Genomic DNA, 45,702 nt, shown 5'->3' with positions numbered 1-45,702 from the left:
CCCGGCGGCCCGGGCGGCGCCAGTGCCGTCCGACACATACGAGCCGCCGTTTCCGCCCTTGCCGCCCTGGATCGTGCCATCGATGAACAGGGTCTGCGCGGCGCTGCCATCGGTGAAGAGCAGGCCGGTGCCGCCGGAGCCGCCACCGCCGCCGAAACCAAAAAAGCTACCACCGCCATGGCCGCCATTGCCGCCGGTGAGCGTGCCGGCGATCGCTCCCGTCGCGCCCGTGCCCGTGACCACGGCACCATAACCACCGGCACCGCCGCCGCCGCCGGAATAGTTGTAGCCGGAGTTACCGTCGCCGCCATTGCTGCCGGTCTTGGCGCCGACTGGCAGCGCCGCGCCGACGCTACCATGGACGCCGCCATCACCGCCCTGGCCTTCGCCGACGATGCCGGTGCCCGCTAGCCCACCAGTTCCGCCGGTGACAGCGCCGGCGCCGCCGCCGCCACCGCCCGCGTTGCCTCCTGGCATGATTTGCCCCCTGGCGCCCGCACCACCGGCACCCGTCGGGTTGTCGATGCCGCCCGCGCCACCTGAGCCGGGTTGCGCGCTGCTTCGGTCGCCGCCGCGCCCGCCATTGGCGAGCGCCTGGCCAGCGGACAAGAGGAGCACGAGTGCCGTGCCCGCGAGCAGGCGCGAGGCGAGCCGCGTGCGAGATGTTCCGCTGTTCGCAGGAGTGATGACGGATATCATGAGAGTGCCCAGCCCAATCGTGGACGCAGGCTTAGGCGGGCGCGGGCAGGAGGCAATGAACAGCCGTTCACAACCCGCCAAATTGTATTTGTGTGGCAGATTTGCTGCGGTTTGGCAGAATCAACGCAGCCATGGGAGCGGGAGCTGAGATGAGCGATACGACAACACCTCTCGCCGGAGGCTGCCAATGCGGCGCGGTGCGCTATCGCCTGCTGAAGCCGCCGCACAAGGTCTCGGTCTGCTTCTGCCGGATGTGCCAGAAGGCGGTCGGCAATTATTTCGGCGCCTTCGCCTCTTCGCGGATCGAGAACGTCGTCTGGACGCGCGGGCGGCCCTCGGTCTTCCGCTCATCCGAGGTCGCCGAGCGTGGCTTCTGCCGCGAGTGCGGCACGCCGCTGAGCTTCAGCTATCCCGGCATGGGCACGCTCTCCCTGGCGGTCGGCAGCCTCGACGATCCGGCTGCCTTTCCGCCGAGCCATGCCTATGGCGTCGAGGGCAGGGCGCCCTGGTTCGACGAGCTCTGCCGGCTGGAGGGCACGCGGACCGAGGACGACATTCCGGAAGACGAACTGCCGGGATATCGCTCGCGCCAGCATCCGGATCATGATTGAGCGCGCTTTCCGCTCAGCCGGAATCGGCTGAACGATAAGAATTCGCGCATACTCAAAGCTGGCTATTCGACGATGATCTCACGCCGCGCCAGCACGCGCGGGCCGGTGAGGGGCGCGTCCATCACATAGCGCAGCTCATAGGTGCCGGGCTCCGCCGGCGCCTCCAGCGTGCTTTCGACATTCTCAGCCGGGAAAAAATGCGGCCCCTGCGCCTCGGGCGGGGCGTCCGGCTTGACCAGCACGACGCGGTCGCGGTCGCCATTGGGGCCGATGCCGCGCACCGGCAGGGGGTTGCCGCGGGCGACGCGGGCGGGGGCGGCGAGCGTCGCAGCTGGCTCCGTCGTCGCCAGGGGCTGGCGCAGCAGGATGACCGGCTTGCCCTCGGTCTCGCCGAGCAAGCGCCATTCATAGCTGCCGACTTCGCCCGGCGCCGGCAGCGACATGACCGTGGCCTGGCCGAGCGGGGAGGCGATGATCGCCGCTTCCGGCGGATCGCTCGGCCGGCTGATGGCGAGGCGGGCATTGGCCGGGGCGCGGCTGACGAAGGCGGTCGCCATCGCGCCGGCCATCAGCGTGCGCGGCGCCGACAGGCCGGGGCCTTGCGGCGGGCGTTGCTGCAGCCGCGGCTGTTGCGCCGCGGCGGGGCTGCCTGCGGCCAGGAGCAGGGGAAGGACTGTGCGGCGGGTGGGCATCATGCTGTGGCTAGTCGGTGGAGATGGGCGGCCAGTTCCGGGTGACGCAGCATGAGCAGTCGAAAATCGGCAGGATCAAGGACGAGAAGCTTGGTCGCGACGGTGGCCCGCACCGCGATCCCGCTTTCGGCGGCCGCGATCTCGGTCAGGCAGAGTTCGCCGAAATAGCAGCCCTCGTCGAGCCGCCGGCTGCCATCGGGTTCGATGATCTCGACCTCGCCGCTGGCAACGAAAAAGAGAGAATGCGCCGGCTCGTGCGGGCGCAGCACGATGCCGCCGCCGCGCACGGTGCGGGCGCGCAGTGCATGCATGATCTCGGCGATCTCGGCGGCGTTCAGCCCGCTGAACAGCGGCACGCGCGCCAGCATGCTCCAGGTGATGACGAATTCGCGACGGTGGATCTCCTGGGCGAAGGCCGTGGCAACGATGCCAACCGGCAGCGCCAGCATGACGAGGCCCATCACGGCGGTGAGCGACGCCACGACCTTGCCGAGCGGGCTGACCGGAAACGCATCACCATAGCCGACCGTGGTCAGCGTCACGATCGCCCACCACATCGCGTCGGGAATGGTGCCGAACTTGTCGGGCTGGACGTCGTGCTCGACGAAATGCATCGCGGTCGCCGAGAGCAGCATCACACCGATCAGGATGACGACGCAGGCAGCGAGCGCCTTACGCTCGGCATGCAGCGCTGCTCCCAGCGAGGCCATGCCGGGCGAATAGCGCCCGAGCTTGAAGAAGCGCACCAGCCGGAAGAGCAGCAGGATCTTGAGATCGCCATAGCCGAGCAGGGCGGCATAGAGCGGCACGGTGGCGAGAAAATCGAGCAGTGCCGGCGGTGACAGCGCATAGGCGCGCCGCGCCGCCCAATCGCTCATGCCGCGATAGCGCGCATGCTCGGGTGCGACCCAGAGCCTGACCGCGTATTCAAGCGTGAACAGCACGGTCGAGACCAGCTCGATCGCATGGAACAGCCCGCCATGGGCGGTAGCGAATCGCGGCACCGATTCCAGCACCAGCGCCGTGATATTGACGACGATCAGCGCGACCAGCCCGCCATGGACGAGCTTCGCCGAAAGATCGTCACCGGCGCCGCGGTCGATGATCAGATGCGCCCGCCGCCGCCAGCTCATGCCAGGCTGCGGGGCGGGCGTCATCTGAGTATCAGCCCATGGCCTCGGCGACGGCGTCGAGCGCGGCTTCAGCCTGTGTGCCGTCAGGCCCGCCGGCCTGGGCCATGTCGCGACGGCCGCCGCCACCCTTGCCGCCAAGGCGCTCGGAGGCGGCACGGACCAGCGCGACCGCATCGAAGCGCTCGCTCAGGTCCGGCGTGACGCCGACCACGACGCCGGCCTTGCCGTCCTCGGCAACGCCGACGATGGCGACGACGCCGGAGCCGACCCGGCCCTTGGCCTCATCGACCAGGCTCTTCAGGTCCTTCATCTCGACGCCGGTGACGGCGCGGGCCAGCAGCTTGACGCCGGCGACCTCGCGGATCGGATCGCTGGCCTCGCCGCCGCCGCCCATGGCGAGCTTCTTGCGCGCTTCGCTGAGCTCGCGCTCGAGCTTGCGGCGCTCCTCGACCAGGGTCGCGACACGAGCCGGCAATTCGACGATCGGCGCCTTCAGCAGGCCAGCCATCTCGTCGAGCGCGACGCTCTCCTCGCGCAGATGGCGGCGGGCCGCCTCGCCGGTGAGGGCTTCGAGCCGGCGCACGCCGGCCGCGACGCCGGCCTCGGACAGGACGGTGACAAGACCGATGTCGCCGGTGCGGCTGGCATGGGTACCGCCGCAGAGCTCGACCGAGAAGGCCTTCGGCGTGTCGGAATCCCGATCGGTGCCCATCGAGACGACGCGGACCTCGTCACCGTACTTCTCGCCGAACAGCGCGCGCGCACCCGAGGCGATCGCATCGTCGACCGACATCAGCTTGGTGGTGATCGGCTCGTTCTGCAGCACGAGCTTGTTCGCCATCTCCTCGACCCTGGCCAGCTCCTCGCGCGAGATCGGCTTGGGATGGCTGAAGTCGAAGCGCAGGCGCTCGGGAGCTACCTGCGAGCCCTTCTGCGCGACATGGTCGCCGAGCACGCGGCGCAGTGCCTCGTGCAGCAGATGGGTCGCCGAATGGTTGCCGCGGATCGCACTGCGCCGGCCATGGTCGACGGTCAGCTCGGCCGGCTTGCCGATCTCGATGGCGCCGGAGACGACCTTGACCTGATGGGCGAAGACGTCGCCGAGCTTCTTCTGGACGTCGGTGACCTCAGCCTTGAAGCCATTGCCGGTGATCGTGCCGGTATCGCCGACCTGGCCGCCGGATTCGCCGTAGAACGGGGTCTGGTTGAGGATGACGATGCCGCTCTCGCCTTCCTTCAGCGAGGTGACCTCAGCATTGTCCTTGACCAAAGCGGTGACCACGCCCTCGGCGCTCTCGGTGTCGTAGCCGAGGAACTCGGTCGCGCCGACGCGCTCGCGCAGCGGGAACCACAGCGTCTCGGTCGCGGCCTCGCCGGTGCCCGCCCAAGCGGCGCGCGCCTTGGCCTTCTGCTGCGCCATCGCCGCATCGAAGCCCTCGATGTCGACGCCGACGCCGCGGGCGCGCAGCGCGTCCTGGGTCAGGTCGAGCGGGAAGCCATAGGTGTCGTAGAGGGTGAAGGCGACGTCGCCCTTGAGCTTGTCGCCGGTGCTGAGGTTCTGAGTCTCCTGGTCGAGGATGGAGAGGCCGCGCGCGAGCGTGGTGCGGAAGCGGGTCTCCTCCAGCTTCAGCGTCTCCGAGATCAGCGCCTCGGCCCGGATCAGCTCGGGATAGGCCTGGCCCATCTCGCGCACGAGGGCCGGAACCAGTCTGTGCATCAGCGGGTCCTTGGCGCCAAGCAGCTGCGCATGGCGCATGCCGCGGCGCATGATCCGGCGCAGCACATAGCCGCGGCCCTCGTTCGACGGCAGCACGCCGTCGGCGATCAGGAAGGCGGAGCAGCGCAGATGGTCGGCGATGACGCGGTGGCTCGCGCTCATCGGCCCGTCCGAGGGGACGTTGGTCAGATCGGCGATGGTGCGGATCAGCGTCGCGAACAGGTCGATCGAATAGTTGTCATGCGTGCCCTGGAGCACGGCGGCGATGCGCTCGAGGCCCATGCCGGTATCGATCGAGGGACGAGGCAGGTTGGTGCGAATGCCGCCCGCCGCTTCCTCGTACTGCATGAACACGAGATTCCAAATCTCGATGAAGCGGTCGCCATCCTCGTCGGGCGAGCCCGGAGGGCCGCCGGGGATGTGGTCGCCATGATCGTAGAAGATCTCGGAGCAGGGGCCGCAGGGGCCAGTGTCGCCCATGCGCCAGAAATTGTCGGAGGTCGCGATGCGGATGATCTTCGAGTCGGGCAGGCCGGCGATCTTCTTCCAGAGCGCATGCGCGTCGTCGTCCTCGGAGTAGACGGTGACGGTCAGCTTGTCCTTGGGCAGGCCGAATTCACGGGTGACCAGGGTCCAGGCGTGATGGATCGCCTGCTCCTTGAAATAGTCGCCGAAGGAGAAGTTCCCCAGCATCTCGAAGAAGGTGTGGTGGCGGGCGGTGTAGCCGACATTGTCGAGGTCGTTGTGCTTGCCGCCGGCGCGCACGCATTTCTGCGCCGTGGTCGCGCGCGGATAAGGGCGCTTCTCCTGGCCGGTGAAGACGTTCTTGAACTGCACCATGCCGGAATTGGCGAACATCAAGGTCGGATCGTTGCGCGGCACGAGCGGGCTCGACGGCAGCACCTCGTGGCCGTTCGCCTTGAAGTAATCGAGGAAGGTCGACCTGATCTCGTTGACGCCGCTCATCGCAATCTTGGCTCTGTTCTGGTGGGGCCGGCTGGCCCGGCGCAGTGGTTCTAGTCAGCCCATGTGCGCCTGTCCAGAAAGCGCCGCAAGGACGCCATACCGGCAAGCTTCTGAACCACAAACGGAAACGGGCGACCCGAAGGCCGCCCGTCGATCTAATGGCTGAGCCCCCGCGTTTGAAGGCTCAGGCTTCGCCCTCGTCGAGATCCTCGGCGGTCGGGTCGGCATTCTCCAGGATGCGCTCGGCGACCAGGCCGGAATTCTGGCGGATGGTCGTCTCGATCTTGGCGGCGACGTCGGGATTGGCCTTGAGGAAGCTCTTGGCGTTCTCGCGGCCCTGGCCGAGCCGCTGGCTGTCGAAGGAGAACCAGGCACCGGATTTCTCGACGATGCCGGCCTTGACGCCGAGATCGACCAATTCGCCGGCCTTCGAGATGCCCTCGCCGAACATGATGTCGAATTCGACCTGCTTGAAGGGCGGCGCGACCTTGTTCTTGACGACCTTGACGCGGACCTGGTTGCCGGTCGCCTCGTCGCGCTCCTTCAGCGTCGAGACGCGGCGGATGTCGAGGCGCACGGAGGCGTAGAACTTCAGCGCATTGCCGCCGGTGGTGGTCTCGGGGCTGCCGTACATCACGCCGATCTTCATGCGGATCTGGTTGATGAAGATCACCATGCAGTTCGAACGCGAGATCGAAGCGGTGAGCTTGCGCAGCGCCTGGCTCATCAGGCGGGCCTGCAGGCCGGGCTGGTTGTCGCCCATCTCGCCCTCGATCTCGGCACGGGGCGTCAGCGCCGCGACGGAGTCGACGACAAGCACGTCGATCGCGCCGGAGCGGACCAGCGTGTCGGTGATCTCCAGCGCCTGCTCGCCGGTGTCGGGCTGCGAGATCAAGAGGTCGTCGAGATTGACGCCGAGCTTGCGGGCATAGACCGGGTCGAGCGCGTGCTCGGCGTCGACGAAGGCGCAGACGCCGCCCTTCTTCTGCGCTTCGGCGATGGTATGGAGCGCGAGCGTGGTCTTGCCCGACGATTCAGGGCCGTAGATCTCGACGACCCGGCCGCGGGGCAGGCCACCGACGCCGAGCGCGATGTCGAGGCCGAGAGATCCGGTCGAAACCGTCTCGATCTCGATCGCCTGCTGGTTCTTGCCCAGGCGCATGATCGAGCCCTTGCCGAAAGCCCGTTCGATCTGCGAGAGCGCCGCATCGAGCGCCTTGGCCTTGTCCATCGAAGAGCCTTCCACGAGCCTGAGATTTGCCTGATTCACGACGTGCGCTCCTTATGGCAGGGGCGCGACCACATCTCAATCCGCGCCATGGAAACGACTATGGTCATGGTTTGTTCTCTCTCGCAAGTTCTTTTTCTGTTCTTGCTTCAGCGCGTGCCGGTTGTGCTCCAACGGGATGATCGCGAGCGGTTTGCAGGGTATAAGGCGTCATGCACAAGCCGCTGATCAAGCTCCTCCTGATCCCGCTCGACCTCGTCGTCGGGGTCGTCATCCTGCTCGACGAGATGCTGCGGCCGCTCTACCGGCCGCTGATCGCCTGGTTCGCCTCGCTCAGGCTGGTGGCGCGCTGCGAAGCGGCGATCGGGCGGTTGCCGCCCTATGGCGCGCTGGTGGCGCTGGCGATCCCCTTCGCCATCGTCGAGCCGCTGAAGCTGCTCGGCCTGCTGTTCCTGGCGCGCGGTGCATTCGCTGCCGGCATCGTCACGACGGCGATCGGCCATCTCGCCGGCTTCCTGCTGGTCGAGCGCGTCTACCATGCCGGCCGGGCGCAGCTCCTGACCATCCCCTGGTTCGCGCGGATCATGGGCTGGATCGATGCGATCCGTCAGGCGGTGATCGGGCGGATCAAGGCGAGCGCTGCCTGGCAACGGGCCGTTGTGCTGGTGCGGGCGGTACGGGAGCGCCTGCGCGGGCTCAGGGGCTGGCTCGCCAGCCTGCGCGCCTGACGCGGTCAATCCTCCGGATCGGCCTGCCAGGCAGCGGCGAGCCGCTCCAGTTCCAGCGTGTAGCAATACAGCGCGAACACGATCGCCAGGAGCACGCCCGAGCGCCAGAACAAAGTGAAGCCATCGGCGAGCTTGGTCAGTTCCGGCAGGTGCCGCAGGAAGTAGATGGAAGCGAGCGCGCCGCCGACGATCGCGCCGAGGCGGGCGGCGAAGGCGAGCGCATGCCCGAGAGGGAGGCTGCGGAAACCCTTCGGCACTGGCAGCAGATAAAGCCGCAGCCAGTAGCAGCACTGGCCGAGCAGCGCCGCGACGACGACCTGGATCAGGATGGCGGTCGGTAGTTCTTGCTGCTCGCCGATATGCTCGACCAGGATGCGGAAGGTGGCGTGGATATAGAAGATGATCACCAGCGCGCAGGCCGTCTGCACGATCAGCAACAGCGTGTAGGCGAGGACCGGCCTTTGCGTCATGGGCGGCACGATAGAGGGCGGCTTGGCACCGATCAAACCGGGCGGCTTGGGCAGGAGATTACCGCCAGCGCGGCCGCGGCGCGGCCGGCAGCCTCGACATAGGCCGGGTCGCGGTGAACGAGCATGACCGAGAAGGCGCCGTCCATCAGCAGCACGACGTGGCGGGCGAGCTCATCAGGTGCGCTGGCGCCGTGCTCGGCGCAGGCGCCGGCGAGCCAGCGCTCGAAACCGGCCTTGTGGCGGGCACCGATCCTGATCGCGGGATGGCCGGGCAGGTTGGCGAGCTCGGCGGCGGTGCGCAGGAAGCCGCAGCCCTTCCAGCGCGGATGGCGGGCCGAGCGCGCGAGGTTCTGGAAGATCGCCTCGACCTTCTGAGGCAGTGCGCCCTCGGCCTTGTCGAACCAGCCGGCCATCAGCTTGAGATTGGGCTGGTCGCGCGCCTCGAGATAGGCGGCGACGAGCTCATCCTTGCTCTCGAAATGGTAGTAGAGCGTGCGCTTGGTGACGCCGGCCTTCTCGGCGACGGCATCGACGCTGACGGCGCGGATGCCCTCGCCATAGAAGAGCTTGCTGGCGGCCTCGATGATGCGCTTGCGGGTCGGGCTGTCGGGTTCGGCCATGGCTCAGGTATACCGTATAGGTAGTATACATCGTCAAGCCTGGAGCGCAGCCTTCCGAGACATGAAACCGGAAGGACGCCAAGGCCATGCCCGATAATGATCCCATCCTGATTCAACAGCGCGAGGCGGTCGCGACGCTGACGCTGAACCGGCCCGAGAAGCTGAACGCGCTGAGCTACGGGTTGATCGATCACCTGCTCGAAGCGCTCGATGCGATCGAGGTCGACCCGTCCATCCGCGCCGTGATCCTGACCGGCGCCGGTGAGCGCGCCTTCTCGGCCGGTGGCGACATCCACGAGTTTTCGCAAAGTGTCGCGGCCGGGCCGGAACAGGCGGTGCGCGATTTCGTCCGCCGCGGGCAGAAGCTGACGGCGCGGCTGGAGGCCTTCGGCAAGCCGGTGATCGCGGCGGTGAACGGGCTCGCCTATGGCGGCGGCTGCGAGGTCACCGAGGCGGTGCCGCTCGCCATCGCCAGCGAACGGGCGATGTTCGCCAAGCCCGAGATCAATCTCGGCATGCCGCCGACCTTCGGCGGGACGCAGCGCCTGCCGCGCCTCGCCGGCCGCAAGCGCGCCATGGAGCTGCTGCTGACCGGCGATCCGTTCACGCCGCAGCGGGCGCTGGAGCTGGGGCTGATCAATCGGATCGTGCCGCATGAGGAGTTAATGCCGGCGGCGCATGATCTGGCGCAGCGAATCCTGCGGCATTCGCCCTTGGCGGCGGCGAGCATCCTCACGGCGGTGACGCGCGGCATCAATACCAGCATCGCCGAGGGGCTGCTGATCGAGAGCGAGCAGTTCGCCCGCATCGTGCCGACGGCCGATCTGCGCGAGGGGCTCGACGCCTGGATGGCGCGGCGGCAGCCGGTCTATTCCGGTGATTGGTCGAATGTGGCCAAGACCGGCTGAGGGGGCAGGGATGAGCGATCATACGAGCTTCAGCCGCGAAGCCTTCGCCGCCTTCCGGGCCGATGACCGGCCAGGGCCGGTGCAGATGCTGAACCTGATCCGGCTCCATGCCGAGGCGCAGTATCCGGACGGGCCGCGGGGTGGCGGCCGCGAGGCTTTCGCGAACTACGGCCGGATCAGCGCGCCGGTGCTGGCCAAGCTCGGCGGGCGCATCCTTTGGCGCGGCCGCTTCGAGCAGACGCTGATCGGCCCGGAGGACGAGCGCTGGGACATCTGCTTCATCGCGGAGTATCCGAGCGTCGAGGCCTTCACTGCGATGTTTCGCGATCCGGTCTATCGCGAGGCGATGATGCATCGGCGGGCGGCGGTGAGGGGTTGCCGGCTGATCCGGCTGGCGCCGGCGGAAGCGGGCGTGACTTTCGCAGGGTAGAGCAGGGTCGTTCAGCCCTGCTTCAGGCGCCCGATCAGGCCATGGATGTCGCCGAGCACGAAGAGGTCGCGGACGAGGCCGTCCTCGAAGGTGAAGGCCGGCGCGCCATGCCACCAGACATGACGGCCGCTCGGCGGCACCTCAAACATCTCGCGGCGATGGATGCCGTGGAAGCGCAAGCGCCCGAAGACGCGGTTGCCTTCCTCGACCAGTGCCAGGATGTCCGAAGTGTACTCGCCGAGCGAGCCGGTGACCCAGTCGACATAATCAGCGAATTCGCGATGGCCACGCAAGACCGGCCCGAGCGAGCCGCGGAAGGTGAAGTCCTCGTGGAAGATCCGTGGGATCAGCGACTTGTCGGCGTGGTCCCACATCTCCTTGTAGAAGACCCGGACGAGCTCCTTCTGCGGCGAGAGCGTCACACCGCCGAAATCGAGGGCCGGTTCGGCCGGCCCCGCCTCGCGGCCTTTCGGCATCTCCGTCATCTCGGCCTCCCTCGCTGTCGCAGGCTATCGCGAGCCCATTCGATCAAGCTCCGATGAACACGCGCCGGAGGGGACAGCAAATCTCGCAAAACGCCAGTGGCGAACTGCGCATGCCCGCTAGGCTGATCACCCTGCCGCGTGAGGGGTCTCCGCAGGGGCAGGCGCGGCCGAGCCGGAACCGCCGAGCCTCCGCGAAAGCCCTTCCATATAAAGGAAGATCACCGGGGTGATGAACAGCGTCAGCACCTGCGAGACGATCAGCCCGCCGACCACGGCGAGGCCGAGCGGCTGGCGGAGTTCCGCGCTGGCGCCGGCGCCGATCGCGATCGGCAGGGCGCCGAGGATCGCCGCCAGCGTCGTCATGATGATCGGCCGGAAGCGGCGCAAGCACGCTTCGCGGATCGCGGTGTCGGGGGGCTCGCCGGCGCGCTGCAGTTCGAGCGCGACGTCGATCATCATGATCGCGTTCTTCTTGACGATGCCGATCAGCATCAGGAGCCCGATCACGGCGATGACCGAAAGATCGAGCCCGAAGAGCTTCAGCGTCAGGAGCGCGCCGAGCGCCGCCGCCGGCAGGCCGGTCAGGATGGTCAGCGGGTGGATGAAGCTCTCATAGAGGATGCCGAGCACGATGTAGATCGTCAGCACCGCGCCGGCGATCAGCAGGCCCTGGTTGCCGAGCGATTGCTGGAAGGTCTGGGCGACGCCGGCGAAGCTGGTTCCGATCTGCGCGGGCAGGCCGAGCTCGGCCTTGATCGCATCGATGCGCTGGACGGCCTCGCCGAGCGAGCGGCCGGCCGGCAGGTTGAAGGACAGGGTGACGGCCGGGAGCTGGCCGAGCTGGTTGACGGTGAGCGGGCCGGCCTTGCGCTCGATCCTGGCGAAGGTGCCGAGCGGGACGAGCGCGCCGGAGGAGGAGCGGAAGCGGACCTGGTCGAGCCGGTCGTTCGACCACTGGATATCGGGATTGAACTCGATGATCACCTGATAGCTGTCGCTGGTGGTGTAGATCGTCGAGATCTGGCGCACGCCGAAGCCGGAATAGAGGCTGGAGCGCAGCACGTCGGCGCTGATGCCGAGCGACTGCGCCTTGGCCCTGTCGACGACGAGATTGGCGAGCAGGGCCTTGTTCTGCAGGTCGGTGGTGACGTCGACGAAGAGCGGATCGTGCTGCAGCGCCTCCAGCATCTTGCCCGACCAGTCGGACAGAGCGGGCTGGTCGATCGACTGCATCACGAACTGATACTGGCTCTTCGAGGAGCGTGCGCCGATGTTGAGGTTCTGCACCGGCGACATATAGGTGGCGATGCCCGGAATGGCGGCGAGCTGGCGGCGCAGATCCGCGAGCATCTCCTGCAGAGGCGGGCGCTGGTCCTTCGGCTTCAGCTCGACGAAGAGCCGGCCGGCATTGAGGCTGCTCGACTGGCCGCCGGAGCCGATGGTCGAGGCGACATGGTTGACATAGGGCGAGCGCCGGAAGACGTCCTCGACCTTCTGCTGCAGGCCCGACATGGCGTCGAAGGAGATGTCCTGGCGCGCCTCGGTCGCGACCTGGAGCTGGCCGATATCCTCCTGCGGGAAGAAGCCCTTGGGAATGGTCATCACCAGCCAGGCGCTGGCGGCGACGCTGGCGAGGAAGATCATCAGGACGGTGCGGCGGTATTTCAGGCTGAGGTCGAGCCCGGCGCGATAGGCGCCAAGCACGGCGTCGAAGCCGCGCTCTAGGAAGGCGAGCCGGTCCTTCTTGCCGGGCTCGGCATGGCCGGCTGCGTTGGCGCCGAGGCGTGCGCACATCATCGGCGTCAAGGTCAGCGAGACGAAGGCCGAGGCGAGGATGGCGACGGTGACGACCACCGCGAACTCGTTGAAGACGCGCCCGATCACGCCGCCCATCAGCAGCACCGGGATGAAGACCGCGACCAGCGAGAGCGAGATCGAGATGATGGTGAAGCCGATCTCGCTCGAGCCCTTCAGCGCGGCGTCGAAGGCGGAGAGCCCGTCCTCCTCCATATGGCGGACGATGTTCTCGAGCATCACGATCGCATCGTCCACCACGAGGCCGACGGCGAGCGTCAGGCCGAGCAGCGAGATGTTGTCGATCGAGAAATCGAGCAGATACATCGCGCCCAGGGTCGCGATCAGCGAGATCGGCACGGCGACCGCCGGGATCAGCGTCGCGGTGAAGCGGCGCAGGAACAGGAAGATCACCGCGACGACCAGCACGATCGTCAGCCCGAGGGTGAACTGCACGTCCTCGACCGCCTGGCGGATCGAGGAGGAGCGGTCGTTGAGCAGGCCGAGCGTGGTCGCCGGCGGCAGCAGCGACTGCATCTGGCCGATCGCGGTCTTGACGCGGTCGACGACCTCGACCGTGTTGGCGTCGGGCTGGCGGAAGACCGCGACGACGAGGGCGCGCGAGCCGTCATACCAGCTGGCGAGCTGGAGATTCTCGACCGAGTCGATCACCTTGGCGACGTCGCCGAGCCGGACCGGGCGGCCGTCGCGGGTGGCGATGATGATGTCCGCGAAATGGGCGGCGTCGGCGAGCTGGGTCTGCGCCTCCAGCGTCAGTTGCTGCGGGCCGGACTGCATGGTGCCGACCGGCGTGTTGACGTTGGCGGCGGTGATTGCGGCCTGCAATTCGTTGATGCCGATGCCGCGGGCGGCGAGCGCGGTCGGGTCGACCTGGATGCGGACCGCGTATTTCTGGCTGCCGAAGATCTGGACCTGCGCCACGCCCTCGACGGTGGAGAGCGTCGGCGAGAGCACCTGCTGGACGAAGGCGTCGATCTTGGAGAGCGGGGTGACCTCGCTCTTCAGCGCCAGCAGCAGGATCGGGGCGTCGGCCGGGTTGAACTTGCGGTAGCTCGGCGGCGTCGTCATGTCGATCGGCAGCTGGCGCTGTGTCCGGGCGATCGCCGCCTGGACGTCGGCCGCCGCCGCGTCGATGTCGCGGTTCAGCGCGAACTGGATCGCGATCGAGGTGTTGCCGAGTGCGTTGGTGGTCGAAATCGAATCGATGCCGGCGATGGTGGCGAACTGCTTGATCAGCGGTGTCGCCACCGAGGTCGCCATGATCTCGGGTGAGGCGCCCGGCAACTGCGCGGAGACGTTGACGACCGGGAACTCGGCCCGCGGCAGCGCCGCGACCGGCAAAGAGCGCCAGGCGAACAGGCCGCCGAGGATCAGCGCGCACGACATCAGGATCGTCGCGACGGGATGACGGATGCAGAAGGCCGAGACCGACATGGCGCGCCCTCACGGCTTGGCGGTTTGCGGGGCGGTGAGCCTGATCTTGGCCCCGGGCGAAAGCCGCGACTGGCCTTCGGTCACCACCTTCTCGTCCTGCGCCAGCCCGGAGGCGAGCGCGGCGACGCCGTTCTCGTTGGAGGCGACCTTGACCGGCCTGGCCTCGACCGTGTCGTCGGGCTTGGCGACGTAGACGAAGGGACCCTTCTGCCCCTCCTGCAAGGCGACCGAGGGCACGGTGACGGAGCCGGGCAGCATGCCGAGCTGGACGACGACGTCGACATATTGCCCCGGCCAGAGCCGGTGCGGATCGTTGGCGAACAGCGCCTTGACGCTGACCGTGCCGGAGGGAATGTCGACGGCGGAATCGATGAAGGAGAGGTCGCCGGTGGCAAGCTCCTCGCGCGTGCCGGAGGCGTAGGCCGTGACCTTGGCCGGCGTCGAGGCCTTGGCTGCCGTCTGGAGCAGGGTCAGGTCGCGCTCGGGCAAGGTGAAAGTGACGCGGATCGGGGCGATCTCAGTCACAGTCACCAGGTTGCTGCTGGCATCGTTGGCGCGCACGGCATTGCCGGGTGTCGCGGCGATGGCGCCGAGCCGGCCGGAGATCGGGGCGGTGATGGTGGTGTAGCCGAGCCGGACACGGTCGAGCGCCAGGGTCGCCTCGTCCGCCTTGACGGCGGCGTTGGCGACGGCCTCGTCGGCGGTGGCCTGGTCGAGCGCCTGCTGTGTGCCGGCGCCCTTGTCGACCAGGCTCTTCTGGCGGGCGAGGTCGGCGCGCTTTTGCGCCACGGTCGCCTTGTCGCGTTCGACATTGGCCTCGTCGCGGGCGACCTGCGCCTTGAGCTCGCGATCGTCGAGGGTGAAGAGCAGGTCGCCCTGCTTGACCTCCTGGCCCTCCTTGACGTGCATGTCGGCGATGACGCCGTCGAGGCGGGACTTGACCGCGACGATGGCGACCGGCTCGGCGAAGCCGATCGAGCGGCGTGTCACGGGCACGTCGGCGCGGCCGGCGAGCACAGTGGTGACCGGGCTCGTGATGGGGCCGGCGCGGCGCTCGGCATGGGCCTGCTCCGGCCCGTCCTGCGGCCGGATCACACGATAGGCGGCAAAGGCGGCGACAGCCCCCAGAAGGGCTATGATCGCGTAGCGTTTCATCGATGGCCCCGGCGCGTCACTGTCCACGCGCCACTTTACCGCCTTCCGTCATAGGGGGCCTGTCCGCAGCATGAACTCTTCGTAATGCGGGCGAGGCGCCGGGCGAGCGATGGCCGGACAGCGCCTCATCATATCCCGGAGAGTGGATGCGCGACAGGGCGGGGGGTGTTGGGTCAGCTGTCCGGCGACGATGCAGAATTCCTTGACCGGATAGGCGCCAATTCTGCGACGCGGAGGACGATTATTTAATCTGTCCGCGCTATCAGCCTGCCGGAGATTGCTTGGGAAGGTTGCGCTGCATGAACGCGCTGTCGCCGAATGAATTCAGGTCGTCGATCGATCTGGAAAAGCGCAAATTCCATATGAAGTCCTATTTCGAAAGCAGCTTCTACCGGCAGTATCGCTCGGCGAACATGGCTCTGAGTGCGCTTGGGCGCAGTCCTCGCGTGCTATCGCTGGGGGCCGGCGGCGCTTTCGTCGAGGAGATCGTTCAGAAGCATCTCGACGCCTCGGTCTTCGTCGTCGATTTCGCCGAGACCCTGGCGATCGAGAGCGATCTCTACGGCAAGTTCGCGGGAATGTTCGCCGGCGACATCTCGGCGCCCGACTGGGTCTCGCCGCTCGATGGCGTCGATGCGGTGTTCTGGTTCGACAATATCGAGCATCTGCGCATCGATCCGACCAGGATCCTGCGCAAGCTACGCTCGGCGCTGTCGGAGAACGGCCAGATCTTCATCACCACCGACAATTTCGCGCGGCTGCGGAACATCCTGAAGCTGATCTTCAACCGCTCGATCGTCGCCCTGCCGAAGGACCTCTTCGCCGAGGTCGATTTCGAGCACGAATACGTCCACCGGCGCGAATACACCCGGCCGGAGCTGGAGGCCTGCCTGCGGGAAGCCGGGTTGAAGCTGGTCGAGGTCGAGATGCTCTGGCAGAGCCCGTCCGAGAGCCTGAAGAAGCTGCCGTTCCGGAGCTTCGAATACCTGTTCCCGCGCTTCCGCCCGCATATGCTGATCCGGGCTCAGAAGGCCGAGCAGGACGTCCGATTGACGACGGGCTGACCGAACCTCACCGTGTCCTGCTCGCGTGGGTCCCATCGCTCATAGATCTTGAAGCCGGGTTTCAACCGCCATTCCAGCCTGGCCGCGCAGGAGCCTTTGCCATCCGTGGTCAGCCAGACGGCGAAGGTGTGCGAGCGCTCGGCGGTGAGACGCACGAGCGTCCCTGCGTTCACGACTTTCCAGCGCCCCTTCACCCGTCCATCGACATCCTCGCCAAGAAGACCTTGCTGGGATAGCCCGGGCCGCCGTCGCCCGAGACCATCGCGACGAATTTGCTCCGTGATCTTCCCGCCCTTGCCGAGCGTGAGATAGATCGTCCGGACGATCTCGTTCGGCTCGTCGTCGATCTCGGGCTCGGTCCATGCAAGATAAAGCTGGAAGCGCGCTTCCTGGGCGAGGGCGGGGCGAGCGGCCCCGAGCAGAACGAGGCAGGCGAGGGCGATGAGAGCGAAGCGGCGGCTCATAGAACCTCGCAGGTGGCCTGCTGGACTGTGGGCTGGTTGTATCTGATCGCCATGTCGCGCCGGCGGGCCCAGGCCTCGTATGCTGTGAAGCCGGGCTTCAGACGCCATTCGAGCGTGACCGAGCAGGAGCGCGCGCCGTCAGTCCGCAGCCAGATGGCGAAGGTATGCGAGCGCTCGGCCTTCAGGCGCAGCAACGTGGTCTCATTGAGCACCTTCCAGCGCGCAGGCGAGCCGTCGAGTTCGTCGCCGAGCGCTCCCTCGTGCACACGCCCGGCACGCTGGCGTCTGCCGCGATTGCGGCTGACCTCCTCCCGGACAGCGCCGCCCTTGCCGAGGATGACCGTGATCGTGCGGCTTGACCCCTTCGTCCTCTCCTCCGGTGCGATCTCGGGGACCGTCCAGGCCAGCGAGAGCTGGAAACGGGCTTCCTGGGCGAGGGCAGGGCGAGCGGCCCCGAACAGGGCGAGGCAGGCGAGCGCGGCGAGGGCGAGAGGGCGGTTCATAGGACGTCGCACCTTGCATTCGGCCAGCTCGGCTCGGTGAAACGGACCAGCGGCTTGCCCGGCTTCTTCGGACCCTCGTAGAGTGCGTGGCCGGGCTTCAGCCGCCACTCCAGTGTTGCGGTGCAGGACTGGTCGCCCTGGGTCCGCAACCAGATCGCGTAGGTGTGGGTCGGGCGGGCCACCAGTCGCAGAAGCGTCGTTTCGTTGACGACCTTCCAGGCTTTGCGACGCGTGGTGCCGTCGCCTTCGCCGAGATCATTTTCCGTCTGCGTGACGGTCGAGCCCGCCCAGCCGTTTCCGACCCATGCCTCGACCCGCTCCTCGACTTTTCCGTTGTCGCGCAGCGTCACAGTATAGCTGCGCCGGCTGAGCACCGAGCGCGTGCGCGGTTCGACATAGTTGGTGATCCAGGTCACCGTGATGCGAAAGGTTGCCTCTTTTGCCGAGACCCTCGACGGCCAGAGCAGGAGCGGCCCGAGCAGCGCGATGCAGGCCGCGCCGCAAAGGGCTGCCGAGCCGGCTGGGATGACATGTCCGGGTAGCCTCACAGCACCTCGCAATGTGCGTTGGGCCAGCTCGGCTCGGTGAAGCGGATCTGCTGCCTGCCTGGCCGCTTTCGCCCCTCGAACACCGTGAAGCCCGGCTTGAGGCGCCATTCCAGCGTGGCTGTGCAGGAATGATCGCCTTGGGTCCGCAGCCAGATGGCAAAGGTGTGGGAGTTGCGCGCAACGAGCCGGACCAGCGTCGTCTCGTTGACGACCTTCCAAGCCTTGCTCTGCGGCCCGTCCTCCCCATCACCGAGCTGCATGTCGGTCTGGGTCAGTTTGGGGTTACGATAGCGCTTGCCGGTCTGGGATTCGACTCGTTCTTCTATGCTCCGGTCGCTCTTGAGGGTGACGGTAAAGCTGCGTCGCGTCATCACGGAGCGCGCCTGCGGCTCGACATAGTTCACGATCCAGGTCGCGGTGATCCGGAATTTTGCCTCCTTGGCGGCGGCGATCTGCGGAGCGAGCAGCAGCGTCGCCGCCAATGACAGGCAAAGGCGCGCGCGATGGGGCAGGGGGGAACCGATGAACTGCCTCACAGCACCTCGCATGAGGTTTTCAGGTCTGTCGGCTGAGAGAACAGCATCTTCGTGCCGCGCTTGGGAGCCCATGTCTCGTAGAGGCTGAAGCCGGGCTTGAGGCGCCATTCTGCCGAAACGGTGCAGGAGCGGCCGTCATCGGTACGCAGCCAGATCGCATAGGTATGGGTGGGTCTGGCGGTGACACGCAACAGGGTATGCTCGTTGATGACCGTCCACTGCGTCGCAAAGCGGCCCTTCATGTCTTCGCCGAGCTTGGTCGCGCGCGAGGCGCGGCGGACCTGGCCAGCGCGCTGTCCATACTGTCGCGTGAACTCCTCGCTCACGCTCCTGCCGCCGCGAAGCGTCACCAGATAGGTGCTCGAAGTCGGCCGCGAACGCTTCGTCGGCTCGATCTCATGCTGGATCCATGAAATGGTCGCGCGGAACCGGACTTCCTGCGCCTGCGCGGCCGATGTCGCCAGCAGCGCCGCGCAGGCGGCCGTCAGAAGTCCGAGTGCGCGGCTGCGTCCAGCCCCGGCGCGCTTCGCCCGCGCGCTCATTCGCAGAACGACTGGCCGTTGAAATTGAAGCAGCGTCCGCGTGCCGCCGGGGCGGGCGCCCGTGCCGGAGCCGGCGGGCGTGCGGCGGCTGGACGGACGGAGCGTTCCTGCGCCACGCGCTTGGGCTTCGGCGCGAGGCAGTCGCCGTCCGCATCCAGCCGTTCGCCGCGCGGGCAGCTCTTGGCGATGCAGACGCCGTCGCGCTCGACCTGCCGGACCGAGCAGGTCAGCGGGCAGATGCGGCCGCTCTGGCGCTTCAACACATCGAGGAAGTCCGTGGTCGGGGCGCCGGGAACGTCGAGATGGGCGAGCCGCGCGAATTCGCGGACGGCGCGGCTGGTGGCCTTGCTCGACCATTCGCCGTCGGGCTTGCCGCTGTAGCAGCCGACACGGCCGAGCTCGAGATTGATGGTGCGCGTCAGGCCGGCAAGGTCGATCACCGCCGGCGGCTTGGCCGGTCCGGGTGCACCGCCGGGCAGGGCGGCCAGGCGCGTCGCCTCGTCGGGGCGCGCCGGGGCTGCGGCCGCCGCGCTCTGGACGCGCTGCAATTCCTCGGTGGCGCGACGGCGCTCGGCTTCCAGCTCGGCCATCAGCCTGGCGCGCTCGCGCTCGCCGGTCTCGCGGATCTCCTGCTCGGCCTTGAGCCTGGCCGCAAGCTCGGCGGCGGCGCGCTTGTTCTCCTCTTCCAGCCTGGCGAGGCGCTCGGCGATGCGGCGGTCCTCGTCCTGCTTCTGGCGGTTCGCGTCGGTTTCGGCCGCCTTGAGCTTCTCGGACTGGGCGGTGGAGAGGCGATCCCGTTCGAGAGCCTGGCGCTCGCGTTCCTTGTCGTCCCGGGCGCGGCGCGCCTGGTCGTCGGCCCGCGCCGCGAGCTCGGCCTGCGCCTTGCGATTGTCGGCTTCGAGCTGCGCCAGGCGCTCGTCGAGCTTGCGGCGCTGCTCGGCCTGCTGCCTTGCGGCGTCCTCTTCGGCCTTGCGCCTCTGTTCGGCCTGGGCCGCGGCGAGCTTGTCCTGCTCTGCCTTGGCCGCGGCGAGGCGGGCGGCCTCCGCCTGCCGCGCGCTCTCGGCCGCGGCGGCGGCCTTGCGGCGCTCTTCCTCATAGGTCGCGAGCTGGCGGCGCAGCGCCTCCTCGCGCTGTGCCCGTTCGACGGTCTCGATCCGGGCGCGGGCGGCATCGGCGAGATAGCTCTTCGGGAAGCGCGTGAGGAAGTCGCGCAGCGCCGGGCCGTCTTGGCTGTCGCGCAGCTTGGCCCAGGCCTGCTGGTCGGTCTCGCTGCGATTGAAGTAGAAGTCGCCGAGCAGGGAGATCGAGAGCTCCGGTGTCTGGCGGCCACCGGTGCGCTGGTTCACGCCGGCGGCGACGCGTCGGAAGAGCTGGCCGACCTCCAGCCCGGGCTCGGCCAGCTGCTCGACGAGCGCGGCGCTGAAGGGGCTGTTGCGCCCCTTGCCGTCGGCGGCGACGTCGTTCGCCTGGGTCGCATAGGCGATGACCATGCCCCGGGTCTGCGCGATGCGGGCGAGGCCGCGGCCGATCGAGGTATCCCGCGAGCGCCCCGAGGCGGCGATCCGGTCGGCCAGCGGGTTGTTGCGGCAGGCGTCGAGGATCAGCAGGCGAACGCCCTTGGCGTTCTGCAAGGCATCGATGACGTCGGCGACCCGGGTCGTCTCGTAGGGGATGCCGAACTCGTCGTTCGGCGCGCTGTCGACCGGCAGCAGGAAATTCTCGCCACGGAACTGCAGGCCGTGGCCGGCATAGTAGAACAGGGCCGCATCGGCATCGACGGCAGCGCGGGCGAAGCGGCCCAGCGCCTCGCCCATGCCGCGGCGATCGAGATCGCGCCCCTCGATGACCTCGAAGCCGACCGCTCTCAGCGCCGCCGCCACGTCCTGCGCATCATTGCCGGGGTTGGGCAAGGCCGGCGCGGCGCGATAGGCCGAATTTCCGATGACCAGCGCGACGCGCCGCTCGCCCGTCTCGGCTGCGACGGCGCCTGCCAGGCCGCAGAGGAAGGTCAGCAGCGCCAGCAGAAACCGGAAAGAAATCTGTCGAGATGTCGGCACGATCGCGAGTCCAGCTCATGTATTGAACATGTTTTAGCTGTTGGCGCAGTCAGTGCAATATCCGCCTTGTGGGTAGAGGCTGTAACGGCCTCTACGCTCAGGCCATCGCCGCCTTCACCGTCTCGACGAGCTGCTTCATCGTGAAGGGCTTTGGCAGGAAGTGGAAATCCTCCCCTTCCGGAAGGTTCTTGCGGAAGGCCTCCTCGGCATAGCCGGAGACGAAGACCACCTTGGTCGACGGGCTGCGCTTGCGCAGTTCGCCGAGCAGGGTCGGCCCGTCCATCTCGGGCATGACCACGTCGGAGATGACGAGGTCGATCTTGCCCTCGTGCTTCTGGAACTGGTCGAGCGCCTCGACGCCGGAGGCGGCTTCATGGACGGTGTAGCCGCGCGAGACCAGCATGCGTGCGTTGAGGGCGCGCACCGCATCCTCATCCTCGACCAAGAGGATGACGCCCGCGCCTGTGTGATCAGCGGCAGCCTTTTTCGGGGCTTCCCGGGCGGCAGCCTCGGCGGCGATGTCCTCCTCGGTCGGGATGTAGCGCGGCAGGAAGATGCGGAAATTGGTGCCGCGGCCGACGACGGAATCGCAGAAGACGAAGCCGCCGGTCTGCTTGACGATGCCGTAGACCATGGACAGGCCAAGGCCCGTGCCCTTGCCGACATCCTTGGTGGTGAAGAACGGCTCGAAGATTTTCTCCAGATGTTCCTGAGGGATGCCGGTGCCGCTGTCCTCGACCTCGAGCAGGACATGGTCGGCCGTCGGCAGGCCGTCATGGCCGAGCTCGCCGACCTCGGCCGCCGGCACGTTGCGGGTGCGTACCTGCAGCTTGCCGCCGTTCTGCATGGCGTCGCGGGCATTGACCGCGAGGTTGACCACGACCTGCTCGAGCTGGCCGAGATCGGCCTTGACCGGCCAGAGATCGCGGCCCTGGCGGACGTCGAGCGAGATCTTGTCGGCGACGACGCGCTTCAGCATCAGCGAGAGATCGGAGAGCACGTCGCCGAGCGCCAGCACCTGCGGGCGCAGCGTCTGCCGGCGCGAGAACGCCAGCAATTGCCGGACCAGCGAGGCTGCCCGGTAGGCGTTCTGCTTGATCTGCATGATGTCCGGGAAGGACGGATCGGTCGGCTTGTGGCTGGCGAGCAGGAATTCCGAGGCGTTGATGATGACCTGCAGCACGTTGTTGAAGTCGTGCGCGATGCCGCCGGCGAGCTGTCCGACCGCCTGCATCTTGCCGGCCTGGTCCATATTGTCCTTGAGCTTGCGCTCGGCCGTGGTCTCCAGCGCGTAGACGATGGCGCGCTCGCCATCGGCATCCTCGCTGGCCGGGACCGGCGAGAGATAGAGCCTCGCCGAGCGGCCGTCCTCGCCGGCGAGCGCCACGTCGAGCGGGGCGATCTCGCCCTTGCCCGCGAGCGCGGCGTCGAACGCCTGGGCGAGGGCGCCGTTGCCGTTGACCAGCTCCTGGATCGTCGCCGGCTGGGTCTGGCCCTGCGTCAGGCGGGCGAAGGAGGCGTTCGAGCGCAGGATCGCGCCGTGGCGGTCGACGGTCGCGATCGCCATCGGCGTCGCGTGGAAGAAGCGGGCGAAGCGCGCCTCGGCGTCGGTGTGGCGGTCGGCCCCGGCTTCGCCGGCGGCGCGGTTGAGCACGAGGGTGCGCGAGGCGCCGGCGCGCCCGTCCTGGCCGAAGGCGACCTGGTGGTGGAGGCGGACCGGCAGCGACTGGCCGTTGCGGCGGCGCAGGTCGACATCGAGCACCTCGATGCGGACGTCGCCGGGCTGGCCGCGAATAGCCTGGATCAGCGCGGCGGCATTGGGCGAGGCGATGTCCTCAAGCTGCAGCCCGCCGGAGCCGAAGCGGGCGAGGTCGTAGTCGAGCCAGCCGGCCAAGGTGGCGTTGAGATAGGGCACTTCGCTGTCGGCATCGATCGAGAGGAAGCCGGCCGGGGCATGGTCGAGATAGTCGATCGCGTGCTGGAGCTCCTGGAAAGCGTTCTCCTGGCGCTCGCGCTCTGGCGTGACGTCGGCGACGCTCCACTTGCTGGCCGGGCGGCCGGCGCGGGTGATCGGCGAGACGCGGACCCGATACCAGCCGACGGCGCCGCGCTCGTTCAGGGCCGGCTCGAGCCTGATCTCCTCCGAGAGCCGGCGGCCGGCGCGGGCGGCGGTGGCGAGGCGGTAGATCGCCTCGGAGACCTCGGCGCGGCCCTTGAACAGGCGCTCGACCGGGGCGATCTCGCTGGCGTTGCGGGCACCGGCGAAAGCGAGATAGGCCTCGTTGGCGTAGACGATGCGGTTCTCGCCCTCGGTGACGACGACGCCGTCCTCAGCGCTGTCGACGATCGCCTTGGTCAGGTCGTTGCGGGCCGAGCGCCCGGCGAACTGGATCAGCCCGATCGCGAAGGCGAACAGGCAGAACACCCCGACGACCGAGAGCAAAGCGAGCAGGCCGAGGATCAGCGGCTGCGCCCATTCATTGGCGATGAAGCCGAGCGCGATGGCGGCGCCGACCAAAAGGCCTGCGACCAAGAGGATGATGCCGACATGGCCGGGCCGGTCGGAGCGGTCGATCGCGCTCGGTGCCGTGCTTGCGCTCATTGCAGCGGGTCCGTTTCCTTCAGTCGCCCGTCGGTGATGGGTCGGCGCCGGGCATAGCGTAGAGAGGCCTGCCCGACCAGCGAGTTAGAGCGGGATGCGAAAAAGTGGAAACCGGTTTTTCGCATCAATCCCGCTCTAAACTTTGAGCATCGATCACGTTCATGATTTTGGATTGATCTGATCCAAAATCATCGTGATCTAGGCGCGCCGGCGCTTCAGGCGCAAGACGTATCCGATGACTTCCGCCACCGCCTGATAGTGTTCGACAGGAATCTCATCGTCGACGTCGACTGTGGCGTAGAGGGCGCGAGCCAGAGGCGGGTTCTCGACGATCGGGATGCGGTGCTCGCCGGCGACCTCGCGGATCTTGAGCGCGATCGCGTCGACGCCCTTGGCGAGGCAGAGCGGTGCGCCCTGACCGTTCTCGTATTGCAAGGCGATGGCGTAGTGGGTCGGGTTGGTGATGATCACCGTCGCCTTCGGCACCTGCGCCATCATGCGCGAGCGGGCGCGCTGGGCACGCAATTGCCGCAGCTTGGCCTTCACCTCGGGATTGCCCTCGGTGTTCTTGTACTCGTCCTTCAGCTCCTGCTTGGTCATGCGCTGGCGCTGGTACCAGGTGAAGCGCTGGTAGCCGAAATCGCCGATGGCGATGACCGCGAAGATCGCGAGCACGCCGGCCATCAGCTTGATCGTCAGGACGAGCACGGCGGGCAGCAGCGCGTGCACGTCCATCTGGGCGAAACCCTGGAGACGGTCGCGCTCGCCCCAGAGTACGACCCAGACGCCGACGCCGACCACCAGGATCTTGGCGAGTCCCTTGGCGAAGTTGACCCAGGCTTCCTTGCCGAAGATGCGCTTGGCGCCGGCCATCGGCGAGATCCGGTCGAATTTCGGCATCATCGGCTCGGTGGTCCAGAGCGGCTTGTGCTGGATCAGCGCGCCGGCGAAGGCGGCGATCAGGATGAAGCCGAGCGGCAGGGCCATGATGGCAAAGCCGGTCATCACGCCCTGGCTGGTGATGTGGAAGAGGGCGCCAGCATCGTCCGAGACCTGATGGGCATTCATCAGGAAGGAGCGCAGCGAGAGCGCGGCATCGCGAGCCGAGCTGCCGGCGGCGACCAGCAGGGCCAAAGTGAAACCGCAGAGCACGAAGAAGGTGCCGATCTCCTGCGATCTGGCGACATCGCCCTTCTCGACCGCTTCGTCGAGCTTTCGCTGGGTCGGTTCTTCTGTGCGATCTTCGTTTTCGACATCTCCCGCCATCGGTCAAATCTCCTCTAGAGACCGATGAACTGGCGCAGGAAGGCGCCGAGATCGTCGAGGAAGACGCCCATCATCACCCCGACCGAGGCGAGCAGCACCAGCATGCCGCCGAGGATCGAGGCGGGGACGGCGAGGAAGAAGACCTGGAGCTGCGGCATCAGGCGCGCCAGCACGCCGAGCCCAAGATTGAACAGCAGGCCGAAGACGATGAACGGCGCCGAGATCTGCACCGCGATCGAGAAGCCCTGGCTCATCGCCCTGACCGCGAGCGTCATCACGTCGCCGATCTCGGGGAAGCCGCCGGGCGGCAGCAGGCGATAGCTCTCATGGATGGCGGCGAGCGCCAGATGATGCAGGTCGGCGGCCAGGATCAGCGTGATCCCGAGCATCGAGAGGAAGTTGGCGAGCGAGGGGTTCTGCAGGCCGCCGGTCGGGTCGACCGTGACGGCAAAGCCGAGGCCGAGCGTCTGGGCGATGATGAACCCGGCGGTCTGCAGCGCGCCCATCAAGAGGCGCACGCTGGCGCCGATGACGAGCCCGACCAGGATCTCGCTGATCAGGAGCCCGCCCAGCGCCGCCGGGGTCTGCGGGATGGTGATGGCGCCGCGCGCCATCGGCAGGATGACGAGCGCGACGAAGAAGGCGAGCGAGAGCCGGCCGCGCGACAGGATGAGGCGCTCGCCGATGCCCGGCATCAGCATGACCAGCGTGCCGACGCGCGCGAAGACCAGCACGAACAGCGCGCTGATCTCGGGCAGGACTGCGATCTGCATCGGGCGGACCCGGCTCCGGCGCCAGCAAGGCGCGCCGGCCGGACTCCACAGCGAGGAGGCGCTGGCTGGCGCGAGGCTCATTCGCCCGTGGCGATTCGGACGGCGACCCTGCCCATATAACCTGCCAGAGCGTCGCCCATGAACGGCAAAAACAGCAGCAGGGCCGCGAAGACCGCGATGATCTTCGGGACGTAGACCAAGGTCTGCTCCTGGATCTGCGTCAGCGCCTGGATCAGCGAGACGACGAGGCCGACCACGAGCGCGATCAGCATCAGCGGCGCGCCGGCCTTGAGGAAGACGACGATGCCGTCGCGGGCGACGTCGAGGATGGCTGCGGAGGTCATCGGCTGGGGTTCCGTTCGGCGTTGGGCGGGACGGCGGTCGTCAGACCGGCATCCGCATGATTTCCTCATAGGCGGCGATGACGCGGTCGCGCACGGCGACCAGCGTCTCGATCGCAGCCTCGCTCTCGGCGACGGCGGTGACGACGTCGACGACATCGGAGCGGCCGGCGGCGACCTTGCCGGTCTGGATATCGGCCTGGCGGGCGCTCTGCGCGGTCGAGTCCAGCGCCTTGCTGACCAGCGAGGAGAAGTCGGGCAGGCCGGCGCCGGCGCCGTCGAGGCCGCCGACCGAGGCCGGCTTCTTCAGGAGGGCGCTCGCGCCCATCCCCTGCATCGAGGCATAGGCGCCGGCGGCAAAGCTCGAGGTGGTCATGAGAATGGCTCCGCTGATTTAGTGGCGCGAATTCTTGTCGTTCGGCTGAAGTCAGCCGAACGGAAAGCGCGCTAACGCGTCAGGCGCGCAGGATGTCGATGGTGCGCTGGATCATCCGGCGCGTGGACGAGATGACGTTGAGGTTGGCCTCGTAGCTGCGCTGGGCCTCGCGCATGTCCATCGTCTCGACCAGCGAGTTGACGTTGGGCAGCTTGACCTGGCCGCTGGCATCCGCCGCCGGGTGGCCGGGATCGTATTTGCTGCGGAAATCGCTGCGATCGCGGCTGACGCGGCCGAGCTCGACGACCTGGGCATCGAGCTCGCGGTCGAGCTTGCCCTGGAAGGTCACGATCTTGCGGCGATAGGGGTCGGCGCCGGCGCGTTCCGGCGACGAATCGGCATTGGCGAGGTTCTCGGCGATGACGCGCATGCGGCCGGCCTGGCCCTTCAGGCCGGAGGCGGCGACGGCGAGACTCTTGAGCAGGTCCATGGCGTGGTTCCTTAACGGCCTTTGCCGATCGCGATCTTCATCAGCCCGAGGCTCTTGCTGTAGAGCGAGGCGGCGAGCTGGTAGTCGGACTGGTTCTGCGCGACCTTCATCATCTCGTCCTCGAGATTGACGCTGTTGCCGCTCGGCGTGGTCTCGAAGCGCTTGGGATCGCGCGGGTCGAAGCCGTTCCGCTGACCGGACAGGCCAAGGTGCAGCGGCGAGGTCTGCGCCAGCGTCACGCCGCCATTGCCGGCCGGCGAGGGCGCGCGCAGGTCATGCGGCTTGAAGCGCGGCGTATCCGCATTGGAGACGTTCTCGGCGAGCAGCTTCTGGCGCGCCTGGTGCCAGTGCATCCGCGCCTTCAGCGCTCCCATCAGGCCAAGGCCGTCATTCGCCATGCCGCAATCTCCCGTCGGCTCCTGCCGAAGTGGGAAATTATTGCCGGGTGCATGGTTAATGCCGGGTTAATTCACAGGGATCTGCGCGATGGTGTTAACCATCCGCTAACCATGTTTCTCGAACTGGCGGCGCTTATGGTATAGCCAACTCCGTCTATCCGCCTGAACGCCCTTACAAAGAGCGGTCGGCGGCTGTCGCGTCGCTTCATGAGGCAGACCTTGCAGACTCTGTTTGGCTTCGAACTTTCCTCCGGCCTGCGTTGGATCATCGCCTTCGCAGTAGTGCTGCTCCTGGTCGCGCTGCTCGGCTTCTTCTTGCGGCGCATGAGCGGCGGCCGGCTCAAGTTCAAAGGGCAGGGCGGGGGCCGCACCCGCCAGCCGCGCCTCGGCGTGGTCGACGTCTACGACCTCGACCGGCAGCGCCAGCTGATCCTGGTGCGGCGCGACAATGTCGAGCATCTGGTGATGATCGGCGGCGCCTCCGACGTGGTGGTCGAGACCAATATCGTGCGCAGTGGCGGACGCGTCGCGGCGCCCCTGCCGAGCGAAGGCCTGGCGGAACGCCCGCTGGCGTTCGAGCCCGAGTCGCGCCCGCAGCCCGCCGAGGACATCAGGCCTGTGCCGCCCATGCCGGCGCCGCCTTCGCCGGTGCCGGCCCCGGCCGTTCCGGTCGATCCCGTGCCGCCGCCACGGCCGGTGACGCCGCCACCTCCGCCGCCGCGCGCTGTGACCCAGCCTCCGGTTCAGCCCCCGATTCCGCCGCGGCCGGCTCCGGCACCGATTCCGCCGGCCGTCGCCGCGGGCGCTGCCGGTATCGGCGCGGCCCTGACGCGCGATCCGGCGCCCGCGGCCAGCGCCAGCGAGCTCGGCGACATGGCCCGGCAGCTCGAAGAGGCGCTGAAGCGTCCGTTCTCGGCGGTGCGGCCCGGCTCGGCCCCTCCGCGCCCCGAGCCCGAGGCGGCGCCGGCGCCCAAGCCCGTCGTGCCGCCGCCGGCTCCTCCGGTGCAGCCCGTTCCGCCAGCCGCAGCCAAGCCGCCGGTTCCGACCCCGAGCCCGGCTTCCGCGCCGGCGCGTCCCGCTCTCGACATGGAAGCCGAACTCGAAATGGCGCTGGGGCTGAAGCCGGGGCCGGCACGTCCGGCGGCGTCGGAGACGCCTCTGGTCGCTCCGCCGGTCTTCGCGCCGCCGAAGCCGCCGGTTCCTGGCCCGGCGAAGCTGGACGAGAAAAAGCCCGAGCCGGCGAAGGAACAGGCGCCGCCGGCCCCAGTGCCGGAGCCGAGCAAGCCTGGCAAGTTCGCGCCGGTTTTCGACGATGTGCTCGACGAGGTCGAGGCTGCCGTGAAGGCCGAAGCGCCGGCCAAGAACGAAGCTAAGCCGAGTGAGCAGAAGCCTGCTGAAAAGCCGGCCGACGTGAAGCCTGCAGAGTCCAAGTCGACGGAGGCCAAGCCGGCGGACACCAAGGCTGCCGATGCGAAGCCTGCCGAGGCCAAGCCGGTGGAGGAACCGAAGCCGGCTGCCAAGCCGCCCGAGGACGATCCGTTCTCGGTCGATGCGATCGAGGCCGAATTCGCCCGCCTGCTCGGGCGCGATCCCAAGTCGAAGAACTGAGCCTGCTCCCCCGGTGTGAAGGCGCCGGGGGATAGCCGCCGAAAGCCTCTTCGCCCGCCCCCGAGCCTTGCTCTAGCGTTCCCGCGAGCCCGCGCCTTGATTCGGGCGGGGACGGATGATGGGCAGGCGGATACCCACAAGACGGAGCTTGCGCTGGCTGGCGGCGTTCGCCGCCGGGCTCGGCCTGCTCGGGACTGCGGCCGTTGCGCAGGCCCAGACGCTCTCGCTCGATCTCGGCCAGGGCGGCGTCACCGAGCGGGCGCTACAGTTGATCGCCGCGATCACGGTGCTGTCGCTGGCGCCGTCGATCCTGATCATGGTGACCTCGTTCACCCGCATCGCGGTGGTGCTGTCGCTGCTGCGCTCGGCGCTCGGCACCCAGACCGCGCCGCCCAATGCGGTGATCATCGGGCTCTCGCTGTTCCTGACCGGCTTCGTGATGGCGCCGACCCTGAAGGAGGCCTATCGCGTCGCCGGAGCGCCGTTGATCGCCGGGCAGATGCAGCCGCAGGAGGCGTTCGAGCGCGGCATCGTGCCGTTCCGCGAGTTCATGCTGAAGCATGTGCGCGAGAAGGACCTGGCGCTGTTCATGGAGATGTCGCGCGAGCCCAAGCCCGAGCGCCCGGAGGACATCCAGATCCAGGTGCTGGTGCCGGCCTTCATGATCTCGGAGCTCAGGCGCGCCTTCGAGATCGGCTTCCTGCTGTTCGTGCCCTTCCTGATCATCGACCTCGTGGTCGCCTCGATCCTGATGTCGGTCGGCATGATGATGCTGCCGCCGGTGACGGTGGCGCTGCCGTTCAAGCTGATCTTCTTCGTGCTGGTCGACGGCTGGGGGCTGGTCGCCGGATCGCTGGTGAAGAGTTACGGGGGGTGAGGCGCACTCCTCTCCGTCTTTCCGGGGCGCCGCGCAGCGGCGAGCCCGGAATCCATGAACACCGGTGATTCCGAAAAGATGCGGACCGGCTGACGCCTTCTTCGTGAACCATTGCGGTTATGGATTCCGGGCTCTTTGCTGCGCAAAGCCCCGGAAAGACGGGAGGTTCCGGAGGCAGTCCTGCGGCGTCGCTCTCAGCCCTGGCCCGGCTTCGGCCCGGCATTGGCGGCATCGGTGTCGGCGGGCTTGCGCCGCTCGCGCACGGTGCTGGAATAGGCCGGGTAGCGCTTGCGATACTCCTTGAGGAAGTCGCTCATCGTGTCGGAGCCGGCGGCGGCGCGCGCGGCTTCGCGGATGTCGGCGGCGCTGGCCCGGCTCGCGCCGGTGACGAAGCCGAACAGGCGGGCATCGGCGCCCTGCGCCATTTTGGCGGCGAACTTGGTACGCAGCCGGTCGAGCGAGAGCGCCTCGTCCGACATGACATAGCCGATCGCGGCACGCATCACGTCGGCGCGCTCGCCGTCGCTGAGCGGCGCCTGGCCGCGCCAGCTCTCGCCGAGGATGCGCTCCAGCGCCTCGCCGGCCTCGCGCCAGCGCCGGCCACTCCACAGGATGTCGGCGCCCAGCCGGTCGACCTCGGGGCCGCTCTCGCCCTCCAGCAGGTCGAGCGCCTGGTCGGTGCGCGAGAGATCGGAGAGCGCCTTGGACTCCAGCAGCAGGCGGGCGCGCTTCACATCGGCCGGCAATTCGGCGAGCCGGGTCGAGACGATCGCCTGCAGCGCCTGCGCCGGCTTGCCGTTCATCAGCTGGATCATGGCGAGCCGCGTCGCCACGGTCGAGCGCGCCGCGCCGGTCAGGCGCCGGTCCATCTGATATTGCAGGATCTCGCCGGCCTGGTCGAGCAGGTCGAGCTCGACCAGCCTGTCGGCGAGCAGGCGGGTGATCTCGTCGCCGCGCCTGCCGATCGGCAGGTAGTCCTTGAAGTCGTAAAACATCGCCAGAGCTTCGAGCCGCGGCAGCTTCTCCAGATCGGGATCGCTGAACAGTGCCTCGAAGCGCTGGGCCGTCTCGTCATGCAGCAGCCGCGTCGCCGGGTTCTCCGGGAAGACCTCATTGGCCCGCCGTGCCGTCTGGAAGGCGTCGCGCCAGCGCTGCTGCTCGGCATAGAGGCGGCCGAGCTCGGCCAGCGCCTCGATCTCGATCTCGCCGCCGCGCCAGATCGCCGAGACGGTCTCGAGCCGGGCGATGGCTTCGTCGGCCGAGAAATCGGCGCGCTTCTCGGCGCGGGCGAGCTTCACCGCGCGCAATTGCGCCTCGGCTGCGACCGGCCGTGCCTTCGCCTCGAAGAGCGGCTTGTAGCCGTTCATCGCTGCCTCGGGCCGGCCGCTGACATCGTCGAGCCGGGCGCGCAGCAGCGCCAGTTCCTCGGGATTGACCAACTCCTCGGGCATGTCGGCGAGCCGGCCGATCTGCTTTTCCGCCACCGTCGCTTCGCCGGTGGCGAGCGCAGCCCGTGCCATGGCCGGGCGGAATTCGGCCTGGAGGTCGGCCGGATAGCGATCGAGGATATCCTCGGCCCGGCGGAAGCCGGCGAGCGCCTGGGCGTTGCGGCCGAGCCGCTGCTCCGAGAGCGCACGCCAGAGCCCGGTCTCGGCCTCGTCGCGGATCGGGGCGGCGTCGAACGCCTTCAGCGCCTCGGCGCTGCGCTGCATGCGGGTGGCGATCAGGCCGCGCAGGAAGAGCGCGTCGCGGTTGCCGCGCATCGCGGGGTCGTCTGCGAGCAGCGCATTCAGCGGCCCGGCCGCCTCCGGCATCATGCCGTTGGCGGCGAGGAAACGGGTCAGCGCCAGCCGGGTCTCGGATTTGCGGCCGCGCGAGGCGGCGGCGACCTCGCGCAGCAAGGCCGCTGCGCGGTCGCGGATGTCGTTGGTGTGCAGAGCCGACCAGGCCTCGCCGTCGAGCAGCGGGCGGGCAGGGGCCTGGGCGGTCTTGTCCGCCTCTTTCGGCCTCTCGGAATCGAGGCTGACGATCAGGCCGTTCTGGCGGCCGATCCGGACCTCGTCGGTGTCGGCGCGTACGGCGAGATCGTCCGCGACGGCGCTGACGACGACGCCATGGGCGCTCTGCGGCAGGCCGAACTCGATGAAGCGATAGGGCTTGGAGACCGCACGCGTCGGGCCGAGTGCGGTCGCGACGGCCAGGCTCGGTCCGCCCTCGCTGTTCTCCAGCCAGTGCACGCCGGTCAGGCCCGGCACCGGGACAGTGACGATGGTCTGGCCGCGCTCGTCGGCGTCGCGGCGGGGCGTCAGTGCGCCGGCCGGCTTGCCGGCCCTGTCGCCGAAGCTCAGCGACCATTGCGTGTTGTCGTCGGAGAGCCGGACCAACTGCTGGCGGCGCGTCTTCAGCCTGACGAGCGTGACCTTGGCCTCGCGGGTGACGGTGACGTTCTCGACCAGGGCCGGCAGTACGCCCTTGAGCTTGTCCGGATCGAGCGTGTCGCGGGTGTCGAAGACGAGCGTGACCCGGCCGGGCTCGGTGAAGGCGGCGGCGCCCGTCGGCCGCGAGAAGCGGAAGTCGATGCGGCCGCCATCGCCGTCGACAGCCGAGGCGATCTCGACATCGCGCGGCGGCACGTCGGCGGCAACGGCAGCCACGGGCTTGGGCTGGGCCGCTGGCGCCTCCGCTTTCGGGGCGGGAGAGGGGGGCGTCGCCGGAGGTTTCTGCTCGGAGGCCTTGCCGTCCGCCGGCTTGGTCTCTGCCGGCTTGGCCGTGCCGGGCGGAAGCGCCTGCAGATCGGCGAGCGACAGCGGGGTTGCGGCGCCGGAATGCGCCAGGTCGACGGTCCAGCCGGCCTCGTCGCGGAAGCTGCGGAGCTGGCGCTCCTTCGGCACGCTGAAGACGAGCTGGGTGCGGTCGTCGCCGATCGTCGCCTGCTCCAGCGTGAAGTCGGCCGGGAGCAGGCTGCGGATCTGCGACGGCGTCACCGCCAGCGGCTGGTCGAAGCTCAGCGTCAGCTTGCCGTCGTCCAGGCTGGGCGTGAGCATGGCCTCGGGCGGCGCCGAGAACATGAAGCGATCGAGCGTCGGCAGGCGGGCGGTGCGGAAGCCGAGCGGCTTCGGCGCGGGCACCGGCATGCGGGCGATCTCGCGGGCGCGCGCCTCGGCGAGGCGCAGGCGCTGGGTGAGCTCGGCGAGGACCTCGGGCGGCAGGCCCGGCAACTGCCCGGCCCAGTTCTCCGGCAGGAGGTCGATGAAGGCCTTGTCGCCGGCTTCGAGCAGGTTGGCGCGATAGGGACGGGCGAGCGCCAGGCGTAGGCCGCGCCCGTCGGGGTCGATTCTGATCACCGAGACATAGGCAGGCAGCTCGGCGGCGAGCCGGCTCGGATCGAGCTTCACCGGCTGGCTGAAGCCGATCACGACGACGCCATTGGCGACGCGCACCCGCGTCGTCACCGGCTCGTCGAAGGCGAAGGCGATGCGGCCGAAGCCGGCGCGCATGGCCTCGCCCCGCAAGGTCGCGGTGGCCGCCGTTGCCGGCGCGGCAAAGCCGGCAGCGAGGCTCAATGCCGCCAGGCCAATGCCGAAGCTCAGGGACCGCAGGATACGCACGACCGCTACTCAACCCGACGCGATTGGCAAAGCAGCGACAGGCCGCTCCAATCTGCGCGGAGGCTAGCCCGTCAAGGATAACGGGGGGTTAAGGGGCGCCATCCTGTGAAGGCCGTGCCCGTCCGCGCTTGTCGATGCAGGACAGCGCGCCGGCCACATCTGTCATTCTCTTAATCCGCTCGTCATCCGCCTGCCGGGGAGCGGCGTCTAAAGCCCGCTCACTCGCCCCGGAATGGGCCAGCTGCAACATGGCACTCGCGGCGAGGCGGGCCTGTGCCCGAGGGAAGGGGGCGCACTGTTGGGAGGCAGTTGCGTTCCCTTCCCGGGCCCGCTCCTCAGGCATGGCCGGCCGCATAGCTCCTGGCGCTGCGGGCGAGATGCCGTGACAGAGCCCGCGCCGCCGGGGACAGGGTTCGGCCGTTGCGCACGCAGATCTTGAGGCAGGCCTTGCGCAGGTTGCGGCCCTGGAGGGGGATGGTGACCAGGCGGCCTTCAGAGACGTCGCGCCGCGTCGCGCAGCGGGTCAGGATGCTGACGCCGAGGCCGGCCCGCGCGAAGGAGCGCAACGACTGGATCGAATTGGTGACCAAAGCCGGCTTGAGCGCAATGCCGGCCGCCGCGACCATGTCGTCGACGAGGCGGCGCAGGCCGAAGGTCCGGTCCGGAAGGGCAAGGCGCATCTCGCCGATCTCCGCGACCCTGACCGATGGCCGCGCGGCGACGGCATCGTCCGGGTGGGCGGCCACGACCAGCGCATCGGCGATCTCTGCGAGCGAGAGCACGCTGCGATGCTGGATCGGATTGAAGGCGACGACCATGTCGGCCTCGTCGTCGAGCAGGCGCTGCACCAGCTGGTCGGAGCTCGCCACCATGATGTCGAAGCTGACCGAGGGGTGGGCGGCCGAGAACTCGGCGAGGGCCGGATAGACGAAATCGTCCATCGCGCCCTCGACCGTCCAGACGCGGACATGCCCGCGCTTCATGCCCTGGAGCTCGTCGATGGCGGCGCGCGCGCTCTGGACGCTGTCGAGGATGGTGCGGGCCGTCTCCAGCACGGCCGCTCCCGCCGTGGTCAGGCGCATGCCGCGCGCCCGGCGCTCGAACAGGGGCGTGCCGTACTCTTCTTCCAGGCTGGCGATCTGGCGGCTGATCGCGGAAGGCGCGACGCGCAGCGTATCCGCCGCCTCGCGGACCGAGCCGTGATCGGCAACCAGTGCGAAATAGCGATAGCGGGTGAGCGACATGGCAGCGAGCCGCGGTGGATGCGTGAGCCCCCGACCGTAAGCGAGCGTTGCCGGATCGGCAACGAACTCTCCGCGAAACCGTGCTGGCTGAGCGACCGGCCCGCCTTCTACGACTAGGAAAACCAGGCGAGGAACCGACCCGATGTACTCCACCCGCACCAGCCAGGACGGCAGCTACCGTTTCATCCCGGCCGTCTACCAGTATTCCGGCGGGGTCGCGGCTGAGCCGGGCTTCCGGATCGAGCGCGCGCAACTGGCGGGACCGGTCCCGATGGATCGCGGCCTTGCATTGGTCGAGGCGCATCTGAAGCAGGTGGGCCGGCCCTTGACCGCGTTCTGCTCCTGCGAACTGCGCTCGCCCGAGCCCTTCTCGGAAGGCGGCTTCGACGCCTTCAACCGGCTCTACGCCTCGCGGCTCGATCAATGGGGCGTGCTGCAGGGAGAGGTGAACCCGGTCGCCCGCACCAATATCTGTCCGGAGATCGGCAAGCCGGAGACCGTCTCGCTGCATGCCTTCAGCTACACCGTTCCCGATGACGGCGCCCGGGCGAGCTTCGTGGTCGCTGGCAGCGGCGAGGCGCCGGAGGGCGGCGCGAGCTATGCGCAGGGGACGATCCGGCCGGGCGATGCCTCGGCCGAGGGCGTACGCGCCAAGGCCGAGTGGGTGATGGGCGAGATGGAGCGTCGCCTCGCCGGGCTCGGCCATGGCTGGGCGGAGGCCACGGTCGCCAATGTCTACACGATCAGGGACATCCATCCGCTGCTGGGCGATGTCCTGGCTCCGATCACCAGCCTCGGCCGGCCCGTGACCTGGCATTTCTCGCGACCGCCCGTGGCGGTGCTCGACTACGAGATGGATGTGCGCGGCCTGTCGCGGGAGATCGTGATCGCGGCGTCGGCCTGAGCGCCGCCAGCGATGTGACGCGTTGCCGGAAATCGAACGGTCAAGTGGAGGGGATTCCGATGTTGCTCGATCGACGTGCGCTTCTCCTGGCGGGGCTCGCCTTGCCCACGCTGGCCAGGGCGCAGGCGCCCTGGAAGCCCGAACGGCCGGTGCGCCTGATCCTGCCGTTCACGCCGGGCACCTCGATGGACCCGGTGGCGCGGCTGGCGCAGGAGAGCCTGAAGGACACGCTCGGCCAGAGCGTCGTGGTCGAGAACATCGCGGGAGCGGCGACCGTCATCGCCGGGGCCGAGACGCTGAAGTCGCCGCCCGACGGGCACACCATGCTGATGATCGCCAACAGCTTCGCGGCGAACATCACGCTGCGGACGCGCACGGCGGACTGGCAGCGCGCCTTCGTCCCGGTGGTGCAGGCGACGGTGGTACCTCATGTCCTCGTGGCTGCGCCGTCGCTGAAGACCGACTGGGCCGGCTTCCTGAAGCGCTTGCGCGACGGCGGCGGCTCGATGACCTATGGCTCGCCGGGGATCGGCACCTCGCCGCATCTGGGCGCCGAGCACTTCCTGCGGCTCGTCGGCGGCAAGGCGGTGCATGCGCCCTATAACGGCACAGCACAGCTCTTCGTCGACCTCTATGCCGGCCGGATCGATTTCGCGCTGAGCAACCTGCCTGATGTCGTCCAGCCGATCGAGGAGGGTAAGCTCGTCGCGCTCGCCGTCACCGCTGACCAGCGGGTGCGCGAACTGCCCAACGTTCCGACCTTCGCAGAGCTCGGCCTGCCGGATCTCCTCTCGGACAGCTGGTTCGGCATCATGGTGCGGCGTGACACGCCAGCCCCGGCCCGCGAGGCGCTGGAGCGAGCCTGGCTCACGGCCCTGGCGCGTCCGGACGTGCGCGAGCGCCTGCAGGCCCTGAGCTTCACGATACTGGCGCGGCCGGGCGCCGAGTTCGAGAAGGTGATCGAGCGCTATGTCGCGACCTATGCGACGATCATCAAGGAGAACGGCATCACCGTTCAGCAGTGACGGCTTGGCTCAGCGCTTCGGCGCGGGCTCGATCGCCGGCAGCTCGTTGCCGGCTGGCGTCGGGGCCGGGGCGCGCTCGGTGGCGACGGCGGGGCGGCCGCGCAGCGAGAGCGCGACGGTGAGGCGCTCGGCCGCCTCGGGTGACATGGCGGCGAGCACGTCCGACATCTTGCGCGGGTTCATCTGCTGGACGACCGGAACCAGGATGTCGAGCGCCAGCCGGTCGAAGACGCGGGCGGCGTCCTTCGGCTTCATCGTCTCGTACATGATCACCAGGTTCTTGACCGCCTGGTTGGTCTCGCTCTCCTGCTTGCGCGGGCCTTCGACCTTCTCTTCCAGCGCTTTGAGGTCGTCGACGCGGCCGCCGAGCTTCTTCTCGGCCGAATCGAGCAGCTTCTCGCGCATGTCGAGCTCGCGCATGCGCGCATCGATCTCGTCGCGGCGCTGGCCAAGGCGTTCGAGCAGCGCCTTCTCGGCCGGCGAGACCGGCTGGACGGTGCCGTTCATCAGCCCGGCCTTGTTGTTCGGATTGGTGTCGCGCTTGGCCTGCTCCTCGGGCGAGGCCTTCGGCTTCGGCGGGTCGATCGTGCCGGTTGTCTCCGGATCCCAGAACGTGCCCGGCTGCTGGGCCTTGGCGATGGTCTTGGCGAGGCCCCAGACTTCCTTTTCCTGCGTCGCGGGCAGCACCGGGGGGCTGGCGGGCACCTTGCCCGGATAAGGCTCCGCCGTCCAGGCGAGCAGCTTCAGCGCCAGGAGACCCATGGCGCCGAGAATGACCGCTGGAATGAGGCGGGGCGTCTGGATCACGCAGCCTGGCCTTCGAGCCTGCGGGCAGCGCGGGCGCGGATCGCGGCGGCGGCATCGGCCGTGCTCGCCATGCGCGAGAGGGCGGGCTTCTCGGGCGTGGGCTCGGCCTTGGGCGCGGCGATCATGCTGGCGGCGCTGACGATCTGGCCGATGCGCTCCATCACGGTCTGGCCGGCCTCGATCTGCTGGGCGAGGTCGGCAGCGTAGCGCTCCGCCGTCTGCAGGCGCTCGGCGAGGGTGCGGTCGCAGTCGCCCAGCGTCAGCTTGAGGCCAGCGATCGCGCGCTCGGCCGTGTCGGTGGCCGAGATCAGCGCGCCGATGGTCTGGCGCATCGCGCTCTCATCGGCCTTCAGCCGCTCGATGCGCTTGGAGAGCACGAAGCAGGTGATGATGGTGGCGACCAGCAGGCAGCCGACCAGGACATCGGCGATCAGGGTGATGGTCATGGATTGGTCTCCCTGGTCAGGACGTCGGATTGAGATGACTGGTGTCGAAGGCAGCCATGGTCGTCTTCGAGCGCCGCAGCGGGCTGACGACCTGGACGGCGATCTTGTCGTCGACGCGGCCGATCCGGCCCTCGCTGACGATGAACTCGCCGCAGCGCAGCGAGGCGACCGAATCGGGGCGGGCGTCGAACATCAGCGTGTCGCCGATCTCGAGCTTCATCACCCGCTTCAGCGGCATGGTGCATTCGTGCAGCACGCATTTCACCGCGACGTCTGCCTGCCAGACTTCGGTGGCGAGGTGGTTTTCCCAAATCGGGTCGCGCCCGAGCTTCTCACCCATGAAGCTTTCGAGCAGCAATTCACGGATCGGCTCGATGGTGGCGTAGGGCAGGAGCAGGTGGAGCGAGCCGCCGCGGCCTTCCATGTCGAAGCGCAGCTCGACGCGGATCGCGGCATTGGCCGGGCGCGAGATCGAGACGAAGCGCGGATTGGATTCGATCCGGTCGATCCTGAAGTTCACCGGCGAGAGCGGCCGGAAGGCGGCTTCGGCATCGCCGAGCACGACGCCGATGACGCGGCGCAGCAGGCTCATCTCGATCGAGGTGAAGGGGCGCCCGTCGACGCGCGCCGCCGCCTGGCCGCGCTTGCCGCCGAGCATGGTGTCGAGCACCGAATAGGTGAGGGCGGACTCGATGGTGACGAGGCCGAAATTGTCCCATTCCTCGGCCTTGAACACCGCCAGCATCGCCGGCAGCGAGATCGAGTTGATGTAGTCGCCGAAGCGCACCGAGCGGATGCCCTCCAGCGTCACCTCGACATTGTCGCTGAACAGGTTGCGCAGGCTGGTGGAGAGCAGGCGGACCAGACGCTCGAAGATGATCTCGAGCATCGGCAGGCGTTCATAGGTGACCGAGCCGGAATCGACGATCGCCTGAATGCCGTTTCGGCCACCCTTGCCGTCATCTCCGATGGAGAAGCCGAGCATGGTGTCGATCTCTTCCTGATTCATCAGGCGATCGATATTGGCTTCGCTCTCGCTGCCGTCCTCGACAGCGACGTCGGACATGGTGGCCCATTCCGCCGCCATGCCTTCCGGCGTCAGCGGGGCCTTGTCCTTGTCCGTGATCTCGAGATCGTCGTTGGCCATGGCGGTCTGCTTTGCGCGATCGGGCTGCCGCTATTGCAGCAGCAGTTCCTTGAAGAGGACGGCGTCGACCTTGGCCGGGTAGACGGTGACGTTGACCCGGCGCAGCAGCTCTTCCTTCAGCCGGTACATGCCGGCCGAGCCGTCGAGGTCGGAGGGACGCAGTTCGCGCATGAAGACCTGGAAGGCATCCTCGACGCGCGGCAGGAGCGGCTTAACTTGGTCGGCGGTCTTGGGATCGGCGATCTCGAGCGCAACCTTGATCTTGACGATGGGCTGGCGGTCCTGCTGCGGGCCGGCGGTGATGCCGATCATCATGTCCTTCATCTCGACGAAGGTGATCAGCTTCTTGGCTGCGGCCGCGGCCTGTTCGGCGGTCACCTCCTCGGCAGGCTTCTTCTTCATGAAGAAGAACCAGCCTCCGCCGCCGAGCACGGCCACGAGCGCCACAGCGCCGCCGATCATGACGAGCTTCTTCTTGCCGGACTTCGGCGCCGCCTCAGTGCCGCCCTCGGCGGCTTCGTCGTCTTTGTTCGCCTTCTTCGCCATCTCGGCCAGCCCGCCCAGAACGGGCGCCGCCCCGGCCCGTCTTTCTGCCGTTAACCCTTGCCCAGTTACGGTTAACGGCCCGTTAAGGAGGGCAATTCTTGCCGGGTCGTTTCTGCCGCAAGGGCGGTTTCCGTCCAGCGGTGGTGAAGGCCGCCTTCCAATCTATATCGAATGATATCAATTATTTGCCGGGGTTAACCATGTTGGCACGTCGCTTGCCACCTGTCTGGCATGGCCACCGCGCTGGGGAGCGTCGGGGCGGTCATGGGACAGATCGGGAGCAGGAGCCGTGGAAAACGCGCTTCTCGTCAGCCTGTCGCGCCAGATGGCTCTGGCGCGCGAGCTCGACGTCATCGCCAACAACGTCGCCAATGTCGGCACGAACGGGTTCAAGGCCCGTTCTGCCCGCTTTGCCGAGTACATCTCGCCGACGGCGCGGGCCGACACCTTCCCGACGATGGATCGGCGGCTCTCCTATGTCATCGACAAGGGCACGCCGATCGACCTGTCGCTCGGGATGATCGAGCGCACCGGCAACCCGCTCGATGTCGCGCTGCAGGGCGAGAACTACCTCGTCGTCCAGACCGCGCAGGGCGAGCGCTACACCCGCGCCGGCTCGCTCGATATCAACGGCCGGGGCCAGCTGGTGACCCAGTCCGGCCAACCGGTCATGGGCGATGGCGGGCCGATCGTATTCGGCTCGACCGAGAGCAATCCGCGCATCGCCACCGACGGCACGGTCTCCTCCGATCAGGGCCAGCGCGGCAAGCTCCGGATCGTGCGCTTCGACAATCCCCGGGCGCTGGCCAGCGACGGCGCCAACCTGTTCTCCTCGACCGCCGCCGCGCAGCCCGCCGGCCCGCAGGCGCGGCTCGAGACCGGGGCGATCGAGCGCTCCAACGTCAAGGCCGTGGTCGAGATGACCCGGCTGGTCGAGGTCCAGCGCGCCTACCAGACGCTCTCGGCGATGATGGGCAAGACCGACGAACTGCGCGCCAAGGCGATCACCCGCCTGGCCGATCAGCAAGCCTGACGCGGAAGGAGCCAGATCCATGCGCGCACTCTACACCGCCGCCACCGGCATGATGGCCCAGGAACTCAACGTCCAGGTCATCTCGAACAACATCGCGAACGTCCGCACCACCGGCTACAAGCGCCAGCGCATCCATTTCCAGGACCTGCTCTACGAGCACATCCGCCGCGCCGGAACGCAGACCTCAGACCAGAACACGCAGGTTCCGGCCGGCACCTTCGTCGGCTCGGGCGTCAAGACGGCCTCGACCGGGCGGGTGATGAGCCAGGGCAACCTCAGCCCGACGGAGAAGGAATACGACGTTGCCATCCGGGGCGAGGGCTTCTTCCGCATCCAGATGCCGGACGGACGCACCGCCTATTCGCGCGACGGCTCCTTCGATCTCGACAGCCAGGGCCGGCTTGTCACGCGCGACGGCTACCTCGTCCAGCCGGGCATCACCGTCCCGAACAACGCGACCGGCGTCTCGATCAACGCGCAGGGCACGGTCGAGGTCACCTTGCCCGGCCAGACCGCGCCGCAGCAGCTCGGCCAGATCCAGCTCTCGCGCTTCATCAACAAGGTCGGCCTCGAATCGATCGGCGACAACCTGTTCGTCGAGACGGCCGGCTCCGGCCCGGCGATCGACGGCCTCGGCGGCGAGGAAGGCTTCGGCACGCTGCAGCAGAACTACCTGGAAGAAGGCAACGTCCAGGCGGTCACCGAGCTCTCCTCGCTGATCGCGGCGCAGCGCGCCTACGAGATGAACTCGAAGGTGATCTCGGCCGCCGACCAGATGATGCAGTCCACCACCCAGATCATGCGCTGACGGAGGATGAGCCAGATGATCCGCTCCACTCTCATCATCGCGGCCCTGGCGGCGCTGCCCGCCATGGCGCTGGCCCAGGCGCCGGCTCCGGCAGCGACAAGCGCGCCGGCGGCTACGCCGGCTGCAGCGGCCAAGCTCAGGCTGAAGCCCGACCTCACCCTGTCGCGCGACATCGTCGGCTTCGGCGACCTGATCACGGGGCTTTCGCCGCAGGACGCGGCGCTGCCGGCCTTCCGAGCGCCGGCGCTCGGCGACACCGGCACCATCCAGGTCGCCCGCATCGTCGATGCCGCGGTCAAGCACGGCCTCCTGCGCGATGCCCAGGACCTCGACAGCCAGGGCGTCGCCCAGGTGGTGGTGACCCGGGCGGCGCGCCGGATCACCGGGGTCGACGTCGAGGCTGCGGTGAAGGCGGCCCTGCTCGAGCGTTTCGGCGTCGACGGGCGTGCCTTCGCGCTGCTGCTCGACGGCGGCGCGCCCTCCGTCGTGGTCGAGCCGGAGCTGACCGGCGACCTCGCAGCGCTCGACCTGAACTACGATGCGCGCACCCGCCGCGTCACCGGCCGCCTGACCATGCCGGGCAGCGCCGCGACCCGTCTCAAGCCGGTGCGCGTCTCCGGCCAGCTGGTCGAGACCGCCGAGGTGGTGGTGCCGCTGCGCACGATCGCCCGCGGCGAGACGCTTCGTCCCAGCGACGTCACCATCGAGCGCCGCCCGCGCGATGCCCAGTTCAACGACGTGCTCGGCGAGATGAAGGCGGCGATCGGCAAGGTCGCCAAGCGGACATTGGTCGCCGGCTCGGTGCTGCGTAGCGGCGATGTCCAGCGCGAGGAGGTCGTAGGGCGCGGCGACATCGTCACCATCGTCTACGAGGCACGCGGCATCGCGATCAGCCTGCGCGGCCGCGCCAACGAGGCCGGCGCGGTCGGCGACACCATCGCGATCACCAATATCCAGTCGAAGCGCGTGCTGCAGGGAACCGTCACCGGTCCCGGGCGCGTCAATGTCAGCCCGCATGGCGGCGGCCAGATCGCCGCCGCTCGCTGACCCCATTGCTCAAGTTGCGGACCGTTGCCATGACCCGGACCAACCCTCTTTCCATCCCTGCCGCTCTCGGCATCAGCCTGATGCTGGGCGCCTGCGGCGCCGTCGACCGGCTCGCCAATGTCGGCCAGGCCCCGGCGCTGTCGCCGATCGAGGACCCGACCGCGACGAAGGGCTACAAGCCCGTGCAGATGCCGATGCCGGCGGTGGAGCACGCCTCCTACGCACCCAATTCACTCTGGCGCACCGGCTCGCGCGCCTTCTTCAAGGATCAGCGGGCCCGGCTCGTCGGCGACCTCGTCACCGTCAAGGTCAAGGTCACCGACAAGGCCCAGCTCGACAACACCACCAAGCGCAGCCGCAAGAACGGCGAGGATCTCGGCGCCGAGAACTTCTTCGGGGCCGAGAGCAAGTGGAAGAAGAACGCCGATCCCAGCTCGTTCCTGAAGCTCGACTCCGATTCCTCCAGCGAAGGCTCGGGTTCGGTGCGCCGGGCCGAGCAGCTCGCCACCAATGTCGCCGCCGTGGTCACCCAGACTCTCCCGAACGGCAACCTCGTCATCGAGGGCAAGCAGGAAATCCGCGTCAATTTCGAGGTGCGCGAGCTGATCGTCGCCGGCGTGATCCGGCCTGAGGACATCGAATCCGACAACACGATCGACTCGACCAAGATCGCCCAGGCCCGCATCGCCTATGGCGGCCGCGGCCAGATCACCGACGTCCAGCAGCCGCGCTACGGCCAGCAGGTGATGGACATCCTGCTGCCGTTCTGAGGCATGTCCCGGAAAAGTGGAAACCGGTTTTCCGAGACAGGATAGGCCTGAACGATAAATCCCGATCCCAAGCTTCCGGCGCGACGGCAACGCTCCCCACGTTCCATGCCTTCGCGCCGGGCCGGCGGTCTCTCCCGAGCCGCCTTTCCTCCCGGCCGCCCGTCACGCTCCCCAGCTATCCAAGGCTGGCGGCCAGAAGCCCCGCGCCCTCCCGCGCGGGGCTTTGCTTCGTTCGGACGAGGTTGTGTTGGAGCGGTTTTGCACTGACTGAATCGTCATTGCGAGCGAAGCGAAGCAATCCAGGGGCGGCAGTGCGCTATGGCCCCTGGATTGCTTCGTCGCCAACGCTCCTCGCAATGACGGGGGCGCCGCACTCAAGGCGAAACTGATCCGGCTTTCAGCGCTGCGGCGTCGTCAGATAGGCCCACATCCGGTCGAGGATGGCGCCGGACCAGGTCGCGCGCTGCGCGACTTCCGCCTCGCCGAGGATGACTCCTGCATCAGCGATGCCGGCGGCCCTGGCCTCGAACTCGACGCGCGCTGCGTCCTCGAGATACCAGGTCAGCACCACGGCTTCTTCCAGGCTCTCGCCGGCGGTGACTGCGCCGTTGCCACGCATGACGATGGCCCGGGCCAGGCCCATCTGCTCGGCGAGGGCGGCGGCCTGCTCGTCATTGCGCAGCAATTGCGGATCGTCCCAAAGCGGCGGCTGCGGCGCGAAATAGCTGCCGAAGCCATGCCGCGGCTTCGGCGTGATCCGGGCGGTGCCGAGCGTCATCACCCGCTGCGGCATCGAGCGCACGACGCCGCCGACCTCCGGCCGCCGGCGATAGATCTCGCGATGGATGCGGACCTCGCCGAGCACGCCGTCCGGCAGCGGCCCGTCCAGCGGGACGACGCTGCAGGCATCCTCGTCCGCGACCAGCCCGAGCGGCTTGGCCGGCGAGACCAGGAAATGGCCCGCGTCGAGGCGCATGCTGCAATGGCCATAGGCATGGACGAGGCCATGGCGCGCCAAAGCGCGCCCGGCCTGCCGGACGAGATCTTCCTGAGCGGCGCTCGGCCGCGGCAATGACGTACTCACTTGTTGAATTCGGTGATGTTGGGGTTGGCGCCCCATTTGCAGAAGCCCTTCGGCTCGAACATGAACTGGCGCTCGCGCCAGAGCAGCTCGTCGGCGATCTCGCGCACGCCGCTGGAATATTCGAAGACCATGCCCTCCGGCCCTTCGAAATAGAGGAACTTGGCCGAGGAGGTCGGGTGCCGGCCGGGGCCGAAGACCATGCGCACCTGCCGGTCCTTCAGGAACTGGTGCGAGCGCATGATGTCGTCGCCGGTCTCGACCTGATGGTTGATGTGCTGGATGCCGGCCTTGGGCGAGGGGAAGAGCGCGATGGTGTGATGGACCTCGTCGATGCGCAGCAGCGGCGCGTCGCCGATCCGGTCGGAGACCTGCGCATTGGTGACCTTGGTCCAGAAGGCCTCGTCGCGGACGAGGTCGCTGGAGCAGAGGCCGACATGGCTGAAGCCGGTGATGCCGGCATCGCGCGCGCCATGATAGCGCCGCCCGCTATAGGCCGGGCGCCAGGCGAGCTCGATCGGATTGCCGGTCGGGTCGCGGAAGGCGATGAAGTCGTGGACCTTGCGCAGCGCCGCCTCCGAGGCGGTACCGCGCCGGACGGGATGGCCGAGGCTTTCGAGCTGCGTCGCGGCCTCGTCGAGATGGGACTGCTCCTCGACCTCGAAGCACACGACCTGGTCGCCCGGATCACCCTCGAAATAGCAGAGCGTGTGCTCGCGCGCGTCCGACTTGAAATAGACCGAGCCCTTGGCGCGCTCGGCGACGTCGAGGCCGAGATACTCGGTGGCGAAATGGGTCGCGCCCTCGAGATCGCGGGTCCCGAGCCGGACATAGGAGACATCGGCTAGCTTGATCATGGTCGCTCCCTCCTGCCGGCGCGGGGCCGGCGAAGACGCTTCACTGGTATTCGGGAATCTGCGTGTCGCTGCCCCAGGCGCAGAAGGATTCGCGCTTGCGCGGGAACTGCCGGGCGCGGCGCGGGGAGGCGAGGCGCTCGCCCTCGGCGACATAGGAGAAGTTGACGCCGTCGGGGCCGGCGACGCTGAGGAAGAGCTGCTGCGAGGCGGTGCGCCGGCCGGGGCCGTCCATGATGCGGGCCTGCGCGCCGCGGAGGTGATAGGCGTTCTGCATGACGAGATCGACGTCCTCGACGCCGAACTCGACGGAGAGGATGCCCTTCTCCTGCGAAGGGTGCACGGCGATGCGGTGATGCGCCTCGTCGAAGCGGATATAGGCGGCATCGCCGACCCAGTCGCTGACCTTGCCGCCGAGCAGTTTGGTCCAGACCTGCTGGTCGGACGCATCAGGCGCCCCGCGCAAGGCGATCGCTTCCAGTCCGGTGATGCCGGCATCGCGCGGGCCGTGATAGCGCCAGCCAGATTCGAGTGGCCGGACCACCAGCTCGATGTCGTAGCCGGCTGCCATGCGGAACGAGACGAACTGCCGGACTTTTCTGATAGCGCAGGCCTTGGCATCACCGCGCGTGGTGGCGAAACCGGCGCCCTGCAGCAGCTTCTCGGCATGGGCCAGCGCATCGGGATCGCGCACCTCGAAGCCGATCGCCTGGCCGGCATCAAGTCCGTCGACATAGACCAGCGTGTGGTCGCGATAATCCGAGCGGAAATAGGCTGATGTCTCGGTACGATCGACCAGTTGCAGGCCGAGGATGCGCCCGGCGAAATCGGCCGCGCCCTTCAGGT

44 protein-coding genes and 1 pseudogene (1 of these 45 running past the window's edge) are annotated in these 45,702 nt (G+C 68.2%); 13 read left to right on the top strand and 32 right to left on the bottom strand.

Annotation, left to right across the window (positions count from 1 at the left end):
* Window positions 1–477 (bottom strand): annotated as a pseudogene (locus tag AC3WLC_RS30485) (autotransporter domain-containing protein); the annotation flags it as partial.
* Between the two features lie 371 nt (window positions 478–848).
* On the opposite strand from AC3WLC_RS30485, the gene AC3WLC_RS30480 reads away from it, so the two are divergent.
* On the top strand, window positions 849–1,310 hold the full coding sequence (locus AC3WLC_RS30480; protein ID WP_493687651.1) for a GFA family protein: 462 nt from the start codon (window positions 849–851) through the stop codon (window positions 1,308–1,310).
* A 62-nt stretch (window positions 1,311–1,372) separates the two neighbouring features.
* On the opposite strand, the gene AC3WLC_RS30475 is transcribed toward AC3WLC_RS30480, so the two are convergent.
* The 4 genes from AC3WLC_RS30475 to recA form a co-directional block, all read right to left on the bottom strand.
* On the bottom strand, window positions 1,373–2,005 hold the full coding sequence (locus AC3WLC_RS30475; protein ID WP_493687650.1) for a hypothetical protein: 633 nt from the start codon (window positions 2,003–2,005) through the stop codon (window positions 1,373–1,375).
* A complete protein-coding gene (locus AC3WLC_RS30470; RefSeq protein WP_493687649.1) occupies window positions 2,002–3,159 on the bottom strand; it encodes a cyclic nucleotide-gated ion channel in 1,158 nt (385 codons plus the stop codon). Before AC3WLC_RS30470 ends, AC3WLC_RS30475 begins: the two co-directional genes overlap by 4 nt.
* A 7-nt stretch (window positions 3,160–3,166) precedes the next feature.
* Window positions 3,167–5,818, bottom strand: a complete 2,652-nt coding sequence (alaS, locus tag AC3WLC_RS30465) for an alanine--tRNA ligase (protein WP_493687648.1) — start codon at window positions 5,816–5,818, stop codon at window positions 3,167–3,169.
* Between the two features lie 184 nt (window positions 5,819–6,002).
* A complete protein-coding gene (recA, locus tag AC3WLC_RS30460) occupies window positions 6,003–7,088 on the bottom strand; it encodes a recombinase RecA (RefSeq protein WP_336531132.1) in 1,086 nt (361 codons plus the stop codon).
* Between the two features lie 170 nt (window positions 7,089–7,258).
* Between recA and AC3WLC_RS30455 the strand changes: the two genes are divergently transcribed.
* Window positions 7,259–7,774: a hypothetical protein gene (locus AC3WLC_RS30455; RefSeq protein ID WP_493687647.1), complete on the top strand. Its 516-nt coding sequence runs from the start codon at window positions 7,259–7,261 to the stop codon at window positions 7,772–7,774.
* A gap of 5 nt (window positions 7,775–7,779) precedes the next feature.
* On the opposite strand, the gene AC3WLC_RS30450 is transcribed toward AC3WLC_RS30455, so the two are convergent.
* Window positions 7,780–8,244 carry a hypothetical protein gene (locus AC3WLC_RS30450; RefSeq protein ID WP_493687646.1) on the bottom strand — a complete coding sequence of 155 codons (465 nt, stop codon included), beginning with the start codon at window positions 8,242–8,244 and terminating at the stop codon, window positions 7,780–7,782.
* A 32-nt stretch (window positions 8,245–8,276) separates the two neighbouring features.
* Complete coding sequence (locus AC3WLC_RS30445) at window positions 8,277–8,864, bottom strand: TetR/AcrR family transcriptional regulator (RefSeq protein ID WP_493687645.1); 588 nt, start codon at window positions 8,862–8,864, stop codon at window positions 8,277–8,279.
* A gap of 86 nt (window positions 8,865–8,950) precedes the next feature.
* Here AC3WLC_RS30445 and AC3WLC_RS30440 point away from each other — a divergent pair, with 86 nt between their 5' ends.
* Together AC3WLC_RS30440 and AC3WLC_RS30435 are read left to right on the top strand one after the other, a co-directional pair.
* Complete coding sequence (locus AC3WLC_RS30440; RefSeq protein WP_493687644.1) at window positions 8,951–9,772, top strand: crotonase/enoyl-CoA hydratase family protein; 822 nt, start codon at window positions 8,951–8,953, stop codon at window positions 9,770–9,772.
* 10 nt (window positions 9,773–9,782) lie between these two features.
* Window positions 9,783–10,202 (top strand): DUF1330 domain-containing protein, encoded by a 420-nt coding sequence (locus tag AC3WLC_RS30435; RefSeq protein WP_493687643.1) that lies wholly within the window; start codon window positions 9,783–9,785, stop codon window positions 10,200–10,202.
* Between the two features lie 11 nt (window positions 10,203–10,213).
* On the opposite strand, the gene AC3WLC_RS30430 is transcribed toward AC3WLC_RS30435, so the two are convergent.
* From AC3WLC_RS30430 to AC3WLC_RS30420, 3 genes are all read right to left on the bottom strand, one after another.
* Window positions 10,214–10,687, bottom strand: a complete 474-nt coding sequence (locus tag AC3WLC_RS30430) for an ester cyclase (protein WP_493687642.1) — start codon at window positions 10,685–10,687, stop codon at window positions 10,214–10,216.
* A gap of 126 nt (window positions 10,688–10,813) precedes the next feature.
* Entirely contained in the window at window positions 10,814–13,936 is a 3,123-nt protein-coding gene (locus AC3WLC_RS30425) for an efflux RND transporter permease subunit (protein ID WP_493687641.1), read from the bottom strand.
* Window positions 13,937–13,945: 9 nt separating this feature from the next.
* Window positions 13,946–15,091: an efflux RND transporter periplasmic adaptor subunit gene (locus AC3WLC_RS30420; RefSeq protein ID WP_493687640.1), complete on the bottom strand. Its 1,146-nt coding sequence runs from the start codon at window positions 15,089–15,091 to the stop codon at window positions 13,946–13,948.
* A 299-nt stretch (window positions 15,092–15,390) separates the two neighbouring features.
* Between AC3WLC_RS30420 and AC3WLC_RS30415 the strand changes: the two genes are divergently transcribed.
* A complete protein-coding gene (locus AC3WLC_RS30415; RefSeq protein WP_493687639.1) occupies window positions 15,391–16,155 on the top strand; it encodes a class I SAM-dependent methyltransferase in 765 nt (254 codons plus the stop codon).
* On the opposite strand, the gene AC3WLC_RS30410 is transcribed toward AC3WLC_RS30415, so the two are convergent.
* From AC3WLC_RS30410 to flgB, 13 genes are all read right to left on the bottom strand, one after another.
* The gene (locus tag AC3WLC_RS30410) at window positions 16,116–16,619 is read right to left on the bottom strand and encodes a hypothetical protein (protein WP_493687638.1); all 504 of its coding nucleotides are present in this window, start codon (window positions 16,617–16,619) and stop codon (window positions 16,116–16,118) included. The genes AC3WLC_RS30415 and AC3WLC_RS30410 overlap by 40 nt on opposite strands.
* Window positions 16,616–17,122, bottom strand: a complete 507-nt coding sequence (locus tag AC3WLC_RS30405) for a hypothetical protein (RefSeq protein ID WP_493687637.1) — start codon at window positions 17,120–17,122, stop codon at window positions 16,616–16,618. Before AC3WLC_RS30405 ends, AC3WLC_RS30410 begins: the two co-directional genes overlap by 4 nt.
* Window positions 17,119–17,670: a hypothetical protein gene (locus AC3WLC_RS30400; RefSeq protein WP_493687636.1), complete on the bottom strand. Its 552-nt coding sequence runs from the start codon at window positions 17,668–17,670 to the stop codon at window positions 17,119–17,121. The genes AC3WLC_RS30405 and AC3WLC_RS30400 overlap by 4 nt, the downstream gene beginning before the upstream one ends.
* Entirely contained in the window at window positions 17,667–18,206 is a 540-nt protein-coding gene (locus tag AC3WLC_RS30395) for a hypothetical protein (protein ID WP_493687635.1), read from the bottom strand. Before AC3WLC_RS30395 ends, AC3WLC_RS30400 begins: the two co-directional genes overlap by 4 nt.
* Entirely contained in the window at window positions 18,203–18,748 is a 546-nt protein-coding gene (locus AC3WLC_RS30390) for a hypothetical protein (protein ID WP_493687634.1), read from the bottom strand. Before AC3WLC_RS30390 ends, AC3WLC_RS30395 begins: the two co-directional genes overlap by 4 nt.
* Complete coding sequence (locus tag AC3WLC_RS30385; protein WP_493687632.1) at window positions 18,745–20,805, bottom strand: caspase family protein; 2,061 nt, start codon at window positions 20,803–20,805, stop codon at window positions 18,745–18,747. Before AC3WLC_RS30385 ends, AC3WLC_RS30390 begins: the two co-directional genes overlap by 4 nt.
* A 97-nt stretch (window positions 20,806–20,902) precedes the next feature.
* Window positions 20,903–23,407, bottom strand: a complete 2,505-nt coding sequence (gene cckA / locus AC3WLC_RS30380) for a cell cycle histidine kinase CckA (protein ID WP_493687631.1) — start codon at window positions 23,405–23,407, stop codon at window positions 20,903–20,905.
* Between the two features lie 198 nt (window positions 23,408–23,605).
* On the bottom strand, window positions 23,606–24,673 hold the full coding sequence (gene flhB / locus AC3WLC_RS30375) for a flagellar biosynthesis protein FlhB (RefSeq protein WP_493687630.1): 1,068 nt from the start codon (window positions 24,671–24,673) through the stop codon (window positions 23,606–23,608).
* Window positions 24,674–24,687: 14 nt separating this feature from the next.
* Entirely contained in the window at window positions 24,688–25,446 is a 759-nt protein-coding gene (gene fliR / locus AC3WLC_RS30370) for a flagellar biosynthetic protein FliR (RefSeq protein ID WP_493687629.1), read from the bottom strand.
* 77 nt (window positions 25,447–25,523) lie between these two features.
* Window positions 25,524–25,790 carry a flagellar biosynthesis protein FliQ gene (fliQ, locus tag AC3WLC_RS30365; protein ID WP_057188754.1) on the bottom strand — a complete coding sequence of 89 codons (267 nt, stop codon included), beginning with the start codon at window positions 25,788–25,790 and terminating at the stop codon, window positions 25,524–25,526.
* 40 nt (window positions 25,791–25,830) lie between these two features.
* Window positions 25,831–26,163, bottom strand: a complete 333-nt coding sequence (gene fliE / locus AC3WLC_RS30360) for a flagellar hook-basal body complex protein FliE (RefSeq protein ID WP_291680800.1) — start codon at window positions 26,161–26,163, stop codon at window positions 25,831–25,833.
* Between the two features lie 79 nt (window positions 26,164–26,242).
* Window positions 26,243–26,653 carry a flagellar basal body rod protein FlgC gene (flgC, locus tag AC3WLC_RS30355; protein ID WP_493687628.1) on the bottom strand — a complete coding sequence of 137 codons (411 nt, stop codon included), beginning with the start codon at window positions 26,651–26,653 and terminating at the stop codon, window positions 26,243–26,245.
* Between the two features lie 11 nt (window positions 26,654–26,664).
* The gene (gene flgB, locus AC3WLC_RS30350) at window positions 26,665–27,051 is read right to left on the bottom strand and encodes a flagellar basal body rod protein FlgB (RefSeq protein ID WP_346363033.1); all 387 of its coding nucleotides are present in this window, start codon (window positions 27,049–27,051) and stop codon (window positions 26,665–26,667) included.
* 219 nt (window positions 27,052–27,270) lie between these two features.
* On the opposite strand from flgB, the gene AC3WLC_RS30345 reads away from it, so the two are divergent.
* Window positions 27,271–28,659 carry a hypothetical protein gene (locus tag AC3WLC_RS30345; RefSeq protein WP_493687627.1) on the top strand — a complete coding sequence of 463 codons (1,389 nt, stop codon included), beginning with the start codon at window positions 27,271–27,273 and terminating at the stop codon, window positions 28,657–28,659.
* A gap of 115 nt (window positions 28,660–28,774) precedes the next feature.
* On the top strand, window positions 28,775–29,536 hold the full coding sequence (gene fliP / locus AC3WLC_RS30340; RefSeq protein WP_493687626.1) for a flagellar type III secretion system pore protein FliP: 762 nt from the start codon (window positions 28,775–28,777) through the stop codon (window positions 29,534–29,536).
* Between the two features lie 194 nt (window positions 29,537–29,730).
* On the opposite strand, the gene AC3WLC_RS30335 is transcribed toward fliP, so the two are convergent.
* Together AC3WLC_RS30335 and AC3WLC_RS30330 are read right to left on the bottom strand one after the other, a co-directional pair.
* On the bottom strand, window positions 29,731–33,144 hold the full coding sequence (locus AC3WLC_RS30335; RefSeq protein ID WP_493687625.1) for a tetratricopeptide repeat protein: 3,414 nt from the start codon (window positions 33,142–33,144) through the stop codon (window positions 29,731–29,733).
* A gap of 335 nt (window positions 33,145–33,479) precedes the next feature.
* On the bottom strand, window positions 33,480–34,388 hold the full coding sequence (locus AC3WLC_RS30330; RefSeq protein ID WP_493687624.1) for a LysR family transcriptional regulator: 909 nt from the start codon (window positions 34,386–34,388) through the stop codon (window positions 33,480–33,482).
* A gap of 142 nt (window positions 34,389–34,530) precedes the next feature.
* Between AC3WLC_RS30330 and cnbZ the strand changes: the two genes are divergently transcribed.
* Together cnbZ and AC3WLC_RS30320 are read left to right on the top strand one after the other, a co-directional pair.
* Window positions 34,531–35,292, top strand: coding sequence for a 2-amino-5-chloromuconate deaminase CnbZ (cnbZ, locus tag AC3WLC_RS30325; protein ID WP_493687623.1), 762 nt, complete (start codon window positions 34,531–34,533; stop codon window positions 35,290–35,292).
* 59 nt (window positions 35,293–35,351) lie between these two features.
* Complete coding sequence (locus tag AC3WLC_RS30320; RefSeq protein WP_493687622.1) at window positions 35,352–36,317, top strand: Bug family tripartite tricarboxylate transporter substrate binding protein; 966 nt, start codon at window positions 35,352–35,354, stop codon at window positions 36,315–36,317.
* Between the two features lie 9 nt (window positions 36,318–36,326).
* Here the strand turns inward: AC3WLC_RS30320 and AC3WLC_RS30315 are convergent, their stop codons facing one another.
* From AC3WLC_RS30315 to fliL, 4 genes are read right to left on the bottom strand one after another with little or no spacing between them, the layout of a single operon-like run.
* Window positions 36,327–37,124: a MotE family protein gene (locus tag AC3WLC_RS30315; protein WP_493687621.1), complete on the bottom strand. Its 798-nt coding sequence runs from the start codon at window positions 37,122–37,124 to the stop codon at window positions 36,327–36,329.
* Window positions 37,121–37,570 (bottom strand): DUF6468 domain-containing protein, encoded by a 450-nt coding sequence (locus AC3WLC_RS30310; RefSeq protein WP_493687620.1) that lies wholly within the window; start codon window positions 37,568–37,570, stop codon window positions 37,121–37,123. Before AC3WLC_RS30310 ends, AC3WLC_RS30315 begins: the two co-directional genes overlap by 4 nt.
* Before the next feature lie 16 nt (window positions 37,571–37,586).
* Window positions 37,587–38,717, bottom strand: a complete 1,131-nt coding sequence (gene fliM / locus AC3WLC_RS30305; RefSeq protein ID WP_493687619.1) for a flagellar motor switch protein FliM — start codon at window positions 38,715–38,717, stop codon at window positions 37,587–37,589.
* A gap of 30 nt (window positions 38,718–38,747) precedes the next feature.
* Window positions 38,748–39,263: a flagellar basal body-associated protein FliL gene (gene fliL / locus AC3WLC_RS30300; protein WP_493687618.1), complete on the bottom strand. Its 516-nt coding sequence runs from the start codon at window positions 39,261–39,263 to the stop codon at window positions 38,748–38,750.
* Window positions 39,264–39,552: 289 nt separating this feature from the next.
* On the opposite strand from fliL, the gene flgF reads away from it, so the two are divergent.
* The 4 genes from flgF to flgH are packed head-to-tail and all read left to right on the top strand — an operon-like array spanning window position 39,553 to window position 42,921.
* A complete protein-coding gene (flgF, locus tag AC3WLC_RS30295) occupies window positions 39,553–40,296 on the top strand; it encodes a flagellar basal-body rod protein FlgF (protein ID WP_346363045.1) in 744 nt (247 codons plus the stop codon).
* A gap of 19 nt (window positions 40,297–40,315) precedes the next feature.
* Window positions 40,316–41,104, top strand: coding sequence for a flagellar basal-body rod protein FlgG (gene flgG / locus AC3WLC_RS30290; RefSeq protein WP_291677709.1), 789 nt, complete (start codon window positions 40,316–40,318; stop codon window positions 41,102–41,104).
* 15 nt (window positions 41,105–41,119) lie between these two features.
* The gene (flgA, locus tag AC3WLC_RS30285; protein WP_493687616.1) at window positions 41,120–42,151 is read left to right on the top strand and encodes a flagellar basal body P-ring formation chaperone FlgA; all 1,032 of its coding nucleotides are present in this window, start codon (window positions 41,120–41,122) and stop codon (window positions 42,149–42,151) included.
* Window positions 42,152–42,180: 29 nt separating this feature from the next.
* Window positions 42,181–42,921, top strand: coding sequence for a flagellar basal body L-ring protein FlgH (gene flgH, locus AC3WLC_RS30280; RefSeq protein ID WP_493687615.1), 741 nt, complete (start codon window positions 42,181–42,183; stop codon window positions 42,919–42,921).
* A 397-nt stretch (window positions 42,922–43,318) separates the two neighbouring features.
* Here the strand turns inward: flgH and AC3WLC_RS30275 are convergent, their stop codons facing one another.
* The 3 genes in view from AC3WLC_RS30275 to AC3WLC_RS30265 are tightly spaced (at most 40 nt apart) and all read right to left on the bottom strand, a layout consistent with a single transcriptional unit that may run on beyond the window.
* Complete coding sequence (locus tag AC3WLC_RS30275; RefSeq protein WP_493687614.1) at window positions 43,319–44,005, bottom strand: class II aldolase/adducin family protein; 687 nt, start codon at window positions 44,003–44,005, stop codon at window positions 43,319–43,321.
* Window positions 44,002–44,859 carry a VOC family protein gene (locus tag AC3WLC_RS30270; RefSeq protein WP_493687613.1) on the bottom strand — a complete coding sequence of 286 codons (858 nt, stop codon included), beginning with the start codon at window positions 44,857–44,859 and terminating at the stop codon, window positions 44,002–44,004. The genes AC3WLC_RS30275 and AC3WLC_RS30270 overlap by 4 nt, the downstream gene beginning before the upstream one ends.
* Before the next feature lie 40 nt (window positions 44,860–44,899).
* Window positions 44,900–45,702, bottom strand: the 3' portion of a protein-coding gene (locus tag AC3WLC_RS30265; RefSeq protein WP_493687612.1) for a VOC family protein. Its footprint extends 55 nt past the window's final position; the window shows 803 of its 858 coding nt (coding positions 56–858); its start codon lies beyond the right edge, outside the window — the gene reads right to left on this strand; the stop codon is at window positions 44,900–44,902.

Source organism: Allobosea sp. GW821-FHT03A12 (assembly GCF_058986765.1).
This window is presented reverse-complemented; position numbering and strand designations above follow the sequence as displayed.

What these genes read in the sequence shown, in the direction of transcription:
- flgG (WP_291677709.1), top strand. Translation starts at nt 40,316, where the DNA reads ATGCGCGCACTCTACACCGCCGCCACCGGCATGATGGCCCAGGAACTC.
- AC3WLC_RS30470 (WP_493687649.1), bottom strand. Translation starts at nt 3,159, where the DNA reads ATGACGCCCGCCCCGCAGCCTGGCATGAGCTGGCGGCGGCGGGCGCAT.
- fliP (WP_493687626.1), top strand. Translation starts at nt 28,775, where the DNA reads ATGATGGGCAGGCGGATACCCACAAGACGGAGCTTGCGCTGGCTGGCG.
- flgA (WP_493687616.1), top strand. Translation starts at nt 41,120, where the DNA reads ATGATCCGCTCCACTCTCATCATCGCGGCCCTGGCGGCGCTGCCCGCC.
- AC3WLC_RS30475 (WP_493687650.1), bottom strand. Translation starts at nt 2,005, where the DNA reads ATGATGCCCACCCGCCGCACAGTCCTTCCCCTGCTCCTGGCCGCAGGC.
- AC3WLC_RS30320 (WP_493687622.1), top strand. Translation starts at nt 35,352, where the DNA reads ATGTTGCTCGATCGACGTGCGCTTCTCCTGGCGGGGCTCGCCTTGCCC.
- AC3WLC_RS30445 (WP_493687645.1), bottom strand. Translation starts at nt 8,864, where the DNA reads ATGGCCGAACCCGACAGCCCGACCCGCAAGCGCATCATCGAGGCCGCC.
- cnbZ (WP_493687623.1), top strand. Translation starts at nt 34,531, where the DNA reads ATGTACTCCACCCGCACCAGCCAGGACGGCAGCTACCGTTTCATCCCG.
- AC3WLC_RS30420 (WP_493687640.1), bottom strand. Translation starts at nt 15,091, where the DNA reads ATGAAACGCTACGCGATCATAGCCCTTCTGGGGGCTGTCGCCGCCTTT.
- AC3WLC_RS30440 (WP_493687644.1), top strand. Translation starts at nt 8,951, where the DNA reads ATGCCCGATAATGATCCCATCCTGATTCAACAGCGCGAGGCGGTCGCG.
- flgC (WP_493687628.1), bottom strand. Translation starts at nt 26,653, where the DNA reads ATGGACCTGCTCAAGAGTCTCGCCGTCGCCGCCTCCGGCCTGAAGGGC.
- AC3WLC_RS30270 (WP_493687613.1), bottom strand. Translation starts at nt 44,859, where the DNA reads ATGATCAAGCTAGCCGATGTCTCCTATGTCCGGCTCGGGACCCGCGAT.
- cckA (WP_493687631.1), bottom strand. Translation starts at nt 23,407, where the DNA reads ATGAGCGCAAGCACGGCACCGAGCGCGATCGACCGCTCCGACCGGCCC.
- AC3WLC_RS30455 (WP_493687647.1), top strand. Translation starts at nt 7,259, where the DNA reads ATGCACAAGCCGCTGATCAAGCTCCTCCTGATCCCGCTCGACCTCGTC.
- flhB (WP_493687630.1), bottom strand. Translation starts at nt 24,673, where the DNA reads ATGGCGGGAGATGTCGAAAACGAAGATCGCACAGAAGAACCGACCCAG.
- AC3WLC_RS30435 (WP_493687643.1), top strand. Translation starts at nt 9,783, where the DNA reads ATGAGCGATCATACGAGCTTCAGCCGCGAAGCCTTCGCCGCCTTCCGG.
- AC3WLC_RS30415 (WP_493687639.1), top strand. Translation starts at nt 15,391, where the DNA reads ATGAACGCGCTGTCGCCGAATGAATTCAGGTCGTCGATCGATCTGGAA.
- fliR (WP_493687629.1), bottom strand. Translation starts at nt 25,446, where the DNA reads ATGCAGATCGCAGTCCTGCCCGAGATCAGCGCGCTGTTCGTGCTGGTC.
- flgB (WP_346363033.1), bottom strand. Translation starts at nt 27,051, where the DNA reads ATGGCGAATGACGGCCTTGGCCTGATGGGAGCGCTGAAGGCGCGGATG.
- AC3WLC_RS30410 (WP_493687638.1), bottom strand. Translation starts at nt 16,619, where the DNA reads ATGAGCCGCCGCTTCGCTCTCATCGCCCTCGCCTGCCTCGTTCTGCTC.
- AC3WLC_RS30450 (WP_493687646.1), bottom strand. Translation starts at nt 8,244, where the DNA reads ATGACGCAAAGGCCGGTCCTCGCCTACACGCTGTTGCTGATCGTGCAG.
- AC3WLC_RS30425 (WP_493687641.1), bottom strand. Translation starts at nt 13,936, where the DNA reads ATGTCGGTCTCGGCCTTCTGCATCCGTCATCCCGTCGCGACGATCCTG.
- fliQ (WP_057188754.1), bottom strand. Translation starts at nt 25,790, where the DNA reads ATGACCTCCGCAGCCATCCTCGACGTCGCCCGCGACGGCATCGTCGTC.
- fliL (WP_493687618.1), bottom strand. Translation starts at nt 39,263, where the DNA reads ATGGCGAAGAAGGCGAACAAAGACGACGAAGCCGCCGAGGGCGGCACT.
- AC3WLC_RS30405 (WP_493687637.1), bottom strand. Translation starts at nt 17,122, where the DNA reads ATGAACCGCCCTCTCGCCCTCGCCGCGCTCGCCTGCCTCGCCCTGTTC.
- AC3WLC_RS30390 (WP_493687634.1), bottom strand. Translation starts at nt 18,748, where the DNA reads ATGAGCGCGCGGGCGAAGCGCGCCGGGGCTGGACGCAGCCGCGCACTC.
- AC3WLC_RS30330 (WP_493687624.1), bottom strand. Translation starts at nt 34,388, where the DNA reads ATGTCGCTCACCCGCTATCGCTATTTCGCACTGGTTGCCGATCACGGC.
- AC3WLC_RS30430 (WP_493687642.1), bottom strand. Translation starts at nt 10,687, where the DNA reads ATGACGGAGATGCCGAAAGGCCGCGAGGCGGGGCCGGCCGAACCGGCC.
- AC3WLC_RS30310 (WP_493687620.1), bottom strand. Translation starts at nt 37,570, where the DNA reads ATGACCATCACCCTGATCGCCGATGTCCTGGTCGGCTGCCTGCTGGTC.
- AC3WLC_RS30480 (WP_493687651.1), top strand. Translation starts at nt 849, where the DNA reads ATGAGCGATACGACAACACCTCTCGCCGGAGGCTGCCAATGCGGCGCG.
- flgH (WP_493687615.1), top strand. Translation starts at nt 42,181, where the DNA reads ATGACCCGGACCAACCCTCTTTCCATCCCTGCCGCTCTCGGCATCAGC.
- fliM (WP_493687619.1), bottom strand. Translation starts at nt 38,717, where the DNA reads ATGGCCAACGACGATCTCGAGATCACGGACAAGGACAAGGCCCCGCTG.
- alaS (WP_493687648.1), bottom strand. Translation starts at nt 5,818, where the DNA reads ATGAGCGGCGTCAACGAGATCAGGTCGACCTTCCTCGATTACTTCAAG.
- fliE (WP_291680800.1), bottom strand. Translation starts at nt 26,163, where the DNA reads ATGACCACCTCGAGCTTTGCCGCCGGCGCCTATGCCTCGATGCAGGGG.